We start from the raw sequence: 47549 nt of genomic DNA, 5'->3' as shown, positions 1-47549 counted from the left end.
GTCCACCGAGCGGGTGGTGATGACGGAGGTGACGACGCCCCAGGGCGTTTCGACATCGACCTCGGAGACGACATCGCCGCGAATGATTTCGCGCACTTTGCCCTTGAACTGGTTGCGTACGTTGATGGCTTGGATGGACATGGTTTTCTCCTTGAAAAGTCCGTGGATGGGAAAAATTAAATGGGGTTCAGACCGCCCAGCGCAGGCCGTGCGCAGGCACGCCGGGCCAAGACACCTCGTGCGCAGACTCCCCTGCGGGCTTTTGCAGCACCCGGTCGAGGATGCGTTTTTCGATGGCGGCAAACGCGGGGTCGCCGTGCGAGCGGGGGCGTGGCAGGTCGATGCGCTGGTCCAGCGCGATCTGGCCGTCTTCGATCAGGATCACGCGGTCGGCCAGGGCCACGGCCTCTTGCACGTCGTGGGTGACCAGCAGCGCGGTAAAGCCGCTGCTGCGCCACAGGCCTTCAATCAGGCGGTGCATTTCTATGCGGGTGAGCGCATCCAGCGCGCCCAGCGGTTCATCCAGCAGCAAGAGGCGCGGGTTGTGCACCAAGGCGCGGGCCAGGGCCACGCGCTGGCGCTGGCCGCCAGAGAGGCGCGCGGGCCATTCGCCGAGCCGATCCCCCAGGCCCACGCGGGCCAGCACATCGGCCGCTGCGCCACGCTGCGCGGGCGGCAGACCCAGGGCCACGTTGTCCTGCACGCGCTTCCAGGGCAGCAGGCGCGAGTCCTGGAACATGATGCGTGTGCTGTCGCTGAGGCCACTCACGCTGTCGCCGTCGATGCGGATGGTGCCACCCGAGACCGATTCCAGCCCCGCCACCAGGCGCAGCAGCGTGCTCTTGCCGCACCCGCTGCGGCCCACGATGGCGACGAACTCGCCGGGCTCGATGACCAGATCGGCCTTGTGGAGCACGCTGCGCGCGCCGTAGCGCTTGTCCACGCCACGCACTTCCAGGCGCACGCCTTGGGGTTGTGGAGATGATGAATTTTTAGTCAAAATGGCCTCCTGCGCTTATCTATCAAGCGCTAGCAGCTATAAAAATGTGAGTAATTAGACACAGGACCTTGCTGAGGGCGTGGCCCCATGCGAGGGGCGCAGAGCAAGGGCCGCCCCGCAGCGAGTGCGTCGTCCCCCTGCCCGCGTAGCGCAGCGAAGCGAGAGCGGGGGGGCTGAGGACTGCGGCTCCAAGCCTGCCTGCGCAGGGTTGGACAGTCCGAAGAGCTGCCGCCTCTGGCGGCTGCACCGAGCGGTCTCGCCTCAGGGGGGTGTCGCTACTGATATCCGGGATGCCAGCGCAGCCAGTAGCGTTCGAGGCCCTTGGCAAACACGTCGGCCAGCTTGCCCAGCAGCGCATACAGCAGGATGCCCACCAGCACGATGTCGGTCTGCAGAAACTCGCGTGCATTCATCGTGAGGTAGCCGATTCCCGCCTGCGCCGAGATGGTTTCGGCCACGATCAGGATCACCCACATCAAACCGAGCGAAAACCGCAGCCCCACCAGGATGCTGGAGAGCGCACCGGGCAGGATGATTTGCCGGTAGAGCTGCCAGCGGCCCAGGCCGTAGGTGCGGCCCATCTCGATCAGGCCCGGGTCCACATTGCGGATGCCGTGGAAGGTGTTGAGGTAGATCGGGAAGAACACCGACACGCTGATGAGGAACAGCTTGGCCGATTCGTCGATGCCGAACCACAGGATCACCAGCGGGATCAGCGCCAACGCAGGGATGTTGCGCACCATCTGGATGGTGGAGTCGAGCAGCGTCTCGAACAGCTTGACCGAGCCGGTAAGCAGGCCCAGCGCCAGTCCCAGGCCGCCGCCAACGGCCAGCCCGGCCAGCGCGCGGCCCGCGCTGACCTGGACGTGGGTCCACAGCTCGCCCGAAGCGGCCAGCGTCCACGCGGCCTTGACGACCTCCAGCGGTGCGGGCAGCACACGGGTAGACAACCAGCCCTGTGACGATGCGATCTGCCACAGCGCGATGAGGCCGATGGGCACAGCCCAGGGCAACAGGCGCTGTGCGACGTTGGCGAGAAAGCGGGCGACGGGTGCGGGCAACAACGGCCCTTCGATGGGCAGGTCCACGGAGTCGGCCACCGGGGATACCTGCAGTTCTCTTGCGGTGTGTGTCATGGAGAGTTCCGGTTCGGGGCAAATCAGCTTTGCGACGCGCGCGGCACAAAGTCGTTGGCCACGGTTTCGCCAAACGGGCCCAGTGGGTTGCCAAACAAGGGGTTGCGGCTGGCCAGTTGGTTGCGCAGCGGCAGGGGCAGCAGCGGGAACACCAGCTCGGCAAACCGATACGCCTCGTCCAGGTGCGGATAGCCCGACAGCACAAAAGTGTCCAGCCCCAGCGCGGCGTATTCCTCGATGCGCGCAGCCACTGTCTGCGGGTCGCCTACCAGGGCCGTGCCCGCGCCACCACGCACCAGGCCTACGCCCGCCCACAGGTTGGGGCTGATCTCCAGATCCTTGCGGCTGCGCTTGGCACCACCAGCGTGCAAGGCGGCCATGCGGCGCTGGCCTTCGGAGTCCATGCGTGCAAACACGGCCTGGGCGCGCACCACGGTGTCGTCGGTTACATGGCTGATGAGTTCTTCGGCAGCGGCCCAGGCCTGCTCATCGGTCTCGCGCACGATGACGTGCAGGCGGATGCCGAAGTTGACGGTGCGGCCGTGTTTGGCGGCGCGGGCGCGCACGTCTGCCACTTTCTTGGCGACTTCAGCCGGTGGCTCGCCCCAGGTCAGGTAGGTCTCGACCTGCTCGGCCGCCAGGTCGTGCGCGGCGTCGGACGAGCCACCAAAGTACACGGGCGGGTGGGGCTGCTGCAGCGGCGGAAAGAGCAGCTTGGCGCCTTTCACCGACAGGTGCTGGCCTTCAAAGTCCAGGCTCTCTCCCCGGTGGCTGCGCGCCAAAATTTCGCGCCAGATGCGGATGAACTCGGCCGATTGCTCGTAGCGCGTGGCGTGGTCCAGAAACACGCCGTCGCCCTCCAGCTCCGCTTGGTCGCCCCCGGTGACCAGGTTGATGAGCAGGCGCCCGCCCGAAAGCCGGTCGAACGTAGCCGCCATGCGCGCGGCCAACGCAGGCTGGTGCAGGCCGGGGCGCACTGCCACCAGAAACTTGAGGTTGCGCGTGACGGGCAGGAGGCTGGCCGCCACCACCCACGGGTCTTCGCACGAGCGGCCGGTGGGGATGAGCACGCCTTCGTAACCCAGGCTGTCGGCCGCCACTGCGACTTGCTTCAAGTAGTCGTGGCTGAGCTGGCGCGCGCCTTTGGCGGTGCCGAGGTAGCGGCTGTCGCCGTGGGTGGGGATGAACCAGAAAATTTTCATGAGTGAGTGCCTCGAAAGGTGAGTGAATGGACCGTGGTATTTCTTTGATGGATTGCCGTGTTTTGAACTCGCCCCGACCGTTCGGGCTGAGCTCGTCGAAGCCCTGCGCAGCGCTTCGACAGGCTCAGCGTGAACGGTTCAGGGGGATTGATGCTCTCCACAATGCATCTCAAGTCAGCGCCGGTGCAGCAGGCCGCCACACGATGTCGGCCACGTTCACGGGTTTGGGAATCAGGCCGAGCTTGAAAAACGCATCGGCCACGCGCTGCTGGTCGGCCACGGTGGCGGGCAAGAGCAGCCCCACGGGAGACGAGGGGCGGCGCTGGATGAACAGGCTCACCACGCCCGCGTCCAGGCCGCTGAAGTCGGCAATGAGCTTGATCGCGTCCTTGCGCGCCTCTTGCGCCAGGCGGTCGGCGCGGCTGAGTTCTTCAAACAGCACGCGCAGCACCTGGGGGTGGGCTTGCACAAACGGGCGGGCCGCCAGGTAGAAGGAGTTGTTGCTGCTGGCAAGATCACGGCCAGTCGCAAGGACTCGGGGTCCGATGGCCAGCTCGGTGGCGGCGTAGAACGGGTCCCAGATGGCCCAGGCGTCCACGCTCTTGCGCTCGAACGCGGCGCGCGCATCGGCCGGGGTCAGGTACACGGGCTGGATGTCGGCCCACTGCAGGCCCGCGCGCTCCACGGCGCGCACCAGTAGGTAGTGGGCGCTGCTGCCCTTTTGCACGGCGATGCGGCGGCCCTTGAGATCGGGCAGCTTGCGCAGGGGCGAATCGTTGAGCACCAGCAGCGCGGAGCTGTCGGGCTTGGGCGGCTCGGCGCCGACGTACAGCTGGTCTTTGCCAGCGGCCTGTGCGAACACGGGCGGCGAGTCGCCGGTCAGGCCAAACTCCAGGCTGCCCACCGACAGGGCTTCGAGCAGCTGCGGCCCGGCCGGGAACTCCAGCCAGCTGATCCGTGTGCCGGGGAAGCGCTTTTCCAGCACGCCCTGCTGCTTGAGGATCACGAGGTTGACGGCGGATTTTTGGTAGCCGATGCGCAGCAGCTCAGGCCCTTGCACAGCGGCGCTTTGCGCGTGGGCATAGCGGCTGGCCAGCGCCCAGCTGAACGCGGTGATGCCCAGCAGTTGCAGTGCGCGGCGGCGCTCGGGGTGGATGGTGGGGTGGGTCATGGCGCGGTGTCCTTTCGTGTTGCAGGTCACAGCAGATCCACCGGCGCGGCATGCAGCAGGTTGAGCTTCTTGGGGATGAGCTTGAGGTCGAAGAAGGTGTCGGCAATCGCCTGCTGCTCGGCCAGGATCTCGCGCGTGACGGGCGCGGTGCCGAAGCGGGCGCGGCTCAGGTACAGGTCGGTGATGGATTTGTCCAGGCCCAGCACGGCCGACAGCTCGGCAGCGGCGGCGTCCTTGTTTTTGGAGGCCCAGGTGTCGATGGCGTTGACTTCTTCGATGGCGATGCGCAGCACGTCGGCGTTCCTGGTGGCGAAGTCGCGCGAGGTGAAGTAGTAGGCGCGGTTGTTCACCACGCCGGTGGCATCGACCAGCAGGCGCGCATCGAGCTGCTTTTGGGCGGCGGCGAGGAAGGGGTCCCAGATGATCCAGGCATCGATCGCGCCGCGTTCAAACGCGGCCCGCGCGTCGGCCGGGGCCAGGAAGATGGATTGCACGTCACCGTATTTCAGGCCGTTCTTCTCCAGCAGCTTGACCAGGAAATACTGCACGTTGGAGCCTTTGTTGTAGGCCACGCGCTTGCCTTTGAGGTCGGCCACGCTGCGAATCGGCGAACCGCTGGGAACGATCACGGCCTCCAATGCGGGGCGCGGCACTGTGGCACCGGCGTAGACCAGCGGGGCACCAGCGGCCTGCGCAAAGATGGGCGGGGCTTCGCCCACGTCGCCGAAGTCGATGGAGCCGACGTTGAGCGCTTCCAGCTGAACGGGGCCTGCATTGAACTCGGTCCAGGTCACCTTTACACCCAGCGGGGCCAGGCGCTTTTCGAGCGTGCCACGGCCCTTGAGGATGGAGAGCCAGCCCTTTTGGTGGCCCACGCGCAGCACGCGGGCCGCGCCAGGGGCCTGGGCCCAGGCGGAGGAAATCGCCCCAGCGGCGGCGGAGGCAGCACTGGCGGCCAGCAGGTGGCGGCGTTGCAGGGAGAAGCGGTTCAGTTCGTTCATGGTGCAGGTTCCAGCAGCAAATCGGGTGAGGGGAGCACGGGGGCTGGCAAAGGCGGAACACCGCCCTGCCCGCGCACCCGGCGCAGCAAATCAAAAAATGGAAATGAAGGGGAAGGAAGGTGGCGCTGGCACTGCGGGCCTGCCGCAGCGCCGGGCCCGCGTCAGACGCTACATCGCACCTGCGAGAAATGCACCGGCGCAAACCGGGTGGCCTGGGCGGGCGACGGGCGCAGGGTTTCGGTCACCAGCACGTTCACCGCATCGTCCAGCCGGGCGGCAATGTCGGCCTGCACGTGGTAGCTGCCCTCGGGCGTCAGCGTGACCTGCGCATCGGTGGCATAGATGCCGGGCAGGATGCTTTTGGCGCCCAGCGACTGGAGCACGGGGCGCAGCGCGTAATCGAGCGCCAGCATGTGGTGCGGGCTGCCGCCCGTGGCCAAGGGCAGCACGGTCTTGCCCTTGAGGGCCGTTTGCGGCAGCAGATCCAGAAACACCTTGAGCACACCGCTGTAGGCCGCCTTGTAGACCGGGGTGGCCACCACCAGCACGCTGGCATCGGCCACCTGGTCGATGGCATGCACCACCGTGGGGTGCCCAAAGTCGGCCAGCAGCAGCGCCTGGGGCGAGAGGTCGCGGATGTGGATGCGGTCCACCAGCGCACCACGCACCGAGAGGCGCTGGGCCACGGCATCCAGCAAGGCGGCGGAGCGGGAACGCTCGGAGGGGCTGCCGGCAATCAACAAGGTGGACATATCTTTCCTCTACTTCTTTTTTGATAGCTTCCAGCGCTTATTGGATAAGCGCTAGAGTCCAATTTCATTCAAAAACACGCGATGACGCCACCCATCCGTTCGGGCTAAGCCTGTCGAAGCCGAGGCGCCCTCTGCGAGCAGCCCTTCGACAGGCTCAGGGCGAACGGTTCATAACCGGCCGATGCCGCATCAGGCCGCGTCGGGGTGAACTCACTTCCTGGAATAGATCTGGTCAAAGCTCGCGTTGTCCGCAAAGTGCTCCTTGGCCGCCTTGTCCCAGCCACCGAACGCGTCGTTGATGGTGAACAGGTTCAGCTTGGGGAACTGCCTGGCGTACTTGGCCTTGGCCTTTGCGGACACGGCGGGGCGATAGAAATGTTTGCCCGCAATGTCCTGGCCTTCTTCGGTGTAGAGGTACTGCAGATAGGCCTCGGCCACGGCACGGGTGCCCTTCTTGTCCACGTTCTTGTCCACCACCGACACGGCGGGTTCGGCCAGGATGGAGATCGAGGGATAGACCACATCCACCTTGCTGCCAAATTCCTTTTCCAGCAGGTAGGCTTCGTTTTCCCAGCTGATGAACACATCGCCCTGGTTGCGCTGCGCAAAGGTCACCGAAGAGCCCCGCGCACCCGTGTCCAGCACCGGCACGTTGGCGTAGAGCCGGGCCACAAACTCCTTGGCCTGGGCTTCACCCCCGTATTTGCGCTTGGCAAACTCCCAGGCGGCCAGGTAGTTCCAGCGCGCGCCGCCCGAGGTCTTGGGGTTGGGCGTGATCACCTTCACGTCGGCGCGCACCAGGTCGTCCCAATCCTTGATGCCCTTCGGATTGCCCTGGCGCACCACCAGCACGATGGTGCTGGTGTAGGGCGAACTGTTGTGCGGCAGGCGCTTTTGCCAGTCTTTCGGGATCCAGCCGCCATTGGCGTGCAGCGCATCGGTGTCGCCCGCTAGTGCCAGCGTGGCCACATCGGCCTCCAGCCCGTCGATGATGGAGCGCGCCTGCTTGCCCGAGCCGCCGTGGCTTTGCTTGATGGTCACGTCCTGGCCGGTCTTGGCCTTCCAGTGCTTGGCAAAGGCCTGGTTGAACTCCACGTACAACTCGCGCGTGGGGTCGTACGAGACATTGAGCAGCGTCACAGACTGCGCAAACGACGGCAATGCCGTCAGGGCCAAACTGCCGATGAGGGCGGCGGCAAGGGGAAACTTGATAAAGTCACGGCGAAAGTTCATGGAAGGGCCTCTTTGGTGAATGTGTTGCGGTGCGAAACACCGATGGAACGCATTCTGGAAGCCGCCTCTTAAAACTGGAACTACTGAGATTTCAGTTCTTTATACCTAAATCATCTGAGCACCTCGTCTGCTCGCCACCCACACAAGGAAACACCCATGGCACGCACCATTCAATGCATCAAGCTCGGCAAGGAAGCCGAAGGCCTCGACTTTCCGCCCTACCCCGGCGAGCTGGGCAAGCGCATCTGGGAAAGCGTGAGCAAGGAAGCCTGGGCCGACTGGCTCAAACACCAGACCATGCTGGTCAATGAAAACCGCCTGAACCTGGCCGATGCGCGCGCCCGCCAGTACCTGGCACGCCAGATGGAAAACCACTTTTTTGGTGGCGGCGCAGACGCCGCGGCGGGCTACGTCCCGCCCAGCGCGTAACGGAGCGACGCGAAGTGCAGCGCTGCAAAAAGTGGTTTTGCCAAAACCATTTCTTTGGCGGTGGCGCAGACGCCGCGGCGGGATACGTCCCGCCCAGTGCGTAACGTAGTGAAGCACTGCGAGAAATGGTTTCGCCAAAACCACTTTTTTGGCAGCGGCGCAGACGCTGCGGCGGGCTGCGCCCCGCCCAGCGCGTGACGCAGCGCAACACACCCCGGAGCGGTTCGCGGTAAAAACCGCCTTCCCTTTGCAACAAGGCCGGCGCCACGCCGGCCTTCTGCCGTTCCCATGACTGAACCCATTGACTGGCTGCCGGACGGCACCCCCTACAGCCCCCGCTTCGGCGACCGCTACCACAGCGAAAACGGCGGCCTCACCCAGGCCCGCCGGGTTTTTCTGCACGGCTGCGGCCTGCCCGAGGCCTGGGCGGGGCAGCCGCAATGGCGCATTCTGGAAACCGGGTTTGGCTTTGGCCTGAACTTCCTGGTGACCTGGGCCGCCTGGCGGGCCGACCCGGCGCGGCCCACGCTGCTGCACTTCGTATCGACCGAAGCCTGGCCTGTGAGTGCAGCCGACCTGCTGCGCGCCACCTCAGTCCACCCCGAGCTGGCGCCGCTGGCTGAGGCATTGCACCGCCAGTGGTGGGGCCTGCTGCCGGGCGTGCACCGCCTGCGTTTTGATGACGGCCGGGTGCTGCTCACCCTGTATGTGGGCGACACCCAGGCCATGCTGCGACAGCAGAACCTGACGGTGGACTCCATCTACCTCGACGGCTTCAGCCCCCAGCGCAACCCCGAGAGCTGGGACCTGCACACTCTGAAAGCCGTGGCGCGCTCTTGCCGGCGCGGTACGCAACTCGCCACCTGGACCATCGCACGCGCCGTGCGCGATACCCTGGCGCAATGCGGCTTTGACGTGACCCGCGTGCCCGGCGTGCCGCCCAAGCGCGACAACCTGCACGCCACCTACAACCCGCGCTGGGAGCCCCGCACCTCGCGCCAGCCTGGGGTGACACCGGAGCCGTCTCTGCCCGGCCCCTGCATCGTGATCGGTGGTGGCATTGCAGGTGCCGCCGCCGCCGCCAGCCTGGCCCGACGCGGCTGGCAAGTCACGGTGCTAGACCAGGCCGCCGAACCTGCGGCCGGTGCATCCGCCCTGCCCGCCGGGGTGTTCGCGCCCCATGTGTCGCCCGACGACAGTGTGCTGTCGCGCCTGTCGCGCAGCGGTGTGCGGACCACGCTGCAGCAGGCCACCTGGGTGCTGAAGAAAGACATCGACTGGTCGCCCTGCGGGGTGCTGGAGCACCGCACCGATGGCACACCTGGCCTGGCACCTGACTGGATGGACGGGCCCGGCGCCGACTGGAGCCAGCCTGCACCCCCCGCTCGGCTGGCCCAGGCAGGTTTGCCCAGCGATGCCGCTGCATGCTGGCACCACCAGGCGGGCTGGCTGCGCCCTGCCCGGCTCGCGTCGGCCCTGCTGGCGCAGCCGGGCATCCAGTGGCGAGGCGATTGCCGCGTGGCTGCGCTACGGCGCACAAAGCCCACGGAGGGCGACGGCAGCACACCCGGCCCTGTCTGGCAGGTGCTGGACCCCCAAGGCAACTTGATGGCTGAAGCACCCCTGGTCATCATCGCTGCGGGCGCAGGCAGCCTGGAGTTGCTGAACCCCCGCTGGCCGCTGCAGCCCGTGCGCGGGCAGGTGTCGTGGGGCACACGCCCGTCTGTGGCCGCCCCGCTGGCGCCGTTCCCGGCCAACGGGCACGGCAATCTGGTTCCGGCGTTTCCGCTGGAAGACGGCCCGGCTGGACACATGGCCTGGGTGATGGGCTCGACCTTCGAGCGGGATGTCGCCACCCTGCCCCCGTCCGAGGCCGATGTCGAGGCAGCCCATACCGCCAACTGGGCCAAGCTGCAATCGCTGCTGCCGCAGGCGGCGTCGCAGCTGCAGGCAACATTTGCCGCACAACCCCGGGCCTGGGCGGCCGTGCGCTGCACCGCACCGGACCGGCTGCCCATCGTGGGCCCGGTCGATGCCGCGCAACTGCCCGGCCTGTGGGTGAGCACTGCCATGGGCGCCAGGGGGCTGACGCTCGCAGTTTTGTGCGGCGAACTGCTGGCTGCGCGCCTGCAGGGCGAGCCCCTGCCACTGGACGCCAGGCTGGCCAAAGCACTGGGCACCGAGCGCCTTTAGCGGTTTGGCGCCAGCGCGGCGGCAGTCGCCCCACAGTGCCGCTACCGGCCAAAAGCCCGCGCCGCGCCTTGCTTATACGCAAATTGGCATATTGGAAGAGCAAAACAATAGTTTGCATCCATAAGCGCGCCACCTACATTCGCAGCCATGCATGAATTGGCGTTTGTTTTTGCGGGCTTTGCGGTGGGGCTGATCGTCGGCCTCACCGGCGTGGGCGGTGGCTCGCTGATGACGCCGGTGCTGATCTTCTTCTTTGGCGTGAAGCCCCACCTGGCCATTGGCACCGACCTGCTGTTTGCGGCCTTCACCAAGATGGGAGGCACCGTCAGCATGGCGCGCCAGCGCCTCGTGCCCTGGCGCGTGGTGGGCCAGCTGTGCGCGGGCAGCATTCCGGCGGCGCTGCTGTCACTGTGGGCGCTCAAGACGCTGGGCCCCGCCAGTGGCGAGGCCCAGCGCATCATGACCACCACGCTCGGCTTTGCATTGCTGCTCACCGCTGGTGCCACGCTCTACAAGGTGGTGGCGTTCTCCCGACAACGCCAGGCCGCCGACCACGCCAGGCGTCAGCAACTGCCAGCGCTGGCCACCCGGCCTCGCCACTGGGCGCTGCCCGTGCTGCTGGGTGCGGTGATCGGCACGCTGGTCACTTTCACCTCCGTGGGTGCAGGCGCCATCGGCGTCACCGTGCTGCTGCTTGTGTACCCCCTGCTGCCGCTGCCGCGCGTCATTGGCGCGGACATCGCCTACGCGGTGCCATTAACCCTGGTCGCAGGGTTGGGCCATGCGTCGCTGGGCTCGGTGGACTGGGGATTGCTTGCACAATTGCTGGCTGGCTCGCTGCCGGGGATCTGGATAGGGTCCCGCCTGGTCACCCGCACGCCCGAACGGCTGATCCGCTCTGCACTGTCCGTCCTGCTCGCCTGGGCAGGCTTCAAATTGATTCTGATCTAGGAACCCTCAGGTTCCCTCCCCACGATGTACCAATACACCGACTTTGACCGCCAATTCATCCGCCTGCGCGCCGAGCAGTTCCGCGACCAACTCGAACGCTGGCAGGCGGGCAAACTGCCTGAAGAGCACTTTCGCCCGCTGCGCCTGCAAAACGGCTGGTACATCCAGCGCTACGCGCCCATGCTGCGCGTGGCTGTGCCCTACGGCGAGCTCTCCAGCGCCCAGCTGCGTGTGCTGGCCCAGGTGGCCCGCGAATACGACCGGCCCGACCCCGCCCTGCTGGCCGAGGCCCAGGCCACGCAGGAAAAGCTGGGCGAAATCCCGCTGGCCGATGGTCGCCGCATCGGCACACGGCTGAAGTACGGTTACGGCCACTTCACCACGCGCACCAACGTGCAGTACAACTGGATTCCGCTGGCGAAGGCCGCCGACGTGATGGACCTTTTGGCCACCGTGCAGTTGCACGGCATCCAGACCAGCGGCAACTGCATTCGCAACATCAACAGCGACGCGCTGGCCGGCATTGCAGCCGACGAGATTGCCGACCCCCGGCCGTTTTGCGAAATCCTGCGCCAGTGGAGCACGCTGCACCCCGAGTTCTCGTTCCTGCCCCGCAAGTTCAAGATCTCGATCAACGGCGCGCGCGAAGACCGCGCCGCTTTGGGCTGGTACGACGTGGGCCTGCAACTGGTGAAGAACGACGCGGGCGAGCTGGGCTTCAAGGTGCGCGTGGGCGGCGGCATGGGCCGCACGCCCACCATCAGCCCGGTGCTGCGCGAGTTCCTGCCGTGGAACCAGCTCATGAACTACCTGGAGGCCGTGATCCGCGTCTACAACCGCTACGGCCGCCGCGACAACAGCTGGAAGGCGCGCATCAAGATTCTGGTGAAGGCCGAAGGCCAAGCCTACATCGACCAGGTGAATGAAGAATTCCGCCAGATCGTCGAGGACGAAGGCGGCCCGCACACCATCACCCAGGCCGAGTACGACCGCGTGGCCGCGAACTTCCGCGAGCCCGACCTGGATCTCTCGCCCGCCAATGCCGAGGCGGAAACGCTGGAGCTGCTGCGCACCGCCGCCAGCGAAGACCGCGACTTCGGCCGCTGGCTCTCCAGCAACGTGCTGCCGCACCGCCACCCGCAACTGCGCGCCGTGATGCTGTCGTTCAAGCGCCTGGGCTATGCGCCGGGCGACGCCACGGCCGAGCAGATGGAAGCCGCTGCCGCGTTGGCCGACCGCTTCTCGGGCGGCGAAGCCCGCGTGACGCACGAACAAAACCTGCTGCTTCCCTGGGTGCGCCGCGACCAGCTGCCCGCGCTGTACCAGGCCGCCAAGGCGCTGGGCCTGGCCAAGCCCAATATCGGCCTGCTGACCGACATGATTGCCTGCCCCGGCGGCGACTTCTGCTCGCTGGCCAACGCGCGCAGCCTGCCGATTGCCGAAGCCATCACCGAGCGCTACCAGGACCTGGACGAGCTGTGGGACCTGGGCGAGATCGACCTGCACATCAGCGGCTGCATCAACAGCTGCGGCCACCACCACAGCGGCCACATCGGCATCCTGGGCGTGGATAAAGATGGCAAGGAGTGGTACCAGATCACGCTGGGCGGGGCCGACGGCTCCAACCTGTCGGGCCCCGCCACGCCGGGCAAGATCATCGGCCCCTCGTTCAGCGCATCGGAAGTGCCGGGCGTCATCGAAGCCCTGCTGGCCACCTACCGCACCGAGCGCCAGCCGCTGGCCGATGACGCGCAAGGCCCGCGCTACGAGAACTTCATCGACACCGTGCGCCGCGTGGGCCTTGAGCCCTTCAAGACCGCAGCCAACGCAGCCCGCCGACCCGCGGAAACCGAAACCGCCTGAGGGTTTATCACTATGAAAATAATAGCTGCTCACGAGCACCAGCCAAGCCCTGCGGGCATGAAAGTCATTGAACTGCCCAACGACGCCAACCCGTTCGATCTGGACCTGGCGGGCGTGGACCGCATTGACCTGCAGTTCCCCAAGTTCACCGACGGCCGGGCCTTCAGCCAGGCCCGCCTGCTGCGCGGCCGCCTGAAGTTTGCGGGCGAATTGCGCGCCACCGGCGAGGTGCTGATCGACCAGCTGGTGCAGATGGCCCGCTGCGGATTTGACGTGGCCGTGCTGCGCGAAGGCCTGGACATGGCCGATGCCCAGCGCCAGTTTGACCGCTTCAAGGGCTTCTACCAAGGCGACGTGACGCACCCGCTCCCCCACTTTCGTGAGGCCGCCTGATGAACACCCGAGACCCCCTCGCCACAAGCCCGCTGGATCTGGCCACCGTCAACGCCGACCTGGGCCGCAACGCGCCCGCCCTGGTGCAATGGGCCCTGGGCCTGGGCAAGACCAGCATCGTCACCACCAACTTTCGCCCCTTCGAAGCCGTGATCCTGCACATGGTCACGCAGGTGAATCCTGAAGTGCCCGTGGTGTGGATGGACAACGGCTACAACACCGAAGCCACCTACCGCTTTGCCGACGAGGTGACCAAGCAACTCGGCCTGAAGCTGAAGATCTACCTGCCCCTGCGCTCGCGCGCCCACCGCGAAGCCGTGGACGGCCCCACGCCCGCGCTGGATGACCCACGCCACGCTGCCTTCACCGCCGAGGTGAAGCTGGAGCCCTTTGCCCGCGCCCTGCGCGAGACCGCGCCCGAGGTCTGGTTCACCGCGCTGCGCGCCACTGACACTGCCGTGCGCGCGCAGATGGACCCGGTGAGCATCAACCCCGACGGGCTCATCAAGGTGGCGCCGCTGCTGCACTGGTCGTCCAAAGACCTGCACGAATACTGCGTGAAGCACGGCCTGCCCAACAATTTTGATTACGTGGACCCGACCAAGGGCGAAGACAACCGCGAGTGCGGCTTGCATCTGGCCCACTGAACCTGGACACCGCCATGAACGCCCGCACCGACTCAGCGCTGCTTGAGAAAACCAACAACATGAGCTACCACCTCAACAACTCGCACCTCGACGCTTTGGAGGAAGAAACCATCTTCATCCTGCGCGAAGTCGCCGCCGCCTTCGAGCGCCCCGCCCTGCTGTTCTCGGGCGGCAAGGATTCACTGGTGATGCTCAAGTGCGCGGAAAAGGCTTTTGGCACCAAGGCCAGCGGTGGCGGCATTCCCTACCCGCTGCTCATGATCGACACGGGCCACAACTTCCCTGAAGTGACGGACTTCCGCGACTTCCGGGCGAAGGAGCTGGGTGCCGAACTCATCGTGCGCAGCGTGGAGGATTCGATGGCGCGCGGCACCGTGCGCCTGGCGCACCCCGGCGAATCGCGCAACGTGCACCAGTCCGTCACGCTGCTTGAGGCAATTGAAGAGTTCCGCTTTGACGCGCTGATCGGCGGTGCCCGCCGCGACGAAGAAAAGGCGCGCGCCAAGGAGCGCATCTTCAGCCACCGTGACAGCTTTGGCCAATGGCAGCCCAAGGCCCAGCGCCCCGAGCTGTGGACGCTGTTCAACACCCGCCTGCAGCCCGGCGAGCACTTCCGCGTGTTCCCCATCAGCAACTGGACCGAGCTCGATGTGTGGCAATACATCGACCGCGAGCAGATCGGCCTGCCCAGCATCTACTACACGCACAAACGGCAGGTGGTGGACAAGAAGGGCCTGCTGATGCCCGTGACCGAGCTGACTCCACCCCGCGAAGGCGATGTGGTGGAAACACGCGACGTACGCTTTCGCACCGTGGGCGACATCACCTGCACCGCACCGGTGGAAAGCACCGCCGCCACGCCAGCCGAGATCGTCATTGAGACCCTGGCCGCCGACGTGAGCGAGCGCGGCGCGACGCGCATGGACGACAAGACCAGCGATGCGTCGATGGAAAAGCGCAAGAAAGATGGGTACTTCTGATGACCACTACCAATTCGATAGCTGCCAGCGCTTATACAGCAAGCGCTGGAGCCCAAAATGACCATATTTCCGCCCTCAAGTTCATCACCTGCGGCAGCGTGGATGACGGCAAGAGCACGCTGATCGGCCGCCTGCTGGTGGACAGCAAGGCCGTGCTGCAGGACCACCTGGCCGGCGTGCAGCGCCAGGGCGAGACCGACCTGGCGCTCCTGACCGACGGCCTCTCTGCCGAGCGCGAGCAGGGCATCACCATCGACGTCGCCTACCGCTACTTCGCCACCGAAGAGCGCAAGTTCATCATTGGCGACGCGCCCGGCCACGAGCAGTACACCCGCAACATGGTGACGGCCGCCAGCAGCGCCGACGCCGCCGTGGTGCTGGTGGACGCCACCAAGCTCGACTGGAAGAACGCCCAGCTCGCCCTGCTGCCGCAAACGCGCCGCCACAGCCTGCTGGTGCACCTGCTGCGCGTGCATTCGCTGGTGTTCGCCGTGAACAAGCTGGACGCGGTGGAAGACCCCGCGATGGCGTGGAAGCACATCCAGGGCGCGCTCCAGGCGTTTGCGCAGGCCGCTGGCATTGCTGTGCGTGCCACGGTGCCCGTTTCGGCACTCAAAGGCTGGAACGTGGTGGACGCCCACGCCGGCTGGTGCGGCTATGAGGGTCCTACCCTGCTGCAGGTGCTGGAAGAACTGCCCAACACCCCCGCCGACACGGCGCTGGCGCCAGCCTTCCCGGTGCAGTGGGTCGAGAAGTTCTCGTCCTCGTCCGACACCAGCCAGGGCCGCCGCGTCTTCTGGGGCCGCGTGGCTGCAGGCAGCTTTGCGCCCGGCACCGCCGTACAGATCTTCCCCAGCGGCCAGCTCGCCACCGTGGCCCAGGTGCTGGACCACGCACGCCGCCCCAAGGACGTGCCCGCAGGCACCAGCGCCGGCATCATCCTGGACCGCGAAGTCGATGTGTCGCGCGGCGACTGGATTTTGGCAGCGCCCACGGCAGCCGCAGCCCCGGCCGCCGAGGACGACTTTGGCGACACCCCCGCTGCCACCGCGGCCTGGCCCGCCAGCCGCGAGCTGCGCACCACCATCGCCTGGATGGACGACGAGCCCCTGGTCGCGGGCCGCGTGTACTGGGCGCTTCACGGCCACCGCTGGATCAAGGCCAAGGTGAAAGCCGTGGTGCACAGGCTCAACATCAACACGCTGGCCGAAGAGGCCGCCACGCAGCTCGACCCCAACGCCATCGGCCATGTTCAACTCGTGCTGCAAGAGGCCATTCCCGCCGCGCCGTTCAACCAGGCCCGCGTGCTGGGTTCGCTGATCCTGGTGGACACGGCCAGCCACAAGACGGCCGGCGCCGTGCTGGTCAACTGATCTGGATCAGCGCACGCCGCCCCCACATCCCTCCCGCGAGAAGGGCCCTGTAACCAAAGGTCGGTGAAAGCCTTAAAATCGAGGGTTTTCACCGACCCACACAACTCCTGTCATGACCCACGTCGTTTCCGAAAACTGCATCAAGTGCAAGTACACCGATTGTGTGGACGTGTGCCCCGTGGACTGCTTCCGCGAAGGCCCGAACATGCTCGTCATCGATCCCGATGAGTGCATCGATTGCGCCGTCTGCATCCCCGAGTGCCCGGCCAACGCCATCTTTGCCGAAGAAGACCTGCCGGCCGACCAGATCGCCTTCATCAAGCTCAACGCCGACCTGGCCTTTGCCGACGGCTGGAAGAGCATCACCAAGCGCAAGCCCGCGCTGCCCGACGCCGACGAGTGGAACGGCAAGCCGGGCAAGGTCAACGAACTGATCAAGTGACCCACCGACCCCAACCGTTCGGGCTGAGCTTGTCGAAGCCTTGCGCCGCGCTTCGACAGGCTCAGCAGGAACGGTTTGTGTCGATCCAGGGCAACGTGGCGCCTGGCGCTGCTACCCAGGCGTGACGGCCATGATTCAAGAAACCGACGCCGTCGTCATCGGCGCGGGGCCCGTGGGCCTGTTCCAGGTCTTCCAGCTGGGCCTGCAAGGCATCACCGCCCACCTGATCGACGCCCTGCCCCATGCGGGTGGCCAGTGTGTCGAGCTGTACGGCGACAAACCCATCTACGACATCCCGGGCATCCCGGTGTGCACCGGGCGCGAGCTGGCCGGTTTGCTGCTTCAGCAGATTGCGCCGTTCAAGACCCAGTGGCACCTGAACGCGCTGGTGTCCGCACTCACCGTGCAGACCGATGGGCGCCTGCTGGTCGAAACCTCGCAAGGTGCACAGCTGCTGGCCCGCAGCGTATTCATTGCCGCCGGCGTGGGCGCCTTTGTGCCGCGCACGCTCAAGGTGGACGGCATCGAGCGGTTTGTGGGCAACCAGGTCCACTACCAACACCTGCCCGCGACTGCGGATGTGGCGGGGCGCCACGTCGTCGTGCACGGCGGCGACGAGCCCGCCGTGGCCCGCGCCGTGGATCTGGCCGAGCAGGGCCAGGCCGCCCGCGTGAGCCTGCTGCACCGCCGCGACGTCTTCCAGGCACCGGATGCCCTGCTGCAGCGCATGCAGCAACTGCGCGATGCGGGCCGCATCCACGTCGAGGCCGCACAGATCACCGGCATCGAAACCACGGGTGAACAGCTGACCGCCCTGCAGATGGTGGACGCCGATGGCAGCAGCCGCGCCCTGGCGCTCGACCTGCTGGTGGCTGTGCTGGGCATCTCGCCCCGCCTCGGGCCCATTGCGGACTGGGGCTTGGCCATGGACCGCAAGCAACTGGTGGTGGATACCGAGGCCTTTCGCACCAGCGTGCCCGGCATCTACGCCGTGGGCGACATCAACACCTACCCCGGCAAACGCAAACTCATCCTGTGCGGATTTCACGAAGCCACGCTGGCCGCCTTTGGCGCGGCCGAGGCACTCAAGGGCGACAAGGTGGCCCTGCAATACACCACCACCAGCCCGCGCCTGCACCAGCTGCTGGGTGTGTCGCCCGCCGCCGCTGCGGCCTGACCGGGCACGCAGCCACGCCACTACAATCCGCAGCGCACTGCTTTTGCAAGTGCTACCGCTAGGGGTGTCGAAGCGGGTTTGCCCACTTCGACTGAGAGAGTCCCTTTGAACCTGATTGAGATCATCCTCGCGCAGGGAAGCAAGTTCGCCACATTGCGACTCTGAACACGTCAGGGCGCACCGGCGGGCCGCCCCTGCTCTGTATCTGCTTACGGAGCCATTCCATGTCCTCATCGCCCGCCGCGCCCTCCCACAACGAAGCGCTGGCCCCCGTCTCCCCCGACCGCCGCGTCTTCCAGTGGCATGACCACGCCTCGCTCTGGTTCAGCCTGGGCGTGGGCCTGCTGGTCATGCAGGTGGGCGCGTACCTGATGCCCGCATTGGGCACCAAAGAGGCACTCATCGCCATCGTGGCCGGCTCCATCGTGGGCGCGGGCCTGCTGGGCTGGGTGGCCAAGCTGGGCTGCGACAGCGGGCTGGCGAGCGCGGGCCTGATGCACGCGGTGTATGGCCGCACCTTTGCCAGCCTGCCCATCATCCTGAACATCGTGCAGCTGGTGGGCTGGGGCACTTTCGAGCTGGTGGTGATGCGCGATGCCACCGTGGCCATTGGTCAGCAGTCGGGCAGCATGGCCGGTGCGCACTGGCAGGTAGCGGCCACGCTGCTGTGGGGCGGCGTGGTAATGCTGCTCATCAGCGGCTCGATGGTGCAGCTGGTGCGCAAGGTGATTGCGCGCGTGGCGCTGCCGCTGGTGGTGCTGTCGCTGCTGTGGCTGTCGTGGCAGTTCTTGTCACTGGCGCAGGCCCAGGGGTTTGATGCGCTGTGGAACCGCCAGGGCGCGGGTGGCATGGGCGTGTTCCCTGCGCTGGATCTGGTGATTGCCATGCCCATCTCCTGGCTGCCGCTGGTAGCCGACTATGCGCGCCACGGCAGGAACGGCGGCTCCGCATTGCGTGGCACCTGGCTCGGCTATGCGCTGGCCAACATGTGGTGCTACACGCTGGGTGTGCTGGTAGCGCTGACCTTGCCCAGCAAGGATCTGGTGCAGGCGCTGCTGCTGGCCCAGGGCGGGCTGATCGCGCTGTCGCTGATCCTGATCGACGAGGTGGACAACGCCTATGGCGACACCTATTCGGGCGCCGTGTCGGCCCACAGCCTGATGCCGCGCTGGAGCGTGCGTGCCTGGGGCCTGGTGGTGGCTGCGGTGTGTACCGGCCTCGCACTGGCGCTGCCCATGCACAGCCTGGAGCCGTTCCTGCTGCTGCTGAGTTCGGTGTTTGTGCCGCTGTTCGGCGTAATCCTCGGGCGCCTCGCATTTGGCGCGCCCACGCAGGCGCTGCTGAACGGCGCGCGTGGCGTGCACGCAGTGCCGGTGGCGATCTGGATCGGCGGGATCGCGTGCTTTCATCTGCTGCCCCGCCTGCTGCCGCAAGCGGGCTCGTCGCTTCCCACGCTGGCTTTGTGCTTCGCTCTGGCGTTCCTCACGCGTCCGCAGATTGCTACCAAATAGATAGCATTTTCCGCTTGATGGGCAAGGTTTTCAAGCCATTTATGGTTACAAATGGCGCGCTACAAGCGCCAGGCGCTCCGATTTAAATAGCGATACGAGCGAAACGGGCTGGAACTTTGCAGGATAGCGTGGGCTCTGCCCAGACTCATTCTGTAACGCCATGTCTACTGGAAGGAGTACCTGCCCCGTGTCTTACGACCTGCCCCGACTTACCCACGCCCTGTTTTGCACGCTGCTGGGCGCCGCCATCGTGCTGCCCGCCACTGCGCAGGTCAACAATGGCTTCGTGAGTATCAGTAGCGATAGCGTCAACGTTCGAACGCAGCCCACCACGCGCTCGGACACCGCGTGGGAGCTGAGCAAAGGCTACCCGCTCCAGGTCGAGCAGCGGCGCGGCAAATGGCTCAAGGTGCGCGACCACGAAGAGTCGCTGGGCTGGGTCTTCGCGCCGCTGACGGCCAAGACACCGCACCGCGTGGTGACCGTGCACACGGCCAACCTGCGCGCGGGCCCCGGCCGGCGCCATCGGGTGATCGGCAAGCTGGACCAGCACGAGGTGGTACGCACCGTGGGCAGCCAGGGCGAGTGGGCCCGCGTGAAACGCGACGGCGGCCAGCGCGGTTGGGTTGCCAAACGGCTTACTTGGGGCTGGTAAACACCAGTTGCGCCACGGGCGCATAGCCGTGGTTGAGCGGGCCGTGACCACGGCCGGTGGTCACATCAGCCCCTGCAGCAATGGCGCCCAGGATGTAGGCCCGCGCGCGCTCCACCGCCTGCTGCAAGGGCAGGCCCTGCGCCAGGTGTGCAGCAATGGCCGACGACAGGGTGCAGCCGGTGCCGTGCCCGTTGGGCGTGGCAATGCGTGCGGACTCCAGCCGCTGCCGCACGCCGCTGCGGGTGGCCAGCACGTCCACCACCCAGTCTCCGGGCAGGTGGCCGCCCTTGAGCAGCGCCGCACGTGCACCCAGCGCGCACAGGGCCTGCGCGGCTTCGTCCAGCGTTTCCACGCCCTTGATGCTGCGCCCCAGCAGCCAGCCGGCCTCGTCTAGGTTGGGGGTGATGATCTCGGCCAGCGGAAACAGCTCCTGCACCAGCACGCTCACGGTTTCTGCAGCGATGAGCCGGTCTCCACTGGTGGCGACCATCACGGGGTCGAGCACCACATGGGGCAGTTGGTAGGTGCGGATGGCATCGGCCACCACACGCACCACCTCGGGCGAATGCAGCATGCCGATCTTGACCGCATCCACACCAATGTCCTGCACCACAGCGTCGATCTGGGCCTTGAGCATTTCGGGCGGAATGCCGTGGATGCCCGTCACGCCACAGGTGTTCTGCGCCGTGATGGCCGTGATGGCCGTCATGCCGTAGCAGCCCAGGGCGGCAAAGGTCTTGAGGTCGGCCTGGATGCCCGCGCCGCCGCCGCTGTCAGAACCTGCGATGGAGAGCACACGCACATAGCGGCGTGTAGAAGGCAGAGGCGGCGTGGAGGACGGCGGGATCAAAGAAGTCATGGCAAAAATTATGGCCTATGCGCTAGCGCAAAAAGAGCGTTGCGGGCTTGTGCTGTAATTGATTTTTCCGGACGAAACAGGGGTGTCCCGCCATTTTGGTGTGCGACTGAGAAATACCCTGGGGCTACCGCGCACACAGTTGCATGGCCCCGCTACCCGATCCAGGTCATGCTGGCGTGGGGAGTTTCCTTTCAAGCGGCACAGCCCCGTTTTGTCCCCATGCACCTTGCTCGCGCCTCGCCTGCAGCACACGGACAGACCATAACGACTATGCCACTGCCACCCTCCTCATTTGCCATCCTGGGCGCAGGCCTCATGGGCCGCCTGCTGGCGGTCGAGCTGGCCCGCCAGGGCCACCGCGTGGACATCCACGACGCGGGCAGCCCGGCTGCAGAAGGCTCGGCCGCCATGGTGGCCGCCGCCATGCTGGCGCCCCTGGCCGAATCAGCCATCACCGAACCTGGCGTGGTGCGCATGGGCCACCATGCCCTCACCCGCTGGCCGCAGCTGCTGGCGCCGCTGGCCGAGCCTGTGTTCTTCCAGCAGGCGGGCACGCTGATCGTGTGGCACCGGCAGGACGCGGCCGAAGCCCAGCGCCTGACGCGCCAGCTGGAGGCCAACCAGCACACCGTGCCCGAGCTGCCCCGCCTGCAAAAGCTGGGCAGCGAGGCCCTGGCTGAGGCCGAGCCCACGCTGGCGCACCGCTTTGTCCAGGGCCTGTACCTGCCCGGCGAAGGCCAGCTCGACAACCGACAGCTGCTAGCCGCCCTGGTGGTGGAAATGCAGCGGCTGTCGGTGCGCACGCACTGGCACAGCCCGCAATCGCCCGACACCTTCACCCCCGGCGCCCCCGGCCAGCCCGACTGGGTGCTGGACTGCCGGGGCCTGGGCGCCAGGGGCCAGTGGAGCGCACTGCGCGGCGTGCGCGGCGAGGTGGTGCGCATCCACGCGCCGGATGTCACGCTGCAGCGCCCGACACGGCTGGTGCACCCGCGCTACCCCATCTACATCGCGCCCAAGGAGGACCACCTTTTCGTGATTGGCGCGACCGAGATCGAATCGGACGACCTCTCGCCCGCCAGCGTGCGGTCCACGCTGGAACTGCTCTCAGCCGCCTACGCCGTGCACCCCGGCTTTGCAGAGGGCCGCATCCTGGAGCTGGCCACGCAGTGCCGCCCCACGCTGCCCGACAACCTGCCCGCCATCCGCCAGCCGCGCCCGGGTGTGCTGGAGATCAACGGCCTGTACCGCCACGGTTTCATGATCGCCCCAGCGATGCTGGATGTGACCCTGGAAGTGCTGAACACGGGACAATCGCAGCTTTCGCAACGTTTTGACCTCGCGCTGGACCTGGCCCCCACACCTGCGCCCGCCACCCGCGCTGATACCGCCCTCGCATGAACATCACCATCAACCAGACCCCGCACGAGCTGCCCGACGGTGCCACCGTGTCCGACGCCGTGGCCGCCATCGATGCACACCCGCCCTTTGCGGTGGCCGTGAACACCACCTTCGTGCCCAACACCGGCTACGCCGCCCGCACGCTGCAGCCCGGCGACCGCGTGGAAATCATCTCGCCCGTGACCGGGGGTTGATCCCGCACCCAAGATTTGAATAAAAATGGCCTCCAGCGCTTATCTATAAAGCGCCAACAGCTATCAAAACAATAGTGAATCCATGACCACTCCAACGCCACAAGACCCGCTGGTGCTGTACGGCCAGACCTTTGCCAGCCGCCTGCTGCTGGGCACCTCGCGCTACCCCTCGCCCGCCGTGCTCGAAGCCGCCGTGCTCCGCGCCCGGCCCGCCATGGTCACCGCGTCATTGCGCCGCCAGGGCAGCAACCCGGCCGAAAGCGGCAGCAGCTTCTGGGAGCTGCTGCGCAAGCTCAACGTGCCCGTGCTGCCCAACACCGCCGGCTGCCACAGCGCGCAAGAGGCCATCACCACCGCCCAGATGGCGCGCGAGGTGTTCAACACCCCGTGGATCAAGCTGGAGCTGATTGGCGACGACTACACCCTGCAGCCCGACACCCTGAACCTGGTGGGTGTGGCCGAGCATCTCATCAAGGAAGGCTTTCAGGTGCTGCCCTACTGCACCGAAGACCTGGTGCTGTGCCAGCGCCTGGTGGACGTGGGCTGCCAGGCCGTTATGCCCTGGGCCGCGCCCATCGGCACCGGGCGCGGCCCAGTCAACCCCTATGCCCTGCAGACGCTGCGCGAGCGCCTGAACGTGCCCATGCTGGTGGACGCGGGCCTGGGCCTGCCGTCCCACGCCTGCCAGGTGATGGAATGGGGCTATGACGGCGTGCTGCTGAACACGGCCGTTGCATTGGCGCAAGACCCGGTGGCCATGGCCGGTGCGTTTGCCGATGCCGTGAGCGGCGGGCGCGCAGCCCGCCTGGCCGGTGCCATGGCCGCACAAGACGCCGCCCAGCCCAGCACACCCGTGCTGGGCACCCCTTTCTGGCACCACGCCCATGCATGACACCACCGCCCTGGCGCACGCCATCCTGAGCCACCACGCCGCCACCTTTGCGGGTTTTGCACCCGAGCCGGTGCCTGCCCCCACCTCGCAGGAGCCCGTCTACCTGGCCGCGCTGCAAGCCTGCAGTCAGCTGGGTTTCATCGCCCACGATGCCGAATGCCTGGCCCGCGCCTGGCAGACCCGCGCCCTGCGCACCGGCGTGGCACAGCCCGAGACGTGGCCCGACGCCCCTGAGGACTTCGGGCTGCAGCCACTGCCGCGCGCCCACCAGTTTGCGCCCTGCCCCCATCACCTGGGCCTCTACGCCGTGCTGCCCGATGCCGCCTGGGTGGGCCGCATGGCCCGCGCGGGGGTGCCCACGGTGCAGCTGCGCTTCAAGTCCGACGACCCGGTCGCCATCGATCGCGAAGTGCGCTCGGCCGTGTCGGCCGTGCAGGGCACGGGCGCGCTGCTGTTCATCAACGATCACTGGCGCGCGGCCATCGACGCCGGTGCCTATGGCGTACATCTGGGCCAGGAAGACCTGGACGCACTGAGTGCTCCCGAGCTTCAGGCGTTGCACTGTTCGGGCCTGCGCCTGGGCGTCAGCACCCACGGTTATGCCGAAATGGTGCGCGCGGACGCGGTGGGTCCGAGCTACGTCGCCATGGGTGCGGTGTTTCCGACCACGCTGAAAAAAATGGCCACGGCCCCGCAAGGTGTGGGGCGGCTCGGGGTGTATGCGCGGCTGATGCGCCACTACCCCCAGGTGGCGATTGGCGGCATCGGCGCCGAGCAGTTTGGGCAGGTGCTGGCCACCGGCGTGGGATCGGTGGCGGTGGTGCGCGCCATCGTGAACGCGCCAGATGCAGAGGTCGCCGCAGCGCAGCTGATGCAGGGCCTGAAGGCAGGCGGTATGCCCCACGAAACCTGACAAGAGCGCCTGAATGCCCGGGCAGGCATCAGGCGGCTGCCATCGTCACTTGCCGGGGATCTTTTTTTCCAGTTCCAGCCGGAGTTCCATCAGGTCGTTGTCCATGCCGAAACCCACCGGCTGCCCCTGCGCCGGAGGCGCTGTCACCGGCGCGGGCGGCAGGTCGCTGAGGGTGAGATGGGGAGGCTCCGACAGATCGAGGTCGAGATCCAGCGGCGCGCCGCGTGATGGCGCTTGAAGGGCAGCGGGAGCCGTAGTTGCAGACGCCCGGGGAGCCAAGTTCACAGCGGTGGGCAGATGCGCATCAAAGTCGAAGTCCAGACCACCAGCCAGAGAGTCGGCCGGGGCTGCAGCGGCCATGATGGCCGATGGTGGGGACGGCCGCAGCACCTGGGTTTCATCCCTGGGCGGCGCAAGTGGTGTGGTGCGCTTGCGGGGCGCAGGGGCGCCGCGTGCGCTGGGGGGCGTGGTTTGCGCAATGGCCAGCAGCAGCAACAAATCATCGTAGGCGGCCAGATCAAACGGCTCTTGCGATTCCACACCGTCTGGCTTGAACAGCAGCTTTTCCAGCAGTATCACCACCGCGGGAGACGTCCACGCCTCCTCGATCTCGGCCAGCGCGTCGGTGTAGTGGTACAGCATTCGGCCCGTGCGATGAAAGCCCGAAAACTCCGGAACCTGTGCATTGAACGACTGCATGAACTGCACCCGCAGCTGCGAGAACTCCTCCACGCGGCTGAGCGTGTGGTACAGCCGCAAGAGCTCCAGATAGGCAAGCGGCGATGTCGCTCCACGCTCGGCAATGTGCTTTTTCAGCACTTCGATGGCCTGCTGGTGCTCGCCCACTGACACAAAAAACTCCGCCTGCTGCTGGATGTCGAACAGCTCTTCGGGGCTGACGATGTGCAGCGGGGCCTGCGGCGCTGCGGCGGGGGGCGGCTCTGAAGGCGTGGCCTTCAGGGGCGACGGCGCACTGGGCAGCGGGGCGGTGGCCACAAACGGCGGCGCCAGTGGCGCCGCAGCGGAGTCCGGCGAAGGCGCCCTGGGGCCCGACAATTCGTCGGAAGCCACCCAGTCATCGCTAGGCTCCGGGGCGAGGCCCAGTGCCGCACCGTGCTCCGCCATCACGTCCTCTCCGCCCAGCGCAGCCACGGAGTCGCGCCACGAGCGTACCGCCCTTTCAGAGGCACTGCGCAGCCTGGCCCAGGCCCACAACACCAGCAGCAACGCCAGCAGGACCGCGGCGGCCAGCGCATACACCACGGTGGCCGGGAAACGATCGTTCTCGGCCTGCTCCAGTTGCAGCTGCAGCTGTGCAGCGCGGGCGCTGTCACTTGCGGCTTGCGCCCGCAATGCCGCCACATCCGCCTCCAGGGCGCTGAGCCGGTCTGTCTGCGCAGCGGATTCTTCGGGGGGCGCGTTCAACGCCCGCCACATCGCTGCAGCCTGTGCACGCTCGGCCGAGGGCTGGTCGGACGGCACGGTCAGCAGCTCGGGGGAACTGCGCAGCGCCACGGGGCGGTCCGTCCACAGGTCCAGCGACTCGACCACCAGACGGGGCCGGTCGGCAGGTGCGGATGCTGCGGGTGTCTTCTTTGCTGCCGGGGGTGCACTTGCTGCGGTCTGCGCACGTGCGCGGCTGCGCTCTGCGGGGCGCGCTGGGCCTTGTGCCTGGGGCGACGCCGGGGTAATCGGCGGCGCTGCCCGCGCAACCGGGGCAGCGGCGCTGGCAGGGGGTAACGATGGCGGGGCGGACGGCGGTGCCAGGGGCGCTGCTGGCGCTGCGGCTGCGGTGGCGCCACGTGCACTGGCCGCGGTCTGGGCCGGGCGCGACGTTTCAGCCCCGGTCCGCTCAACCGAGGGAAGCTGCGAGACATCCACCGGGGCGGCAGATCGGGCTACCGAGTTCGGAAGCTCTGCAAAAAAGGTGTAGGTGCGTGTGACCTTGCCAGCGCACCCGGCAGACAGGGTGACGGTCAAAACGGGCTCATCCACCGCAATCGCCGCCTGAACCCTCACCGCCGAGGGGCGGCCACGCATGTCGGGAAGAGGCGTCACGCGCACCCTGGCGTCGCCAACGGCCGTCTCGCCAGCCATGATCCGCGCCGTGACGCAGGCGGAGGCGATATCGGTGCCCGGGTCCGGCTGGACATCAAAGGACAAGTCCACCGGCGCACCCAAGACCACAGCGCCGCGGCTGCTGCCCAAAGACAATGCAGATACGCCTGTGGCCACCACCCACAGACTGGCCCCCATCATGGCGTTACGAATTTTCACAATATTTTCGGATTTTCAGCGCGGCCCATTCTTGCACATAACTCCCGCGCAACGCCAGAGCCATAATGGCGCTATGAAAATTCAGTTTCCGAACATCGCCATCGTGGGTACCGGCGCCATGGGCCGGGGTATTGCGCAGATCGCCGCACAGGCGGGCAGCCAGGTGTTTCTGCTGGACGCCAATCCCGGTGCAGCGGACGCGGCCTTGAGCGCCCTCAAGGACCAGTGGAACAAGCTGGCGGGCAAAGGGCGCATCACTGCGCAGCAGGCGGCGGAGTTTTCGGCGCGTTTGCATCCGGTGCTGGCAGCATCTGAACTTGCAGGCTGTGACCTGGTGGTGGAAGCCATCGTGGAGCGCCTGGATGTCAAGCAAAAGCTCTTTGCAGAGCTTGAGGCGGTGGTGCGCAGCGATGCCGTGCTGGCCACCAATACGTCTTCGCTCTCGGTGACCGCGATTGGTGCCGGGCTCCAGCGTCCGGAGCGGCTTGCCGGCTTTCATTTCTTCAACCCGGTGCCCTTGATGAAGGTGGTGGAGGTGATTGCAGGGCTCAAGACCGATCCCGCCGTGTGCACTGCGCTGGCCGCGTACGCCAGGGAAATGGGTCACACGCCCGTGCAGGCACAAGACACACCCGGCTTCATCGTGAACCACGCAGGGCGCGGTTTTGGCACTGAAGCCTTGCGCATCGTGGGCGAAGGCGTGGCCGACTTTGCCACCATCGACCGCATCCTGCGCGACCAGGTCGGTTTCAAGCTCGGCCCCTTTGAGTTGATGGACCTGACAGCGCTGGACGTGTCCCACCCGGTGATGGAGTCCATCTACCGCCAGTACTACGACGAGCCGCGCTTTCGCCCCAGCGTGATCACTGCGCAGCGCCTGGCGGGCGGCGTGGTGGGCAAAAAGGTGGGCGAAGGTTTTTACCGCTATGTGGATGGCGTGGCGCAGATACCCGCGGAAGCACCACCGCCCGTGGTGGCCGAGATTCCCCCCGTGTGGGTCTCGCCCCGCGCTGCGCGCCGTGCCGAGCTGTACCAGCTGCTCAAGGACCTGGGCGCCACCATCGAAACGGGCCAGTCGCCCTCGCCCCAGGCCATCACGCTGGTCGCGCCACTGGGGTTTGACATTACCACCGTGGCGGTGGTCGAGCGCCTGGACCCGGCGCGCACCATCGGCATCGACATGCTGATCGACGACGCCGCTACCAAGCGCCGCGTGCTGGCCACCAACCCCGCCACCCGCGTGGACATCCGCAACGCAGCGCATGCGCTGTTTGCCCGCGACGGCAAGGCCGTGAGCGTGATCCGCGACAGCGGTGGTTTTGTCACGCAGCGCGTGGTGGCCACCATCGTCAACATCGCCAGCGACATCTGCCAGCAAGGCATCTGCTCCCCCAAGGATCTGGAAACCGCCGTGACCCTGGGCCTGGGCTACCCGCTCGGCCCCTTGGCCATGGGCGACCGCTGGGGTCCCACCAACATCCTGGAGGTGCTGTTCAACATGCAGACCGTGTATGGCGACACGCGCTACCGCCCCAGCCCCTGGCTGCGTCGGCGGGGAGCCATTGGCCTGAGCCTGAGCCACGTCGAAGAAGCCTGAACGCCCAGCACCCCGGCCACTCCACCGAAGACCGCCATGCCCGCAGAACTCCAGAGCACCAGCCAGGGCCAGACCCTGATCCTGACCCTTCGCAACCCCGAGCGGCGCAACGCCATCGACCCGGTGATGTACGCGGCGGGCGTGGAGGCGCTGGGCGTGGCCGAAAGCAGCCCGGACATTCGCAGCGTTGTCATCACGGGCGCCGATGGCATGTTCTGCTCCGGCGGCAATCTGCAGCGGCTTTTGGCCAACCGGCAGGAAGCCCCGGAGGTGCAGGCCCAGAGCATTGAAGGCCTGCACAACTGGATCGAGACCATCCGCACCTACCCCAAGCCCGTGATTGCGGCCGTGGAGGGCGCTGCGGCCGGGGCAGGCTTTTCGCTGGCGCTGGCCTGCGATTTCATCGTGGCAGCCCGCAACGCGGTGTTTGTGATGGCCTACAGCAACGTGGCGCTTTCGCCCGATGGCGGCGCCAGCTGGAGCCTGTCGCACGCCCTGCCCCGCCAGGTGGCCACCGAGATCCTGATGTGTGGCGACCGCATCGGCGCAGAACGCCTGCACGCGCTCGGCGTGGTCAACCGCATTGCAGAAAGCGGCAATGCGCTGGATGCCGCCCTGGCGCTGGCCGAGCAGCTCAATGCGCGCGCGCCCAACGCCCTGGCCAGCATCAAGGAGCTGCTGAACGAAGCACCCCACGCCCAGCTCACTCACCACCTGGCGCACGAGCGGGACCACTTTGTGAAGAACCTGCACCACGCCAACGGTGGGGCGGGCATTTCGGCTTTCCTTGAAAAACGCGTGCCCCGCTACGATTAGCGCCTCGACCACGCCCAACAAGCACCCCCGGCCCGCTGACCCCAGCCCCGGGGGTTCTTTTATGGCCTACGCACAGACACGCAGGTGACAACCCTGACGTAGCGCCGAGGTCCCTGACGCGACAATGGACCGGTTTCAAGTCACGCAAAAGACAGGCCATGGACGACCCGATTCTTACTATCGAAGAACGTGAAGCGATCAACTCCGGTCGCTGGTTTTCATCTCTCTCTCCCTCTCTACGCCACGACATCCTCAGATGTGCCTACGTCAAACGCTTCAAGGACGGCGGACTGATTGCCGCACGTGGAGATCCGCCCGAGGAGTGGATTGCGTGTGCGCGCGGCGCGGTGCGGGTGAGCTCCACCTCCATCTCGGGCAAGCAGATCACGCTGACCTATGTGGAGCCGGGCATCTGGTTTGGCGACGTGGCGATCTTCGACGGGGACCGGCGCACGCACGACGCCTACGCGCATGGCGACACCACCATCCTCTGTGTGGCCAAGGCCGATTTCAAGAAGATCCTGGCCGCGCATACCGAGCTGTACGAAGCCATGTTGCGCCTGCATGCGCGGCGCATCCGTCAGCTGTTCGGGCTGGTGGAAGACCTCAATACGCTGCCCTTGCGCTCGCGCCTTGCCAAGCAGTTGGTGCACCTGGTGCGCAGCTATGGCGTTCCCAGCCTGTCCGACGGCAGCGAGATGCGCATTGGCCTGCAGCTGGCACAGGAAGAACTGGCACAGCTGCTGGGCGCATCGCGCCAGCGGGTGAACCAGGAACTCAAGGCCATGGAGCGGGAGGACGCCATCCGCATCGAGCCGGGCGGCCTGGTGGTGCGCGACCGTGAAGCGCTCATGCGCATTGCCGAATCCGACAACTGACTGAATGAAACTTTCCGATCCTTCATGAGCAACTTTGACCATTTCGTCGGCACCCGCCCTGTTTCCGATCAGCACGCCTTTGACATCGACGCGCTGACGAACTGGCTCACCCGGAACATGAAAGGGTTCACGGGCCCCTTGACGGTGGAGATGTTCAAGGGCGGGCAGTCCAACCCCACCTACAAGCTCATCACGCCCGGTGCCAGTTATGTGATGCGCTCCAAACCCGGGCCGGTGGCCAAGCTGCTGCCCTCGGCGCATGCCATTGAACGCGAATTTGCCGTGATGAGCGGCCTGTACGGCACCGACGTGCCCGTGCCGCGCATGTTTGTGCTGTGCGAAGACGAATCCATCATTGGCCGTGCCTTCTATGTGATGGAGTGCATGCAGGGCCGCGTGCTGTGGGACCAATCCCTGCCCGGCATGACGCCCGCTGAACGCGGGGACATCTATAACGAGATGAACCGCGTGATCGCAGCGCTGCACACGGTCAAGTTTGCAGACCGGGGCCTGGCCAGCTACGGCAAGCCCGGCAACTACTTTGACCGCCAGATCGGCCGCTGGAGCAAGCAATACGTGGCCTCCATCACACAGCCCATCGAAGAGATGGACCGCCTCATGGAGTGGTTGCCCGCCCACATGCCCGCGAGCGCGCGGGACGAGGGCCATGTGTCCATCGTGCACGGCGACTACCGCCTGGACAACCTGATGTTCCACCCCACCGAGCCCCGCGTGATTGCCGTGCTGGACTGGGAGCTTTCCACGCTGGGCCACCCGCTGGCGGATTTCAGCTACCACTGCATGAGCTGGCACATTCCTGCCTCGCTGGGGCGCGGCATTGCGGGGCTGGACCTGGGCGTGCTCGGCATTCCCGACGAAGACACCTACATCCGCCGCTACTGCGAGCGCACCGGCATCGCCACGCCCGACGCCCTGCGGGCGGACTGGAACTTCTACCTCGCCTACAACATGTTCCGCATCGCCGCCATCCTGCAAGGCATTGCCAAGCGCGTGGAGGCCGGCACAGCGTCCAGCGCCCAGGCGAAAGCCTCTGGCGACACCGCACGGCCCATGGCCGAACTGGCCTGGTCGTTCGCGCAGCGCGGCTGAACACGCGACGCCCCCCCAGCGCCGCCCCACGATTACCAACGGAGAAGAAACCCATGGACTTTGACTACTCGCCCAAAACCAAGGAACTGCAGGCCAAGCTGCTCCAGTTCATGGATGACCACATTTATCCGAGCGAAACCGCGTACAAGGACGAGCTGGCCGCCAACACGGTGGCCGGCAAGCGCTGGAGCGCGCTGAACACCATCGAGAACCTCAAGCCCAAGGCGCAGGCTGCTGGCCTGTGGAACCTGTTCCTGCCGGTGGACAGCGCAGCCGCCTCGGGCTACGAAGGCGCGGGCCTGACCAACCAGGAATACGCACCCCTGGCCGAGATCATGGGCCGCGTGCAGTGGGCCAGCGAGGTGTTCAACTGCTCTGCCCCCGACACGGGCAACATGGAAACCATCGCCCGCTACGGCGACGAGGCCAACAAGGCCCGCTGGCTCAAGCCGCTGCTCGAAGGCAGGATCCGCTCGGCCTTTGCGATGACCGAGCCCGATGTGGCATCGAGCGACGCGACCAACATCGAAACCCGGATTACGCGGGAAGGCGACGAGTACGTCATCAACGGCCGCAAGTGGTGGATCTCGGGCGCGGCCGACCCGCGCTGTGCGGTGTTCGTCACCATGGGCAAGACGGACCCTGACGCGCCCAAGCACTCGCAACAGAGCATGGTGCTGGTGCCTGCCGACGCCAAGGGCATCACCATCATCCGCCCGCTGAACGTGATGGGCTATGACGACGCACCCCACGGCCATGTGGAGATGACGTTCGAGAACGTGCGCGTGCCCGTCTCCAACATCCTGCTGGGCGAAGGCCGCGGTTTCGAGATTGCCCAAGGGCGCCTGGGCCCCGGCCGCATCCACCACTGCATGCGCCTCATCGGACTGGCCGAGCGTGCGCTGGAGCTGATGTGCAAGCGTGCTTCGTCGCGCGTGGCCTTCGGCAAGACGGTGGCGCAGCAGACGGTAACGCAAGAGCGCATTGCCGAAGCCCGCTGCAAGATCGACATGGCCCGCCTGCTCACGCTCAAGGCGGCCTGGCTGATGGACGTGGCGGGCAACAAGGTCGCCAAGACCGAGATCGCCATGATCAAGGTGGTGGCCCCCAGCATGGCCTGCCAGGTGATCGACTGGGCCATGCAGGTGCACGGCGGCGGCGGCATGTGCGATGACTTCCCGCTGGCCTACGCCTACGCCGGTGCGCGCACCCTGCGCTTTGCCGACGGCCCGGACGAAGTGCACCGCAACGCCATTGCCAAGTGGGAGCTGGGCAAGTACAGCACCTACGGCCGCGATGCCAGCGTGCCCGTCACACGCGGCTCCTGAAAAGCGCCGGGGCGGGTGACCCCTGCGCCAGCAAGCAAGTCGGCGCTAATGCGCCGACCCGTCGTCCGGCCCTGCCACTGACATCGGTGGCAGGTTCTGCAAGGCGGCTTGCCCTGCCACCAGCAGCAGCTGCCTGGCATGTGCAATTTCGGCCAGGCTGCGCTCGGCGTGCTCCATGCGCAGGTAGACCCGGCCGCGCACCAGCATCAGCACCAGCGGTGCACGTGCGCGTTCCGTGGCGCCCTCACCCTCCACGGCATTGAGCAGTTGCGAAACCACCGGAGCATGAATCCAGCGCTGCGCGAACTCGATGCGCTCAGCCACCACCGCAAAGTGTTCCCGGAACGATGCGGGCAAGCCCGGCCACACCATCTCCTCGTACATCGCAAGCCAGCGCATCTCCTCCGGCAGGCTGGAGTCCACCGTGGTCTGCAGCGTGTCGGTGATGGCGTCGTAGGCCGTGCTCTCCAGCGTATCCTGCAAGGGCCGGTTGATGACCATGACGGCAGCGTCCATGTCGGCGCCCACATCGGCCCGCCCCGTGAGCTCCAGCCCGTGCACGTAGTCGCGTGTGGGCACACCACATTCGAGCCGCCAGGGGTGACCATGGAGATCTCCGCCCAGGTCGAAGTGCCCTTCGGTGGGGTGCGTCACAATGGCGAGCCGCTGATCGGCCGCCCATCGGGCAACGTCGCGGTTGGAGACGGGCCGCCCCGGAACCGGCCCCGTGTTGCCAGACGTACCAAGTGCTTTGCGGAGGCGTTCAAACATGGCAATCCGAAGCGCATGGCTTCGCAAGAGTCGCGGGTGCAGGCATTATTGGGGTCATTGGCTGCCGAAGGAAGCCCCCTGATTCACTCCCGGCGCCCTGCCCCGATCGAGACACGCCCGGTGCTCTGGCCTGGCGTGGTGCAGGTTTCAACGGCTGTGCAGGGGGCACGGCCCCATGGATGAAGACATACATGCTTTGCAGGACCGTAAACCGCCGTGTCGCCTTGAGCGCAGCGGCATTGGCGCTGATGACACCGGTGTGCGCCCTGGCGCTGCCACAGGACGCCTCGCCCACGGCCCGCAAGCTGGTGCGCTGGGCCGTCGGAACGGGCGACCACCAAAGCATGCCTTTTGCCGTGATCGACAAGCCTGCGGCCCGCATCCATGTGTTCTCGGCGCGGGCGCAATGGCTGGGCAGTGCGCCGGTGCTGCTGGGCGCTGCGCTGGGTGACCGGTCTGCGCCGGACATCGGGCAGCGGCCGCTGTCGCACATTCGCCCGGAAGAGCGCACCACGCCCGCTGGCCGGTTTGTGACGGAGCCCGGCCGCAACCTGCGCGGTGAAGACATTGTGTGGATCGACTACGAATCGGCTGTCTCGCTGCACCGCGTTCGCAGCGTGCATGCCGCAGAACGCCGCCTGCAGCGGCTTGCAAGCCCGGGCGTGCGGGACAAGCGCATCAGCTACGGCTGCGTGAACGCGCCCGAGGCGTTCTACGACCAGCTCATCGCCCCTGTCTTCGGGCAGACCCAGGGCGTGGTGTACGTGCTGCCTGACACGGAACCGTTTGCTACATTATTTGTAGCTGCCAGCGCTTATCCATAAAGCGCTTCAGGCACTTTGTACTTGAAATTTGAGTCCCACAACTTCCACCGGGATACCGGGGAGATGGCGCGGCGCGTCAGGCCGTCTTCAGCCGGAACACGGGCCTGCGCCCGCCCACCTCGATGCCCCGGGCGTTGATGATGCGCGCAGACCGGCGCGGCGCCAGGGCATCGCGCTGCGCGTCGTCCAGCCAGCCAAGTTGGTCCATCACCTCGACCGCAGCAGCCACCTGCGCCACCATGTTGCCATCCATGATCTTGAGGGCGAATGCTTCGCCGCGGCTTCGGCTGCCCACGGTCTGAACGCCGTCAGCGCCCGTCTTGGAGACCCAGTCGCCCCGGCCGATGCGCATGAAGTCCTGGTCGTGGCGGCCGGTGCCAGAGCCCAGCTCGGGGCGGGCCACCATCGCATCGGCCAGCGCCGTCAGGCTCTCGTGCAGATCGGTGTCGGGCGCGCCACCCGCCAGCCGGGCGTACCCCCGGGCCAGGTGGGCCAGCGGCATCGCGTAGTTGGGGGCCGAGCAACCGTCGGTGCCCATAGCCATCTGCTCCGGCTCCAGCCCCACGGCATGCGCAACCCTTTCACGCACTGCAGTCTGCAAGGGATGGCCTGGCGCCAAGTGATCCTCCAGCGGCCACCCCTGCTGCACGCAGTGCGCCACAAACCCTGCGTGCTTGCCACTGCAATTGTTGTGGCGCTCATCGGCCACAAAGCCTGCGGGCAACTGCAGGCCGGGCAGCCCCAGTGCGGCAAACATCGGCACGTGGCAGCCGCAGCGCAAGGCCTTGTAGGTGAGATTGACGGTGCCCAGCATGTGGTCGACCTGCTCCACATGCATGGGCTCTCCGTTGTGGCTGGCGCACAGCAGCGCCAGGTCTGCCGGGCCCCAGCCCAGTGCACGGGCGCCACCCGACTGCATGAACGGCAGCGCCTGAAATGCCTTGATCGTCGAGCGCGTGAACGTGACCGCATACGGGTCGCCCACCCGGGCCAGTACCCGCCCATCGCGGTTGACAACCGCCACCGCACCCCAGTGCTGGCATTCGACCATGCCACCCCGCGTCACTTCCATCAATGGAACGAACTGCATAAATGTCCTGACATTCAAAAGAGGTGGGTTACTTGGCAGCGGGCGCCAGCGTCAACTGGTGCACCCAGTTGGCGGGGCTGCGCTGCAGGGCACGGTAGCCGGTCTGCGCCCAGGCGCTGCTCATGTCGCGATAGCGGGGCGAGAACACCAGGCCACTTTGCCCGGTCTGGTAGATGAAGCGGGACTGCTCCAGGTCTGCCAGGTCATACACCGCGCGCAGCGATGCCGCATGCCGGTTCACAAACGTGCCCTTGGCCTCGCCCGCGTTGTACTGGCCCACGTTCACCGTGTACGAGTCGCCGTGCGATGGCACGCTCACATCAAAATACCGGGCCAGTGCGGCCACATTGCCAAAAGGCCGGTGCGCGCTGAGCGCCGGGTGCGCCGCGCCCCAACGCCATTGCGCCGGGTCGGCGCCGTAGGCGGCCTGCAGACGGTCCAGCGCGCGGCCCAGGGCGGCCGCCGATTGCTCGGCGCAGGTCGTGGGCTGGCACCACCACGGGTCGTTACGCTCCAGCATGCGTTCGATGCCGGCGCGGTAGTCGCGCTTGCCATAGGTGGCGGCAAACCGGTCTTCGCCGATGCGCGGGATGATCAGGCCGCGGGCCAGTTCATCCGTCCAGGCCGCAAACACCAGTGGCGCGGCCGCGTTGGCATCCATGACCCCGTCAAATCCCTTGAGCTGCACCTGCGCGGCTGCGGCGAGCGGGTGCGTGGACTGCGCCTGCAGCAGATGCGGCAACAGGCGGCGCGTGGCCAGCGATGTCACGTCGCTATGGATGGTCTGCATGCTGTTCGCGTCGTGCTTCTCGGTCGCGCCGATCAGCTGCTCAATGCGCTCGTAGCGGTAGGGCAACGCCCAATCCTGCGTCAGGTAGTGGGTGTAGTCTGGCGCCGTAATGCGCTGGTTGGCAGTAGCCACCCAGCCTTTGGCGCCATCGTCCTCTGGCGTCTGTGCATAGGGCAGCCAGCCTGTCCAGTCGTAGCGCGCATCCCAGCCGGGCGATGGGGCCACGCCGCGAATGTCATTGGCGGGATCGCGCAGCGGCACGCGCCCCACGGCCTTGAAGCGGATGCGGCCCTGGTCATCGGCCGCCACCACGCTTTGCATGGGCGAGTGGTAGTGCGACAGCCCCTCAAAGAGCTCATCCACCGATTGGGCCTGGTTGGTCTGCAAGCCCGCCAGCACCGTCTGGTTGTCCGCATCCAGCGCGCTCCAGCGCAGCGCCAGCACGTACTTGCCCAGGTCCAGCACCTCGGCGTGCACCTTTTGCACGTCGCTGAGCACGGGCCCGTGCCGGGTGCTGCGCAGTTTCAGCTCCAGATCGGGGGCGCCCTTGATGCGGATGGTTTCTTCGCGGACCATGAACGGCGCCCACCCTTGCGGCGTGCGGTACTGCGAAGGGTCTGCGGGGTTGATCTGTTCGAGGTAGAGGTCCTGCACGTCGGGCCCGGTGTTCGTAAAGCCCCAGGCCACACGGTTGGTGCGGCCCAGCACCACGAACGGCAGACCCGGCAGGGTGGCGCCCACCACATCAATGGCCGCAATGGGGGTACCGTCTGACGCCTGCCCGGCCGGCGCCTGCATGCCCGCGAAGTACCAGATGGCCGGTGCCGAAAGGCCCAGGTGCGGGTCGTTGGCCAGCAGGGGCTTGCCACTCACGGTGCGCGTGCCAGCCAGCACCCAGTTGTTGCTGCCCTTGCCTTCGTTGGTGCCAGCGTTGCGGGTCAGCTCATCAGCCCAGGCCAGCATGCCCGCGCTGATCTGGCGCGACAGCGGCCCTTCGTGCCGCTCTGGCGGCAATGCCGCAGCCACAGGGACGGCACCGCCGGCGCGAAACACGCCCAGCTGGCGGTACAACGCCGCAAGATCGGCAGAGGCTGCCGGTGGCTCGCCCGGGTACGGTGGCATCAGCTGCCAGAGACGCTCGGTGTCCAGCGTTCTGGCCACGGACAGCCTTGCAAACTCGTTGCCCCAGTTGCCGCCCAGGTCCAGCGCCATCATGAGCGCCCAGCCCACGCTGTCTTCGGGCTCCCACACGGCGCCTTGCGCGCCCCCGGGCTTTACGCCCAGCACATGGAACTCCGGTGGCAAGGCCTGCGGGCGATTGTTGTGGAAGGCCTGAATGCCCCGGCTGTAGGCTTGCAATGCCTCCCGGGCATACAGCGGCAAACCGGCGTACTGGCGCCGGGCCGCACCCATGATGTCGAGGCTGCGCATGAGCTTGTCGGTTTCCACCGTGGCGGGGCCAAAGACTTCGGACAGCTGGCCATGCATCACGCGGCGGTTGAACTCCAGCTGCCAGGTGCGCTCCTGCGCATGCACGTAGCCCATGGAAAACCAGGCGTCCTGTGGGCTCTGGGCGCGGATATGCGTCACATCGGCGCCGTCACGCCGCACCTGCACGGCATTGCCCAGCCCCGCCACCGCAATCGAGCCGTCAAGCTGCGCAAAACTGCGCTGCACATACACTGCGGCGCCGGCGCCTGCCAGCAGCGCCGCAGCCACCAGGCCCAGGGCTGTGCGTTTCATCCATGCCATATATCTTGTCTCCTGCCGTTGGTATTGGTATTGGTATTGCTGTGGGGAATTTGTGGGTGGCAAATGCACGCCCGTGACAGGCCACCCTGCACAGGCGCCACGCCACGCAGGCCGCCAGCCGCGTGCATTCAGCTCAGGTGCACACTGCCGTCTGCCACATGAAAGCTCATGACCGGCGCACTGGGTTCGCTGAACGATACGCCCAGCGCAATGTGCCCTGCGCCATGCAGGATGCAGGCATCGCGCCGCAGGCGCACGGGCGATTCGCTGCCTTCGAACCGCACCCAGGTGCCGAAACTGCTCATGTCCGTCAGCACGAAGCCGCTGTTGCGCCAGTCGATGCGGGCATGCAGGCGCGATACACGGGGGTCGTTGATGCACAGCTGGGCGTGCTGGGCACGGCCCACCATCACCGGGGCATCTGCTGAGGTGAAGGTGCGGTCCACCTCGTGCCATGAAAACTGGATCTGCCCCAGGATGGAATCCGCCGGCGCAAAGTTGCTGACCAGGGCGGCCTGCATGGTGAGGGAGTCGGGCGCTTCGTCCTCGCGCCACTCCACGTGGTAGAGCATCAGCAGCTCGGCCTTGCCACGGATATCCATCATGCCGAGCTTGCGGTACCACACGTCGGGCGCTGTGCCCGCCAGCAGCACCGTGGTCTCGGTGGCCCAGATTTCGGCGGGGCCGGCACGTTCGCACAGCCTGGACGCGACATTGACGGCATCGCCATAACAATCGCCATCCACATCCACCACTTCACCGCTGGCCACCCCTACCCGGATGTCCATGCGCAAGGGCTGCGGCCAACGGTCCTGCCGGGACTGGTGCTGGCGCAGCATGGTCGCCATGGCCGAGACCGCACTGGAGGCATCGCCAAAGACACCCAGCACGCCGTCGCCCAGCTTCTTGACCACGCGCCCGCCGTGCGACTCCACGGTGTCCCCGATCCACTGTGTGACCTCGGTGACGGCTTCGGTGGCCCGCTCGTTGCCCAGTGCCTCATACAGTGCCGTGCTGCCCGAGATGTCCGCAAAGACCATGGTCGACAACACACTCATGAACGACGGGCCATTGGTAACATCATGTGAACCAGTTTAGTGCAAGCGCCCGCGCCGTGCATCTTTCAAATTGCCACGAGCCTGAACGGGTGGAAGATGCCATTGAACACTGCCTGCGTAGAACCGGTAATAGTTGGCAACAATCCGGCCCCGTCTGTTGTCTTTGCGCAAAAACAGGAGCACGGCCCTTGCGCTGCGCCTCGCTCCCGCTTACTTTGTCCGACCCTGCTACGCAAACGCATTGCCCGCCCCCTCATGCGCTGGATCAAGCCCAACCTCCGCAACAGCCTGCACGACCTGCTTGGCCGCGACAAACCGTCGTCGACGGCGTGGGTGCGCCACCCGGGGATGGAGGACATCCGGCGCGCCATGCTGCAAAGCCTGGCTGGCATCACCGGCTGTGAAGTGGCGCGCATGAACATGCGGCTGCGCTATGCGGCCGACATCGAGGCCCTGTGGTACCTGCGCTCCGACCTGTTCAGCATGCTGGTGCCGCTGCGCGGTGAACCCGCTGCCCAACGGGTGATGGACGAAGTCACACTGCTGTTCCAGGGGCAACTGCCCCGCGCGCCGCGCCCGGCACTGGCGCACCACATCCGGCCCTGACGCGGCGCGACACCTGCACTGCGGCGGGTGCTGGCAAGACCTCAGTGCTGGTGGCCCCAGTAAATCAGCGCATCCCGTTCTTCCACCGACAGCGACACCGTGGCGCCCACCGGCAGCAGCACCTTGGTCTGCACATGCCCGAACGGCAGGTTGGTCAGCACGGGCGCCTTGATCTGGGTGCGCAGCCAGTCCACCACCGACTGCAGCTTGAAGCCCTTGTCGTGCGGAGCCAGCCGGTAGCCGGTGAACTGCCCCAGCACCACCGCCTTTTGCTGCGCCAACACCCCGGCGTGCAGCAGTTGCGTGAGCATGCGCTCGATGCGGTAAGGGTGCTCGCTCACGTCCTCCACAAAAAGGATGCCGCCCTTGACCTGCGGAAAGTAAGGCGTTCCCACCAGCCCGGTCAGCACGGCGAGGTTGCCGCCCCACAGCGTGGCGTTTTTCACATACACGTCCGGCACGGCAGGTTTGCCAGTCACCGCATGAGGCTGCTCCTTGTTCATGCGCCAGCCTGTGCCTTCGCCGTGGCCGGTCAGCAGGTCGTCAAAGCAGGCCATCATGATGTCGTCGGGCTCGCCTTCCACGCCAAAGTCGCTGATCAGTGCGGGCCCGGCCCAGGTGGTGGCGCCGGTCTGGGCCAGCACTGCGGTCTGAAACGCCGTGAAATCGCTCAGACCCACAAATTTCATGCCGCGCTCGATCGCCTTGGCCACGGCCTTGTAGCGGATGCCGGGCAGGATGCGCGTGAGCCCATAGGCGCCGCGCGTGATCAGCGCCACGTCGGCACCACTGGCCGCAGCCCGGTGGATGGCCGCCAGGCGTGTGGCGTCATCGCCCGCAAAACGGGTGTGCACGGCCTGCGCATCGGGGTCCACCTCTACCTCGTGGCCCAGGGCCTTCAGGCGCGCAATGCCGCGCTTGAAGGCGGCCTTGTCGCGGATGGCACTGGCCGGGGAGTAAATGTAGATGTGCCTGGGACCATGGTCGTGGCCGCAATGCGAAGGGTCGTGATCGTGGTGGTCGTGCAAAGCGCTCAGGCCCGCCGAGGGGCCTCCTCCGTAAACAGGGGGGAAAGCCGGGCAGCAGAGGGTGCCGCCGGGCAAGTCAGTGCGCGAAGTATTCCACAGCCTGTGCGGCAATGGCCTCGCCATGCTCCTGCACAAAGTGGCCGGCGCGGGGCAGCACGACAGGCGCGGGGCAGCCTTGGATGCACTGTTGCAGCGCCTGCATGGTGGGCAGGCCCAGCACCGGGTCTTGCGCGCCCACCACCATCAGGCTGCGGCCCTGCCACTGGTGCTGCCAGAAATCGCGGGCTGCACGCGACAGCACCGCGCCAGGGTCATCCAGCGCGGCAGGGACACGTTCGGGGAAAGCACGCAGCGCAGCGCGGTAGCCTTTGTCCGGGAAGGGCGCGTCGTACGCGGCACATTCGGCGGCGCTCAGGTGCGGATTGCCACGTGCCAGCAGGCGCCCTACCCCGTATAGCGGCTTGTCACGGCACATGGCGCGCCAGTCCACAAAGCCCTGAGGCAAGGGCGCAGCGCCCGTGGCCAGCAGGGTGTTCATCACCAGCAGTCCGTCGAAGCGCTCGGGCATCGACATGGGCAGCGTCAGGCCCAGGATGCCACCCCAGTCCTGCACCACCAGCACGACATTGCGCAGGTCCAGCCGCTCAATCAGCTCCAGCAGCACCTGGCGGTGCCAGTCGAACTGGTGGGCGCCCTCCTTTTTGGGCTTGTCGCTTTTGCCAAAGCCGATCAGGTCGGGCGCGACCACGCGGTCGCCTGCGGCAAGAAACGTGGGCAGCATGCGGCGGTAGAGGTAGCTCCAGGCCGGGTTGCCGTGCAGGCACAGCCAGGTGCGCGGCGCATCGCGGGGGCCTTCGTCCAGGTAATGCAGCCGCAGGCCCGCCAGGCTGGGCAGGTCGCTGAGGTAACGGGGCGCCCAGGGGTAGCCGGGCAGGTGGGCAAACGCTGCATCGGGCGTGCGCAAGGCGTCGTCGCGCAGCGGGTGGCGGGCCAGGGCCTCGGTGCGCTGCTGTTGCCGGCGTTGCCGAAAAAAGCGGCTCAGCAGGCTGCCACATTCGTCGGCCAGCACACCGCCCAGCACTTCGGTCTGGTGGTTGATTTCGGAATGGCCAAACAGGTTGAGCACCGAACCCGCCGCGCCCGTCTTGGGGTCGGCCGCGCCGTACACCACGCGCGCGAGCCGGGCATGCAGCATGGCGCCGCTGCACATGGCACAGGGCTCTAGCGTCACATACAGGCTGCAGCCGTCCAGCCGGTAGTTGCCCAGGCGCTGCGCCGCTGCGCGCAGGGCCACGATCTCGGCATGGGCCGTGGGGTCGTGGCCCTCCACAGGGGCATTGCGGCCGGTGGCGATGACCTGGCCGTCCTTGACCACGATGGCGCCCACGGGCACCTCACCAGCGCGGGTGGCGGCTTGCGCCTCGGCCAGGGCCAGGCGCATCCAGTGCGTGTCGTTGTCCAGCGTCATTGCTACTTATTTAATAGCTACTCGCGCTTTCTGGATAAGCGCCAGAGGCCGATTTGGCTTATTTTTCTTCATCCGGCATGGGCCGGGTCTGCTGCAGCAGGCCTTCCACCTGTTGCTTCACCTGCTGCTGGATCTGCTGGCTCTGGTCGCGCACCGTCGGTGCCGACGCAGGCGCCACAGCGCCGGGCGCCGTCTGCAGCGACGGCACCGGCGTGCGCGTGGCGGACGTCTGCTTCTTGGCAAGCAAGCCCACCACCGCCAGTACCACCACCAGCCCGACCAATCCCAGCATTGCGCGCATACCTTGGCTCCTTGGCGGACACCGATGGCCCGCCTGCAATCTTGCACAGGGGCCTGACTGTAAAGCCAAAGCGCGCACGCAAAAACGGCCGCACAGGGCGGCCGTCCAACTCAGCGCAAGCGCTGCAGGCGTCAGTTCAGCGCCACGCGGCTGCCGTCCTTGAAGGTATAGAGCGTCACGGCGGGGGCTGTCAGCTCGCCCTTGGCGGTAAAGGCGATGTTGGCGGTCACGCCCTTGTATTCGGTCTTGGCGATAAAGGGCGCGAAGACTTTGGGGTCCACCGAGTTGGCGCGCTTCATGGCGTCGGCCAGCACCATGGCGGCGTCATAGGCGTAGGGGCTATAGATCTGGAACTGGCCGGGAAACTTGGCGTCGTAGCGCTTCTTCCAGTCTGCGCCGCCCTGCATCTTGTCCACCGACGCACCACCGGTGGCGCAGGTCACGTTCTTGAGCGCGGGGGTTTTGCCCGACAGCTCGGGCAGCTTTTCGGTGCACAGTGCGTCACCGCCAAAGTACTTCACGTTGCCCAGGCCCAGCTGCTCCATCTGGCGCAGCATGGGGCCGGCTTGCGCGTCCAGGCCGCCGTAGAAGATCGCGTCAGGCTTCTTGTTCTTGATGGACGTCAGGATGGCCATGAAATCGGTGGCCTTGTCGTTGGTGAACTCCTCGCCCACCACCTTCAGGCCCTTTTGCAGCGCCGTGGCCTTGAAGACCGAGGCCACGCCCTGGCCGTAGGCCGTGCGGTCGTCGATGATGGCAACGCTTTTCAGCTTCTGGTGGTCGGCACCAAACAGCGCCAGCGCCGCACCCAGCGCGTTGTCGTTGGCGATCAGGCGGAAAGTGGTCTTGTGGCCGGGTTTGGTCAGGTCGGGGTTGGAGGCCGAGGCCGTGATGTGGGGCAGGTCGCACTTGGCATAGATGGCCGATGCGGGGATGGACGTGCCCGACTGCAGGTGGCCCACCACGCCCGCAACCTTCTGGTCGCACAGCTTCTGGGCCACGGCGGTGGCCTGGCGCGGGTCGCCCGCATCGTCTTCGGCCGCAATTTCAAATTTGATCTTCTTGCCGCCGATGACGAGGTTCTGGGCGTTCAGGTCGTCAATGGCCAGGCGCACACCGTTTTCGGTGTCCTTGCCGATGTGGGCAATGCCGCCCGAAACGGGGCCCGCGTGGGCGATCTTGACGGTTTGCACGTCCTGGGCAAACGCACTGGCGGTGGCCAGAGAGCAGGCCACCAGGGCCACGGCAGACAGGGGAAAAGCGGGTGAAGAAGCGAGGCGCAACACGATGAGAGGTCTCCAGGGGTCGATCAAAACGGCTGTGCACGGCGAGAGCGTGCAACAGGCCCCGCATCCTAGCCAGCCCGACGGCGATTTGGCGCCAACCGCTAAGCGAACTTAGCAATTTGCCAATTCATTAATCCGGCTAATGCAAAGCGCCCCGCCCGCAGCGGCGGGCACACTGGGATAATCCGGGCCCATGTCCCTTTTGCCCCACCAGCTCGAACTGCTCTCGCCTGCGCGCGACGCCAACATTGGCATCGAAGCCATCAACCACGGCGCCGATGCCGTCTACATCGGCGGCCCGGCCTTTGGCGCGCGCGCCAGCGCGGGCAACGACATCCGGGACATCGAACGCCTGGTCAGGCACGCGCACCGCTTCAACAGCCGCATCTTCATCACGCTCAACACCATCCTGCGCGACGACGAGCTGGAGGCCGCGCGCCAGATGGCCTGGCAGGTGTACGAGGCGGGCGCGGACGCGCTCATCATCCAGGACATGGGCCTCTTGGAAATCGACCTGCCCCCCATCCAGCTGCACGCCAGCACACAGACCGACATCCGCACGCCCGAGAAGGCGCGCTTTCTGCAGGACGCCGGCCTCTCGCAGATCGTGCTGGCGCGTGAGCTCACGGTGCAACAGGTCGCTGCCGTGCACAAGGCCTTGGGGCCGGTGGATGCGCCGGGGCGCGCCAACATCGAGTTCTTCATCCACGGCGCGCTGTGCGTGGCCTACAGCGGGCAGTGCAACATCAGCCATGCACAAACGGGCCGCAGCGCCAACCGCGGCGACTGCAGCCAGGCCTGCCGCCTGCCCTACCAGGTGACGGACGCGCAGGGCCGCTTCATCGCACACGACAAGCATGTGCTCTCCATGAAGGACAACAACCAGAGCGACAACCTGCGCGCCCTCATCGATGCGGGCGTGCGCAGCTTCAAGATCGAGGGGCGCTACAAGGACATGGGCTACGTGAAGAACATCACGGCCCACTACCGCACGCTGCTCGACGAAATCATCGAAGAGCGTGAGGCCCAGGGCCGGCCCCTCGGCCGCTCATCCAGCGGGCGCACCACCTTCACCTTCACGCCCGACCCGCTGCAGAACTTCAACCGCGAGTTCACCGACTACTTCGTGACCGGCCGCAAGGAAGACATTGGCGCCTTCGACACCCCCAAGAACCCCGGCCAGGCCATCGGCTGGGTGACCAAGGTAGGCCCCGACTTTGTGGAGCTGGAAGTGAGCGACCCCAGCACGGTGCTGCACAACGGCGACGGCCTGTGCTACTACGACCTGCACAAGGAGCTGGTGGGCATGGCCATCAACGTGGCCGAGCCCGTGTCGGCGCACAGCGTGGGCAAGCTCATCACGCAATGGCGCGTGTACCCCAAAGACCCGATGGAGAGCTTCAAGGACCTGCGCAAGGGCACCGAAGTCAACCGCAACCGCGACATGGACTGGGTGCGCACGCTGGAGAAAAAGTCTAGCGACCGCCGCATCGGCCTGTGGGCCCACCTGAGCGAAACCCCCAACGGCTTTCGCCTGCTGCTGACCGACGAAGACGGCAATGTGGGCTCTGCCTCCGTGCAGCAGCCGCATCAGGTTGCGACCGACGCCGCCAAGGCCGAAGCCAGCCTGCGCGAGCAGCTCGGCCGCTTTGGCGCGACGGTGTTTGCGGTGCATGACATTGCGCTGCAGCTGTCGCAGCCGTGGTTTGTGCCCGCCTCGGTGGTCAACGCGCTGCGGCGCGATGCCGTGGCCGACCTGGAGGCCAACCGCGCCCGCAACTTTGCCCGTCTGCCGCGCGCCACGCCGGTGGAGCCGCCTGCGCCCTACCCCGAAGACACGCTCTCGTTCCTGGGCAACGTGTTCAACCACAAGGCCCACGACTTCTACGTGCGCCACGGCGTGAAGGTGATCGATGCGGCCTACGAGGCGCACGAGGAAGAAGGCGAAGTCAGCCTCATGATCACCAAGCACTGCGTGCGCTTTTCGATGAGCCTGTGCCCCAAGCAGGCCAAGGGCGTGACGGGCGTGCAGGGCACCATCAAGGCCGAGCCACTGATGCTGATCAACGGCAAGGAAAAACTCACGTTGCGCTTTGACTGCAAGCCCTGCGAGATGCACGTGGTGGGCAAGATGAAAAAATCGGTGCTCAACCAGCACGCCCGGGACATGCAGACCGTGCCGCTGCAGTTCTACCGCACCCGGCCAGCGGCCAATATACTATCAAAATAATAGCTGCTGGCGCTTATCCATCAAGCGCTGGAGGCCATTTTGGCTCAAAATTTTGGCATAACAATGCCGCCAGCACGGCGCGCATAAGCACATAGCCAAAGATTCGACCCGTGCGCACCATCGGGGTGCAAGAATGGCTGCCGTCATCCGCCCTGCAATGTTCAATACGGGGCGGGGTTCATTCCTTCAACCCTGAGACCTCAGCGCATGAAGATCGAAACCCTGGCCGTCCACGCCGGCTACAGCCCCGACCCCACCACCAAGTCCGTGGCCGTGCCCATCTACCAGACGGTGGCCTACGCGTTTGACAGCGCCCAGCACGGCGCGGATTTGTTCGACCTGAAGGTGCCGGGCAACATCTACACCCGCATCATGAACCCCACCACCGACGTGCTGGAAAAGCGCGTAGCGGCACTGGAAGGCGGCATCGCCGCGCTGGCCGTGGCCTCGGGCATGGCGGCCATCACCTATGCCATCCAGACCATTGCCGAGGCGGGCGACAACATCGTGTCGGCCAGCACTCTCTACGGCGGCACCTACAACCTGTTTGCCCACACCCTGCCGCAGCAGGGCATCACCACGCGCTTTGCTGACCCGCGCGACCCGGCCAGCTTTGCGCAGCACATCGACGCGCGCACCAAGGCGATCTTCATCGAGTCCATTGGCAACCCGCTGGGCAACGTGACCGACATCGCCGCGCTGGCCAAGGTGGCGCACGACCATGGCGTGCCGCTGATCGTCGACAACACCGTGCCCAGCCCTTACCTGCTGCGCCCCATCGAACATGGCGCCGACATCGTGGTGCACTCGCTCACCAAGTACCTGGGCGGCCACGGCAACACCGTGGGCGGCGCGATTGTGGACAGCGGCAAGTTCCCGTGGGCCGAGCACAAGGCGCGCTTCCCGCGCCTGAACGAGCCTGATGTGAGCTACCACGGCGTGGTCTATACCGAGGCCCTGGGCCCGGCCGCTTTCATCGGCCGCGCGCGCGTGGTGCCGCTGCGCAATACCGGCGCCGCCCTGTCACCACAAAGTGCTTTCCTCCTCCTGCAGGGCATCGAGACGCTGGCCCTGCGCATGGACCGCATCTGCGAGAACACGCTGGCCATCGCCCAATACCTGCAAAAGCACTCCAAGGTGGAATGGGTGCGCTACGCCGGCCTGCCCGACCACCCGGACCACGCACTCGTGCAGCGCCAGTCGGGCGGCAAGGCATCCGGCATTCTGAGCTTTGGCGTGAAGAACAGCGACGCCGACCCGCGCGCGGCCGGTGCGCGCTTCCTGGATGCGCTGCAGCTCTTCACGCGTCTGGTGAACATTGGCGACGCCAAATCGCTGGCCACGCACCCGGCATCGACCACGCACCGCCAGCTCAACCCCGAAGAGCTGGCCAAGGCCGGCGTGAGCGAAGGCATGGTGCGCCTGTCGGTGGGCATCGAGCACATCGATGACCTGCTGGCCGACCTGGCCCAGGCGCTCGACAAGGTGTAAAGCCGAAGCCAGTTGCTACCCACCGCGGCAACTGGCCTTCATCACCGCCCCAGCCACCACCCCGCCATGGCGGCCAGCCCCACCACCCACACGGGCGACCAGCGGGCATGCACCAGCAGCCCGAACGCCGCCAGGGCCAGCGCGAAATCGGTTCTGGAGTGGACGGCGCTGGTCCACACCGGGTCGTACAACGCCGCACCCAGAATACCCACCACGGCAGCATTGACGCCGCCCACAGCCCGCTGCACGGCGGGGCGCTGGCGCAGCAGCTCCCAGAACGGCAGTGCACCCGCTACCAGCAGCAGCGCGGGCACAAATATCGCCCCCAGCATCAGCGCCGCCCCGCCCCAGCCGCCCAGCGGGTGCGGCATCACCGCGCCCAGGTAGGCCGCGTAGGTGAACAGGGGCCCCGGCACGGCCTGCGCTGCGCCGTAACCGGCCAGAAACGCGTCGTTGCCCACCCAACCCGGCGGCACCACG

The 47549-nt window shown here is 66.5% G+C and carries 44 protein-coding genes and 2 riboswitches (1 of these 46 cut by a window edge); of the genes, 25 read left to right on the top strand and 19 right to left on the bottom strand.

Annotated features, from left to right (window positions below; translation table 11 throughout):
- The 8 genes from KYG_RS07215 to KYG_RS07180 all read right to left on the bottom strand — a co-directional run.
- Positions 1 to 141, bottom strand: a 141-nt coding sequence (locus KYG_RS07215) for a TOBE domain-containing protein (RefSeq protein WP_008904197.1), incomplete at its 3' end; no start/stop codon positions are given.
- Between the two features lie 46 nt (positions 142 to 187).
- Complete coding sequence (locus tag KYG_RS07210) at positions 188 to 1000, bottom strand: ATP-binding cassette domain-containing protein (protein WP_034693574.1); 813 nt, start codon at positions 998 to 1000, stop codon at positions 188 to 190.
- Positions 1001 to 1275: 275 nt separating this feature from the next.
- A complete protein-coding gene (gene ssuC, locus KYG_RS07205; protein WP_034693571.1) occupies positions 1276 to 2136 on the bottom strand; it encodes an aliphatic sulfonate ABC transporter permease SsuC in 861 nt (286 codons plus the stop codon).
- A gap of 23 nt (positions 2137 to 2159) precedes the next feature.
- Positions 2160 to 3338, bottom strand: a complete 1179-nt coding sequence (gene ssuD / locus KYG_RS07200; protein ID WP_008904194.1) for an FMNH2-dependent alkanesulfonate monooxygenase — start codon at positions 3336 to 3338, stop codon at positions 2160 to 2162.
- A gap of 169 nt (positions 3339 to 3507) precedes the next feature.
- Complete coding sequence (locus KYG_RS07195; RefSeq protein ID WP_008904193.1) at positions 3508 to 4509, bottom strand: sulfonate ABC transporter substrate-binding protein; 1002 nt, start codon at positions 4507 to 4509, stop codon at positions 3508 to 3510.
- Positions 4510 to 4535: 26 nt separating this feature from the next.
- Positions 4536 to 5510 (bottom strand): sulfonate ABC transporter substrate-binding protein, encoded by a 975-nt coding sequence (locus KYG_RS07190; protein ID WP_008904192.1) that lies wholly within the window; start codon positions 5508 to 5510, stop codon positions 4536 to 4538.
- 161 nt (positions 5511 to 5671) lie between these two features.
- Positions 5672 to 6262 carry an NADPH-dependent FMN reductase gene (ssuE, locus tag KYG_RS07185; protein WP_008904191.1) on the bottom strand — a complete coding sequence of 197 codons (591 nt, stop codon included), beginning with the start codon at positions 6260 to 6262 and terminating at the stop codon, positions 5672 to 5674.
- A gap of 210 nt (positions 6263 to 6472) precedes the next feature.
- Positions 6473 to 7495: a sulfate ABC transporter substrate-binding protein gene (locus tag KYG_RS07180; protein WP_008904190.1), complete on the bottom strand. Its 1023-nt coding sequence runs from the start codon at positions 7493 to 7495 to the stop codon at positions 6473 to 6475.
- A 156-nt stretch (positions 7496 to 7651) separates the two neighbouring features.
- On the opposite strand from KYG_RS07180, the gene KYG_RS07175 reads away from it, so the two are divergent.
- From KYG_RS07175 to KYG_RS07120, 12 genes are all read left to right on the top strand, one after another.
- On the top strand, positions 7652 to 7924 hold the full coding sequence (locus KYG_RS07175) for an oxidative damage protection protein (protein WP_008904189.1): 273 nt from the start codon (positions 7652 to 7654) through the stop codon (positions 7922 to 7924).
- Between the two features lie 288 nt (positions 7925 to 8212).
- Positions 8213 to 10117, top strand: coding sequence for an FAD-dependent 5-carboxymethylaminomethyl-2-thiouridine(34) oxidoreductase MnmC (mnmC, locus tag KYG_RS07170; RefSeq protein WP_008904188.1), 1905 nt, complete (start codon positions 8213 to 8215; stop codon positions 10115 to 10117).
- A gap of 147 nt (positions 10118 to 10264) precedes the next feature.
- Complete coding sequence (locus KYG_RS07165) at positions 10265 to 11068, top strand: sulfite exporter TauE/SafE family protein (RefSeq protein WP_008904187.1); 804 nt, start codon at positions 10265 to 10267, stop codon at positions 11066 to 11068.
- A gap of 24 nt (positions 11069 to 11092) precedes the next feature.
- Positions 11093 to 12931, top strand: a complete 1839-nt coding sequence (locus KYG_RS07160) for a nitrite/sulfite reductase (RefSeq protein WP_008904186.1) — start codon at positions 11093 to 11095, stop codon at positions 12929 to 12931.
- Positions 12932 to 12943: 12 nt separating this feature from the next.
- Positions 12944 to 13324, top strand: a complete 381-nt coding sequence (locus tag KYG_RS07155; RefSeq protein ID WP_034693566.1) for a DUF934 domain-containing protein — start codon at positions 12944 to 12946, stop codon at positions 13322 to 13324.
- Positions 13324 to 13971, top strand: a complete 648-nt coding sequence (locus tag KYG_RS07150) for a phosphoadenosine phosphosulfate reductase family protein (protein ID WP_008904184.1) — start codon at positions 13324 to 13326, stop codon at positions 13969 to 13971. Before KYG_RS07155 ends, KYG_RS07150 begins: the two co-directional genes overlap by 1 nt.
- 14 nt (positions 13972 to 13985) lie before the next feature.
- Positions 13986 to 14951 (top strand): sulfate adenylyltransferase subunit CysD, encoded by a 966-nt coding sequence (gene cysD, locus KYG_RS07145; RefSeq protein WP_008904183.1) that lies wholly within the window; start codon positions 13986 to 13988, stop codon positions 14949 to 14951.
- Positions 14951 to 16324 carry a sulfate adenylyltransferase subunit 1 gene (locus tag KYG_RS07140; RefSeq protein WP_008904182.1) on the top strand — a complete coding sequence of 458 codons (1374 nt, stop codon included), beginning with the start codon at positions 14951 to 14953 and terminating at the stop codon, positions 16322 to 16324. The genes cysD and KYG_RS07140 overlap by 1 nt, the downstream gene beginning before the upstream one ends.
- Positions 16325 to 16436: 112 nt before the next feature.
- Positions 16437 to 16766 carry a ferredoxin FdxA gene (fdxA, locus tag KYG_RS07135; RefSeq protein WP_008904181.1) on the top strand — a complete coding sequence of 110 codons (330 nt, stop codon included), beginning with the start codon at positions 16437 to 16439 and terminating at the stop codon, positions 16764 to 16766.
- 130 nt (positions 16767 to 16896) lie between these two features.
- Positions 16897 to 17943 (top strand): NAD(P)/FAD-dependent oxidoreductase, encoded by a 1047-nt coding sequence (locus KYG_RS07130; protein WP_008904180.1) that lies wholly within the window; start codon positions 16897 to 16899, stop codon positions 17941 to 17943.
- A gap of 50 nt (positions 17944 to 17993) precedes the next feature.
- Positions 17994 to 18098, top strand: a riboswitch (TPP riboswitch).
- Positions 18099 to 18167: 69 nt separating this feature from the next.
- Positions 18168 to 19454 carry a cytosine permease gene (locus KYG_RS07125; RefSeq protein WP_008904179.1) on the top strand — a complete coding sequence of 429 codons (1287 nt, stop codon included), beginning with the start codon at positions 18168 to 18170 and terminating at the stop codon, positions 19452 to 19454.
- 187 nt (positions 19455 to 19641) lie between these two features.
- On the top strand, positions 19642 to 20109 hold the full coding sequence (locus tag KYG_RS07120; protein ID WP_008904178.1) for an SH3 domain-containing protein: 468 nt from the start codon (positions 19642 to 19644) through the stop codon (positions 20107 to 20109).
- Here the strand turns inward: KYG_RS07120 and thiD are convergent.
- A complete protein-coding gene (gene thiD, locus KYG_RS07115) occupies positions 20093 to 20968 on the bottom strand; it encodes a bifunctional hydroxymethylpyrimidine kinase/phosphomethylpyrimidine kinase (RefSeq protein WP_050813805.1) in 876 nt (291 codons plus the stop codon). The two genes, KYG_RS07120 and thiD, sit on opposite strands and share 17 nt — an antisense overlap.
- A 68-nt stretch (positions 20969 to 21036) precedes the next feature.
- Positions 21037 to 21168: riboswitch (TPP riboswitch) on the top strand.
- A 70-nt stretch (positions 21169 to 21238) separates the two neighbouring features.
- Between thiD and KYG_RS07110 the strand changes: the two genes are divergently transcribed.
- The 4 genes from KYG_RS07110 to KYG_RS07095 all read left to right on the top strand — a co-directional run bounded on the left by KYG_RS07110 (position 21239) and on the right by KYG_RS07095 (position 24368).
- Positions 21239 to 22369, top strand: coding sequence for an FAD-dependent oxidoreductase (locus tag KYG_RS07110; RefSeq protein WP_008904176.1), 1131 nt, complete (start codon positions 21239 to 21241; stop codon positions 22367 to 22369).
- The gene (gene thiS / locus KYG_RS07105; RefSeq protein ID WP_008904175.1) at positions 22366 to 22563 is read left to right on the top strand and encodes a sulfur carrier protein ThiS; all 198 of its coding nucleotides are present in this window, start codon (positions 22366 to 22368) and stop codon (positions 22561 to 22563) included. Before KYG_RS07110 ends, thiS begins: the two co-directional genes overlap by 4 nt.
- Positions 22564 to 22645: 82 nt before the next feature.
- On the top strand, positions 22646 to 23455 hold the full coding sequence (locus KYG_RS07100; RefSeq protein ID WP_008904174.1) for a thiazole synthase: 810 nt from the start codon (positions 22646 to 22648) through the stop codon (positions 23453 to 23455).
- Positions 23448 to 24368, top strand: coding sequence for a thiamine phosphate synthase (locus tag KYG_RS07095; protein ID WP_008904173.1), 921 nt, complete (start codon positions 23448 to 23450; stop codon positions 24366 to 24368). Before KYG_RS07100 ends, KYG_RS07095 begins: the two co-directional genes overlap by 8 nt.
- A gap of 45 nt (positions 24369 to 24413) precedes the next feature.
- On the opposite strand, the gene KYG_RS07090 is transcribed toward KYG_RS07095, so the two are convergent.
- Positions 24414 to 26645: a hypothetical protein gene (locus KYG_RS07090; protein WP_237707217.1), complete on the bottom strand. Its 2232-nt coding sequence runs from the start codon at positions 26643 to 26645 to the stop codon at positions 24414 to 24416.
- Between the two features lie 73 nt (positions 26646 to 26718).
- Between KYG_RS07090 and KYG_RS07085 the strand changes: the two genes are divergently transcribed.
- The 5 genes from KYG_RS07085 to KYG_RS07065 all read left to right on the top strand — a co-directional run bounded on the left by KYG_RS07085 (position 26719) and on the right by KYG_RS07065 (position 32374).
- Positions 26719 to 28242 carry a 3-hydroxyacyl-CoA dehydrogenase gene (locus KYG_RS07085; RefSeq protein WP_008904171.1) on the top strand — a complete coding sequence of 508 codons (1524 nt, stop codon included), beginning with the start codon at positions 26719 to 26721 and terminating at the stop codon, positions 28240 to 28242.
- A 36-nt stretch (positions 28243 to 28278) separates the two neighbouring features.
- Entirely contained in the window at positions 28279 to 29058 is a 780-nt protein-coding gene (locus tag KYG_RS07080) for an oxepin-CoA hydrolase, alternative type (RefSeq protein WP_008904170.1), read from the top strand.
- Between the two features lie 158 nt (positions 29059 to 29216).
- Positions 29217 to 29936, top strand: a complete 720-nt coding sequence (locus KYG_RS07075; protein ID WP_008904169.1) for a Crp/Fnr family transcriptional regulator — start codon at positions 29217 to 29219, stop codon at positions 29934 to 29936.
- Positions 29937 to 29960: 24 nt separating this feature from the next.
- On the top strand, positions 29961 to 31046 hold the full coding sequence (locus tag KYG_RS07070) for a phosphotransferase (protein ID WP_008904168.1): 1086 nt from the start codon (positions 29961 to 29963) through the stop codon (positions 31044 to 31046).
- Positions 31047 to 31099: 53 nt separating this feature from the next.
- A complete protein-coding gene (locus KYG_RS07065) occupies positions 31100 to 32374 on the top strand; it encodes an acyl-CoA dehydrogenase family protein (protein WP_008904167.1) in 1275 nt (424 codons plus the stop codon).
- A gap of 45 nt (positions 32375 to 32419) precedes the next feature.
- Here KYG_RS07065 and KYG_RS07060 read toward each other — a convergent pair whose 3' ends face one another.
- Positions 32420 to 33145 carry a hypothetical protein gene (locus tag KYG_RS07060; RefSeq protein ID WP_008904166.1) on the bottom strand — a complete coding sequence of 242 codons (726 nt, stop codon included), beginning with the start codon at positions 33143 to 33145 and terminating at the stop codon, positions 32420 to 32422.
- A 191-nt stretch (positions 33146 to 33336) separates the two neighbouring features.
- Here KYG_RS07060 and KYG_RS07055 point away from each other — a divergent pair, with 191 nt between their 5' ends.
- Entirely contained in the window at positions 33337 to 33969 is a 633-nt protein-coding gene (locus KYG_RS07055) for a hypothetical protein (protein ID WP_050813807.1), read from the top strand.
- A gap of 76 nt (positions 33970 to 34045) precedes the next feature.
- On the opposite strand, the gene KYG_RS07050 is transcribed toward KYG_RS07055, so the two are convergent.
- The 3 genes from KYG_RS07050 to KYG_RS07040 form a co-directional block, all read right to left on the bottom strand.
- Positions 34046 to 35059, bottom strand: a complete 1014-nt coding sequence (locus tag KYG_RS07050) for an asparaginase (protein WP_034693561.1) — start codon at positions 35057 to 35059, stop codon at positions 34046 to 34048.
- A 28-nt stretch (positions 35060 to 35087) separates the two neighbouring features.
- Positions 35088 to 37601 carry a penicillin acylase family protein gene (locus KYG_RS07045; RefSeq protein WP_008904163.1) on the bottom strand — a complete coding sequence of 838 codons (2514 nt, stop codon included), beginning with the start codon at positions 37599 to 37601 and terminating at the stop codon, positions 35088 to 35090.
- Between the two features lie 128 nt (positions 37602 to 37729).
- Positions 37730 to 38659, bottom strand: a complete 930-nt coding sequence (locus KYG_RS07040) for an adenylate/guanylate cyclase domain-containing protein (protein ID WP_034693558.1) — start codon at positions 38657 to 38659, stop codon at positions 37730 to 37732.
- Between the two features lie 255 nt (positions 38660 to 38914).
- On the opposite strand from KYG_RS07040, the gene KYG_RS07035 reads away from it, so the two are divergent.
- Positions 38915 to 39265 (top strand): hypothetical protein, encoded by a 351-nt coding sequence (locus tag KYG_RS07035; protein WP_008904161.1) that lies wholly within the window; start codon positions 38915 to 38917, stop codon positions 39263 to 39265.
- A gap of 41 nt (positions 39266 to 39306) precedes the next feature.
- Here KYG_RS07035 and KYG_RS07030 read toward each other — a convergent pair whose 3' ends face one another.
- The 4 genes from KYG_RS07030 to KYG_RS07015 form a co-directional block, all read right to left on the bottom strand.
- Entirely contained in the window at positions 39307 to 40293 is a 987-nt protein-coding gene (locus tag KYG_RS07030; protein ID WP_008904160.1) for an LD-carboxypeptidase, read from the bottom strand.
- Positions 40294 to 40369: 76 nt separating this feature from the next.
- Entirely contained in the window at positions 40370 to 41761 is a 1392-nt protein-coding gene (tadA, locus tag KYG_RS07025) for a tRNA adenosine(34) deaminase TadA (protein ID WP_008904159.1), read from the bottom strand.
- A gap of 58 nt (positions 41762 to 41819) precedes the next feature.
- A complete protein-coding gene (locus KYG_RS07020; protein ID WP_008904158.1) occupies positions 41820 to 42062 on the bottom strand; it encodes a hypothetical protein in 243 nt (80 codons plus the stop codon).
- Positions 42063 to 42193: 131 nt separating this feature from the next.
- Positions 42194 to 43348, bottom strand: coding sequence for a branched-chain amino acid ABC transporter substrate-binding protein (locus tag KYG_RS07015; RefSeq protein WP_008904157.1), 1155 nt, complete (start codon positions 43346 to 43348; stop codon positions 42194 to 42196).
- Between the two features lie 193 nt (positions 43349 to 43541).
- Between KYG_RS07015 and KYG_RS07010 the strand changes: the two genes are divergently transcribed.
- Together KYG_RS07010 and KYG_RS07005 are read left to right on the top strand one after the other, a co-directional pair.
- Positions 43542 to 45578, top strand: coding sequence for a U32 family peptidase (locus KYG_RS07010; protein WP_008904156.1), 2037 nt, complete (start codon positions 43542 to 43544; stop codon positions 45576 to 45578).
- A gap of 207 nt (positions 45579 to 45785) precedes the next feature.
- The gene (locus tag KYG_RS07005) at positions 45786 to 47069 is read left to right on the top strand and encodes an O-acetylhomoserine aminocarboxypropyltransferase/cysteine synthase family protein (protein ID WP_008904155.1); all 1284 of its coding nucleotides are present in this window, start codon (positions 45786 to 45788) and stop codon (positions 47067 to 47069) included.
- Between the two features lie 41 nt (positions 47070 to 47110).
- Here the strand turns inward: KYG_RS07005 and KYG_RS25065 are convergent, their stop codons facing one another.
- Positions 47111 to 47549, bottom strand: partial view of a chromate transporter gene (locus KYG_RS25065; RefSeq protein ID WP_237707218.1) — the 3' portion only. It continues 377 nt past the right edge of the window; 439 of the gene's 816 nt are visible here — the last part of the coding sequence; the start codon falls outside the window, past its right edge; the stop codon is at positions 47111 to 47113.

Origin of the sequence: Acidovorax sp. NO-1 (genome assembly GCF_000238595.1) — a bacterium.
Taxonomy (GTDB): domain Bacteria; phylum Pseudomonadota; class Gammaproteobacteria; order Burkholderiales; family Burkholderiaceae_C; genus Acidovorax.
This window is presented reverse-complemented; position numbering and strand designations above follow the sequence as displayed.

Excerpts from the sequence above, each read along its gene's own strand:
- ssuC (WP_034693571.1), bottom strand. The coding sequence starts at position 2,136 with ATGACACACACCGCAAGAGAACTGCAGGTATCCCCGGTGGCCGACTCC.
- ssuD (WP_008904194.1), bottom strand. The coding sequence starts at position 3,338 with ATGAAAATTTTCTGGTTCATCCCCACCCACGGCGACAGCCGCTACCTC.
- KYG_RS07195 (WP_008904193.1), bottom strand. The coding sequence starts at position 4,509 with ATGACCCACCCCACCATCCACCCCGAGCGCCGCCGCGCACTGCAACTG.
- KYG_RS07190 (WP_008904192.1), bottom strand. The coding sequence starts at position 5,510 with ATGAACGAACTGAACCGCTTCTCCCTGCAACGCCGCCACCTGCTGGCC.
- ssuE (WP_008904191.1), bottom strand. The coding sequence starts at position 6,262 with ATGTCCACCTTGTTGATTGCCGGCAGCCCCTCCGAGCGTTCCCGCTCC.
- KYG_RS07180 (WP_008904190.1), bottom strand. The coding sequence starts at position 7,495 with ATGAACTTTCGCCGTGACTTTATCAAGTTTCCCCTTGCCGCCGCCCTC.
- KYG_RS07175 (WP_008904189.1), top strand. The coding sequence starts at position 7,652 with ATGGCACGCACCATTCAATGCATCAAGCTCGGCAAGGAAGCCGAAGGC.
- mnmC (WP_008904188.1), top strand. The coding sequence starts at position 8,213 with ATGACTGAACCCATTGACTGGCTGCCGGACGGCACCCCCTACAGCCCC.
- KYG_RS07165 (WP_008904187.1), top strand. The coding sequence starts at position 10,265 with ATGCATGAATTGGCGTTTGTTTTTGCGGGCTTTGCGGTGGGGCTGATC.
- KYG_RS07160 (WP_008904186.1), top strand. The coding sequence starts at position 11,093 with ATGTACCAATACACCGACTTTGACCGCCAATTCATCCGCCTGCGCGCC.
- KYG_RS07155 (WP_034693566.1), top strand. The coding sequence starts at position 12,944 with ATGAAAATAATAGCTGCTCACGAGCACCAGCCAAGCCCTGCGGGCATG.
- KYG_RS07150 (WP_008904184.1), top strand. The coding sequence starts at position 13,324 with ATGAACACCCGAGACCCCCTCGCCACAAGCCCGCTGGATCTGGCCACC.
- cysD (WP_008904183.1), top strand. The coding sequence starts at position 13,986 with ATGAACGCCCGCACCGACTCAGCGCTGCTTGAGAAAACCAACAACATG.
- KYG_RS07140 (WP_008904182.1), top strand. The coding sequence starts at position 14,951 with ATGACCACTACCAATTCGATAGCTGCCAGCGCTTATACAGCAAGCGCT.
- fdxA (WP_008904181.1), top strand. The coding sequence starts at position 16,437 with ATGACCCACGTCGTTTCCGAAAACTGCATCAAGTGCAAGTACACCGAT.
- KYG_RS07130 (WP_008904180.1), top strand. The coding sequence starts at position 16,897 with ATGATTCAAGAAACCGACGCCGTCGTCATCGGCGCGGGGCCCGTGGGC.
- KYG_RS07125 (WP_008904179.1), top strand. The coding sequence starts at position 18,168 with ATGTCCTCATCGCCCGCCGCGCCCTCCCACAACGAAGCGCTGGCCCCC.
- thiD (WP_050813805.1), bottom strand. The coding sequence starts at position 20,968 with ATGACTTCTTTGATCCCGCCGTCCTCCACGCCGCCTCTGCCTTCTACA.
- KYG_RS07110 (WP_008904176.1), top strand. The coding sequence starts at position 21,239 with ATGCCACTGCCACCCTCCTCATTTGCCATCCTGGGCGCAGGCCTCATG.
- thiS (WP_008904175.1), top strand. The coding sequence starts at position 22,366 with ATGAACATCACCATCAACCAGACCCCGCACGAGCTGCCCGACGGTGCC.
- KYG_RS07100 (WP_008904174.1), top strand. The coding sequence starts at position 22,646 with ATGACCACTCCAACGCCACAAGACCCGCTGGTGCTGTACGGCCAGACC.
- KYG_RS07095 (WP_008904173.1), top strand. The coding sequence starts at position 23,448 with ATGCATGACACCACCGCCCTGGCGCACGCCATCCTGAGCCACCACGCC.
- KYG_RS07085 (WP_008904171.1), top strand. The coding sequence starts at position 26,719 with ATGAAAATTCAGTTTCCGAACATCGCCATCGTGGGTACCGGCGCCATG.
- KYG_RS07080 (WP_008904170.1), top strand. The coding sequence starts at position 28,279 with ATGCCCGCAGAACTCCAGAGCACCAGCCAGGGCCAGACCCTGATCCTG.
- KYG_RS07075 (WP_008904169.1), top strand. The coding sequence starts at position 29,217 with ATGGACGACCCGATTCTTACTATCGAAGAACGTGAAGCGATCAACTCC.
- KYG_RS07070 (WP_008904168.1), top strand. The coding sequence starts at position 29,961 with ATGAGCAACTTTGACCATTTCGTCGGCACCCGCCCTGTTTCCGATCAG.
- KYG_RS07065 (WP_008904167.1), top strand. The coding sequence starts at position 31,100 with ATGGACTTTGACTACTCGCCCAAAACCAAGGAACTGCAGGCCAAGCTG.
- KYG_RS07060 (WP_008904166.1), bottom strand. The coding sequence starts at position 33,145 with ATGTTTGAACGCCTCCGCAAAGCACTTGGTACGTCTGGCAACACGGGG.
- KYG_RS07055 (WP_050813807.1), top strand. The coding sequence starts at position 33,337 with ATGCTTTGCAGGACCGTAAACCGCCGTGTCGCCTTGAGCGCAGCGGCA.
- KYG_RS07050 (WP_034693561.1), bottom strand. The coding sequence starts at position 35,059 with ATGCAGTTCGTTCCATTGATGGAAGTGACGCGGGGTGGCATGGTCGAA.
- KYG_RS07045 (WP_008904163.1), bottom strand. The coding sequence starts at position 37,601 with ATGGCATGGATGAAACGCACAGCCCTGGGCCTGGTGGCTGCGGCGCTG.
- KYG_RS07040 (WP_034693558.1), bottom strand. The coding sequence starts at position 38,659 with ATGAGTGTGTTGTCGACCATGGTCTTTGCGGACATCTCGGGCAGCACG.
- KYG_RS07035 (WP_008904161.1), top strand. The coding sequence starts at position 38,915 with ATGCGCTGGATCAAGCCCAACCTCCGCAACAGCCTGCACGACCTGCTT.
- tadA (WP_008904159.1), bottom strand. The coding sequence starts at position 41,761 with ATGACGCTGGACAACGACACGCACTGGATGCGCCTGGCCCTGGCCGAG.
- KYG_RS07020 (WP_008904158.1), bottom strand. The coding sequence starts at position 42,062 with ATGCGCGCAATGCTGGGATTGGTCGGGCTGGTGGTGGTACTGGCGGTG.
- KYG_RS07010 (WP_008904156.1), top strand. The coding sequence starts at position 43,542 with ATGTCCCTTTTGCCCCACCAGCTCGAACTGCTCTCGCCTGCGCGCGAC.
- KYG_RS07005 (WP_008904155.1), top strand. The coding sequence starts at position 45,786 with ATGAAGATCGAAACCCTGGCCGTCCACGCCGGCTACAGCCCCGACCCC.